Annotated in this window: 52 protein-coding genes and 1 tRNA gene (2 of these 53 only partly in view); 24 read left to right on the top strand and 29 right to left on the bottom strand. The window is 67.0% G+C overall.

Annotated features, from left to right (window positions below; all coding sequences use genetic code 11):
* The 3 genes in view from ABE438_RS04845 to ABE438_RS04855 are tightly spaced (at most 10 nt apart) and all read right to left on the bottom strand, a layout consistent with a single transcriptional unit that may run on beyond the window.
* Positions 1-1,019 carry the 5' portion of an acetoin dehydrogenase dihydrolipoyllysine-residue acetyltransferase subunit gene (locus tag ABE438_RS04845; RefSeq protein WP_346501398.1) on the bottom strand. 244 nt of this gene lie to the left of the window's left edge, so 1,019 of the gene's 1,263 nt are visible here — the first part of the coding sequence; it begins with the start codon at positions 1,017-1,019; its stop codon lies beyond the left edge, outside the window.
* A gap of 10 nt (positions 1,020-1,029) precedes the next feature.
* The gene (locus ABE438_RS04850; RefSeq protein WP_346501399.1) at positions 1,030-2,004 is read right to left on the bottom strand and encodes an alpha-ketoacid dehydrogenase subunit beta; all 975 of its coding nucleotides are present in this window, start codon (positions 2,002-2,004) and stop codon (positions 1,030-1,032) included.
* Positions 2,005-2,006: 2 nt separating this feature from the next.
* Complete coding sequence (locus tag ABE438_RS04855) at positions 2,007-2,993, bottom strand: thiamine pyrophosphate-dependent dehydrogenase E1 component subunit alpha (protein WP_346501400.1); 987 nt, start codon at positions 2,991-2,993, stop codon at positions 2,007-2,009.
* A gap of 255 nt (positions 2,994-3,248) precedes the next feature.
* Between ABE438_RS04855 and ABE438_RS04860 the strand changes: the two genes are divergently transcribed.
* From ABE438_RS04860 to ABE438_RS04880, 5 genes are read left to right on the top strand one after another with little or no spacing between them, the layout of a single operon-like run.
* A complete protein-coding gene (locus ABE438_RS04860; RefSeq protein WP_346501401.1) occupies positions 3,249-3,572 on the top strand; it encodes an NIPSNAP family protein in 324 nt (107 codons plus the stop codon).
* Between the two features lie 21 nt (positions 3,573-3,593).
* The gene (locus ABE438_RS04865) at positions 3,594-4,469 is read left to right on the top strand and encodes a hypothetical protein (RefSeq protein ID WP_346501402.1); all 876 of its coding nucleotides are present in this window, start codon (positions 3,594-3,596) and stop codon (positions 4,467-4,469) included.
* Positions 4,466-5,293, top strand: a complete 828-nt coding sequence (locus ABE438_RS04870; RefSeq protein ID WP_346501403.1) for an alpha/beta fold hydrolase — start codon at positions 4,466-4,468, stop codon at positions 5,291-5,293. Before ABE438_RS04865 ends, ABE438_RS04870 begins: the two co-directional genes overlap by 4 nt.
* Positions 5,294-5,295: 2 nt before the next feature.
* Positions 5,296-6,231, top strand: coding sequence for a 3-hydroxyacyl-CoA dehydrogenase NAD-binding domain-containing protein (locus ABE438_RS04875; protein WP_346501404.1), 936 nt, complete (start codon positions 5,296-5,298; stop codon positions 6,229-6,231).
* 14 nt (positions 6,232-6,245) lie between these two features.
* Positions 6,246-6,998 carry an SDR family oxidoreductase gene (locus ABE438_RS04880; RefSeq protein WP_346501405.1) on the top strand — a complete coding sequence of 251 codons (753 nt, stop codon included), beginning with the start codon at positions 6,246-6,248 and terminating at the stop codon, positions 6,996-6,998.
* A gap of 9 nt (positions 6,999-7,007) precedes the next feature.
* On the opposite strand, the gene ABE438_RS04885 is transcribed toward ABE438_RS04880, so the two are convergent.
* Positions 7,008-7,784, bottom strand: coding sequence for a pyrroline-5-carboxylate reductase family protein (locus ABE438_RS04885; RefSeq protein ID WP_346501406.1), 777 nt, complete (start codon positions 7,782-7,784; stop codon positions 7,008-7,010).
* A gap of 131 nt (positions 7,785-7,915) precedes the next feature.
* On the opposite strand from ABE438_RS04885, the gene ABE438_RS04890 reads away from it, so the two are divergent.
* From ABE438_RS04890 to ABE438_RS04930, 9 genes are all read left to right on the top strand, one after another.
* Positions 7,916-8,686 (top strand): GntR family transcriptional regulator, encoded by a 771-nt coding sequence (locus ABE438_RS04890; protein WP_346501407.1) that lies wholly within the window; start codon positions 7,916-7,918, stop codon positions 8,684-8,686.
* A 299-nt stretch (positions 8,687-8,985) separates the two neighbouring features.
* Complete coding sequence (locus ABE438_RS04895) at positions 8,986-9,816, top strand: VOC family protein (RefSeq protein WP_346501408.1); 831 nt, start codon at positions 8,986-8,988, stop codon at positions 9,814-9,816.
* Positions 9,817-9,865: 49 nt separating this feature from the next.
* A complete protein-coding gene (locus ABE438_RS04900) occupies positions 9,866-11,473 on the top strand; it encodes an ABC transporter substrate-binding protein (protein ID WP_346501409.1) in 1,608 nt (535 codons plus the stop codon).
* Between the two features lie 123 nt (positions 11,474-11,596).
* Entirely contained in the window at positions 11,597-12,577 is a 981-nt protein-coding gene (locus tag ABE438_RS04905) for an ABC transporter permease (RefSeq protein ID WP_346501410.1), read from the top strand.
* A gap of 2 nt (positions 12,578-12,579) precedes the next feature.
* A complete protein-coding gene (locus tag ABE438_RS04910; protein WP_346501411.1) occupies positions 12,580-13,410 on the top strand; it encodes an ABC transporter permease in 831 nt (276 codons plus the stop codon).
* The gene (locus tag ABE438_RS04915; RefSeq protein WP_346501412.1) at positions 13,407-15,020 is read left to right on the top strand and encodes an ABC transporter ATP-binding protein; all 1,614 of its coding nucleotides are present in this window, start codon (positions 13,407-13,409) and stop codon (positions 15,018-15,020) included. The genes ABE438_RS04910 and ABE438_RS04915 overlap by 4 nt, the downstream gene beginning before the upstream one ends.
* A gap of 14 nt (positions 15,021-15,034) precedes the next feature.
* Positions 15,035-15,577 (top strand): cupin domain-containing protein, encoded by a 543-nt coding sequence (locus tag ABE438_RS04920; RefSeq protein ID WP_346501413.1) that lies wholly within the window; start codon positions 15,035-15,037, stop codon positions 15,575-15,577.
* Positions 15,578-15,588: 11 nt separating this feature from the next.
* Positions 15,589-16,383 (top strand): aspartate dehydrogenase, encoded by a 795-nt coding sequence (locus tag ABE438_RS04925; protein ID WP_346501414.1) that lies wholly within the window; start codon positions 15,589-15,591, stop codon positions 16,381-16,383.
* A 3-nt stretch (positions 16,384-16,386) separates the two neighbouring features.
* Positions 16,387-18,168 (top strand): hypothetical protein, encoded by a 1,782-nt coding sequence (locus ABE438_RS04930; RefSeq protein ID WP_346501415.1) that lies wholly within the window; start codon positions 16,387-16,389, stop codon positions 18,166-18,168.
* A 19-nt stretch (positions 18,169-18,187) separates the two neighbouring features.
* Here ABE438_RS04930 and ABE438_RS04935 read toward each other — a convergent pair whose 3' ends face one another.
* The gene (locus ABE438_RS04935; protein WP_346501416.1) at positions 18,188-19,414 is read right to left on the bottom strand and encodes a benzoate/H(+) symporter BenE family transporter; all 1,227 of its coding nucleotides are present in this window, start codon (positions 19,412-19,414) and stop codon (positions 18,188-18,190) included.
* Positions 19,415-19,522: 108 nt separating this feature from the next.
* Between ABE438_RS04935 and pdxR the strand changes: the two genes are divergently transcribed.
* Positions 19,523-21,016, top strand: a complete 1,494-nt coding sequence (gene pdxR, locus ABE438_RS04940; protein WP_346501417.1) for a MocR-like pyridoxine biosynthesis transcription factor PdxR — start codon at positions 19,523-19,525, stop codon at positions 21,014-21,016.
* Positions 21,017-21,070: 54 nt separating this feature from the next.
* On the opposite strand, the gene ABE438_RS04945 is transcribed toward pdxR, so the two are convergent.
* A complete protein-coding gene (locus tag ABE438_RS04945) occupies positions 21,071-22,057 on the bottom strand; it encodes an OmpA family protein (protein WP_346501418.1) in 987 nt (328 codons plus the stop codon).
* 448 nt (positions 22,058-22,505) lie between these two features.
* Between ABE438_RS04945 and ABE438_RS04950 the strand changes: the two genes are divergently transcribed.
* On the top strand, positions 22,506-23,405 hold the full coding sequence (locus ABE438_RS04950) for a serine protease (RefSeq protein WP_346501419.1): 900 nt from the start codon (positions 22,506-22,508) through the stop codon (positions 23,403-23,405).
* 129 nt (positions 23,406-23,534) lie between these two features.
* Here the strand turns inward: ABE438_RS04950 and ABE438_RS04955 are convergent, their stop codons facing one another.
* From ABE438_RS04955 to ABE438_RS04995, 9 genes are all read right to left on the bottom strand, one after another.
* Positions 23,535-27,722, bottom strand: a complete 4,188-nt coding sequence (locus ABE438_RS04955; RefSeq protein ID WP_346501420.1) for a phage tail tip lysozyme — start codon at positions 27,720-27,722, stop codon at positions 23,535-23,537.
* Positions 27,719-27,979 (bottom strand): hypothetical protein, encoded by a 261-nt coding sequence (locus ABE438_RS04960; RefSeq protein ID WP_346501421.1) that lies wholly within the window; start codon positions 27,977-27,979, stop codon positions 27,719-27,721. The genes ABE438_RS04955 and ABE438_RS04960 overlap by 4 nt, the downstream gene beginning before the upstream one ends.
* Before the next feature lie 90 nt (positions 27,980-28,069).
* Complete coding sequence (locus ABE438_RS04965; RefSeq protein ID WP_346501422.1) at positions 28,070-28,276, bottom strand: hypothetical protein; 207 nt, start codon at positions 28,274-28,276, stop codon at positions 28,070-28,072.
* A gap of 194 nt (positions 28,277-28,470) precedes the next feature.
* On the bottom strand, positions 28,471-28,962 hold the full coding sequence (locus ABE438_RS04970) for a hypothetical protein (RefSeq protein ID WP_346501423.1): 492 nt from the start codon (positions 28,960-28,962) through the stop codon (positions 28,471-28,473).
* 79 nt (positions 28,963-29,041) lie between these two features.
* A complete protein-coding gene (locus tag ABE438_RS04975) occupies positions 29,042-30,370 on the bottom strand; it encodes a hypothetical protein (protein ID WP_346501424.1) in 1,329 nt (442 codons plus the stop codon).
* 27 nt (positions 30,371-30,397) lie between these two features.
* Complete coding sequence (locus tag ABE438_RS04980) at positions 30,398-30,796, bottom strand: hypothetical protein (protein ID WP_346501425.1); 399 nt, start codon at positions 30,794-30,796, stop codon at positions 30,398-30,400.
* A 212-nt stretch (positions 30,797-31,008) separates the two neighbouring features.
* Positions 31,009-31,320, bottom strand: a complete 312-nt coding sequence (locus ABE438_RS04985; protein WP_346501426.1) for a MarR family transcriptional regulator — start codon at positions 31,318-31,320, stop codon at positions 31,009-31,011.
* 124 nt (positions 31,321-31,444) lie between these two features.
* Complete coding sequence (locus ABE438_RS04990) at positions 31,445-31,723, bottom strand: hypothetical protein (RefSeq protein WP_346501427.1); 279 nt, start codon at positions 31,721-31,723, stop codon at positions 31,445-31,447.
* A 149-nt stretch (positions 31,724-31,872) separates the two neighbouring features.
* Positions 31,873-32,442 (bottom strand): recombinase family protein, encoded by a 570-nt coding sequence (locus ABE438_RS04995; protein ID WP_346501428.1) that lies wholly within the window; start codon positions 32,440-32,442, stop codon positions 31,873-31,875.
* Positions 32,443-32,645: 203 nt separating this feature from the next.
* Between ABE438_RS04995 and ABE438_RS05000 the strand changes: the two genes are divergently transcribed.
* A complete protein-coding gene (locus tag ABE438_RS05000; protein ID WP_346501429.1) occupies positions 32,646-33,104 on the top strand; it encodes a hypothetical protein in 459 nt (152 codons plus the stop codon).
* 183 nt (positions 33,105-33,287) lie between these two features.
* On the opposite strand, the gene ABE438_RS05005 is transcribed toward ABE438_RS05000, so the two are convergent.
* The 5 genes from ABE438_RS05005 to ABE438_RS05020 all read right to left on the bottom strand — a co-directional run bounded on the left by ABE438_RS05005 (position 33,288) and on the right by ABE438_RS05020 (position 37,994).
* A complete protein-coding gene (locus tag ABE438_RS05005) occupies positions 33,288-34,763 on the bottom strand; it encodes a HEPN domain-containing protein (RefSeq protein ID WP_346501430.1) in 1,476 nt (491 codons plus the stop codon).
* A 92-nt stretch (positions 34,764-34,855) separates the two neighbouring features.
* Entirely contained in the window at positions 34,856-35,128 is a 273-nt protein-coding gene (locus ABE438_RS05010; protein ID WP_346501431.1) for a hypothetical protein, read from the bottom strand.
* Positions 35,129-35,416: 288 nt separating this feature from the next.
* Positions 35,417-36,904: an AlbA family DNA-binding domain-containing protein gene (locus ABE438_RS05015; RefSeq protein WP_346501432.1), complete on the bottom strand. Its 1,488-nt coding sequence runs from the start codon at positions 36,902-36,904 to the stop codon at positions 35,417-35,419.
* 83 nt (positions 36,905-36,987) lie between these two features.
* Complete coding sequence (locus ABE438_RS20355; RefSeq protein ID WP_465248552.1) at positions 36,988-37,326, bottom strand: DUF6804 family protein; 339 nt, start codon at positions 37,324-37,326, stop codon at positions 36,988-36,990.
* Between the two features lie 62 nt (positions 37,327-37,388).
* Positions 37,389-37,994 carry a hypothetical protein gene (locus ABE438_RS05020; RefSeq protein WP_346501433.1) on the bottom strand — a complete coding sequence of 202 codons (606 nt, stop codon included), beginning with the start codon at positions 37,992-37,994 and terminating at the stop codon, positions 37,389-37,391.
* Between the two features lie 300 nt (positions 37,995-38,294).
* Here ABE438_RS05020 and ABE438_RS05025 point away from each other — a divergent pair, with 300 nt between their 5' ends.
* On the top strand, positions 38,295-38,873 hold the full coding sequence (locus tag ABE438_RS05025; RefSeq protein ID WP_346501434.1) for a helix-turn-helix domain-containing protein: 579 nt from the start codon (positions 38,295-38,297) through the stop codon (positions 38,871-38,873).
* Between the two features lie 55 nt (positions 38,874-38,928).
* Here the strand turns inward: ABE438_RS05025 and ABE438_RS05030 are convergent, their stop codons facing one another.
* The 4 genes from ABE438_RS05030 to ABE438_RS05045 all read right to left on the bottom strand — a co-directional run bounded on the left by ABE438_RS05030 (position 38,929) and on the right by ABE438_RS05045 (position 44,294).
* On the bottom strand, positions 38,929-40,581 hold the full coding sequence (locus ABE438_RS05030; RefSeq protein WP_346501435.1) for a site-specific integrase: 1,653 nt from the start codon (positions 40,579-40,581) through the stop codon (positions 38,929-38,931).
* Positions 40,582-40,666: 85 nt separating this feature from the next.
* Positions 40,667-40,741 (bottom strand) — tRNA-Glu (locus ABE438_RS05035).
* Positions 40,742-40,990: 249 nt separating this feature from the next.
* Positions 40,991-42,808, bottom strand: a complete 1,818-nt coding sequence (recJ, locus tag ABE438_RS05040; protein ID WP_346501472.1) for a single-stranded-DNA-specific exonuclease RecJ — start codon at positions 42,806-42,808, stop codon at positions 40,991-40,993.
* 46 nt (positions 42,809-42,854) lie between these two features.
* Positions 42,855-44,294 carry an MFS transporter gene (locus ABE438_RS05045; protein ID WP_346501436.1) on the bottom strand — a complete coding sequence of 480 codons (1,440 nt, stop codon included), beginning with the start codon at positions 44,292-44,294 and terminating at the stop codon, positions 42,855-42,857.
* A gap of 259 nt (positions 44,295-44,553) precedes the next feature.
* Between ABE438_RS05045 and ABE438_RS05050 the strand changes: the two genes are divergently transcribed.
* The 6 genes from ABE438_RS05050 to hspQ all read left to right on the top strand — a co-directional run bounded on the left by ABE438_RS05050 (position 44,554) and on the right by hspQ (position 50,059).
* The gene (locus ABE438_RS05050) at positions 44,554-44,883 is read left to right on the top strand and encodes a hypothetical protein (RefSeq protein WP_346501437.1); all 330 of its coding nucleotides are present in this window, start codon (positions 44,554-44,556) and stop codon (positions 44,881-44,883) included.
* A 182-nt stretch (positions 44,884-45,065) separates the two neighbouring features.
* Entirely contained in the window at positions 45,066-46,559 is a 1,494-nt protein-coding gene (gene guaB, locus ABE438_RS05055) for an IMP dehydrogenase (RefSeq protein WP_346501438.1), read from the top strand.
* A gap of 20 nt (positions 46,560-46,579) precedes the next feature.
* Complete coding sequence (locus tag ABE438_RS05060; RefSeq protein WP_346501439.1) at positions 46,580-46,993, top strand: MAPEG family protein; 414 nt, start codon at positions 46,580-46,582, stop codon at positions 46,991-46,993.
* Between the two features lie 273 nt (positions 46,994-47,266).
* A complete protein-coding gene (locus tag ABE438_RS05065) occupies positions 47,267-48,364 on the top strand; it encodes a DUF2865 domain-containing protein (RefSeq protein WP_346501440.1) in 1,098 nt (365 codons plus the stop codon).
* Positions 48,365-48,554: 190 nt separating this feature from the next.
* On the top strand, positions 48,555-49,604 hold the full coding sequence (locus ABE438_RS05070; RefSeq protein WP_346501441.1) for an HpcH/HpaI aldolase/citrate lyase family protein: 1,050 nt from the start codon (positions 48,555-48,557) through the stop codon (positions 49,602-49,604).
* A gap of 125 nt (positions 49,605-49,729) precedes the next feature.
* Positions 49,730-50,059, top strand: coding sequence for a heat shock protein HspQ (hspQ, locus tag ABE438_RS05075; RefSeq protein ID WP_346501442.1), 330 nt, complete (start codon positions 49,730-49,732; stop codon positions 50,057-50,059).
* A 462-nt stretch (positions 50,060-50,521) separates the two neighbouring features.
* Here hspQ and hflX read toward each other — a convergent pair whose 3' ends face one another.
* From hflX to ntrC, 5 genes are all read right to left on the bottom strand, one after another.
* Positions 50,522-51,916: a GTPase HflX gene (gene hflX / locus ABE438_RS05080; RefSeq protein ID WP_465248556.1), complete on the bottom strand. Its 1,395-nt coding sequence runs from the start codon at positions 51,914-51,916 to the stop codon at positions 50,522-50,524.
* 5 nt (positions 51,917-51,921) lie between these two features.
* On the bottom strand, positions 51,922-52,170 hold the full coding sequence (hfq, locus tag ABE438_RS05085) for an RNA chaperone Hfq (RefSeq protein WP_346501443.1): 249 nt from the start codon (positions 52,168-52,170) through the stop codon (positions 51,922-51,924).
* A 196-nt stretch (positions 52,171-52,366) separates the two neighbouring features.
* On the bottom strand, positions 52,367-53,734 hold the full coding sequence (gene ntrX / locus ABE438_RS05090) for a nitrogen assimilation response regulator NtrX (protein WP_346501444.1): 1,368 nt from the start codon (positions 53,732-53,734) through the stop codon (positions 52,367-52,369).
* Complete coding sequence (locus ABE438_RS05095) at positions 53,731-55,980, bottom strand: sensor histidine kinase NtrY-like (RefSeq protein WP_465248557.1); 2,250 nt, start codon at positions 55,978-55,980, stop codon at positions 53,731-53,733. Before ABE438_RS05095 ends, ntrX begins: the two co-directional genes overlap by 4 nt.
* A gap of 306 nt (positions 55,981-56,286) precedes the next feature.
* Positions 56,287-56,585, bottom strand: partial view of a nitrogen regulation protein NR(I) gene (ntrC, locus tag ABE438_RS05100; RefSeq protein WP_346501446.1) — the end only. The gene runs 1,153 nt beyond the window's last position; 299 of the gene's 1,452 nt are visible here — the last part of the coding sequence; its start codon lies beyond the right edge, outside the window — the gene reads right to left on this strand; the stop codon is at positions 56,287-56,289.

Genomic DNA, 56,585 nt, shown 5'->3' on the forward strand with positions numbered 1-56,585 from the left:
GCCGCCTGCGCCGGCTCGACCGGCTGCTGCGCGCGCTCGCGCAATACGGCCTGCGCATAGCCGCGCGGCAGGCTGGCCCGGTCGGCGACGAGGCGCTCCAGCCAGGCCGTCAGCCCGTCCGACGTGCGAGCGGCGAGGAAGCCCGAGAGGAAGTCGCCGTCGATCTCCGGGCCGAGACCGGCCGGTGCGATCAGCGTCAGCGAGCGCACCCGCACCGAGAGATTGCCCGAGACAAGCGCTGCGACCGCGCCGCCGAGCGAATGGCCGACGAGATCGCATTCGCGCGCGCCCGTCGCCTCGATCTGGGACAGGATGCTGTCGGCCAGCGCGTCAAGCGACGGCTCGGCCAGAGCGGCCGCCCGGCCATGGCCGGGCAGTTCCGGCGTCAGGATCGGCTGGGCGCCGGCGAGGCGCGGGCGCACCGCGTTCCAGGCGGCGGCATTGGCGCCGAAGCCGTGGACGAGGACCAGCGGCACCGCCTGCGAGGCGACTGGCTGCGGCGCAAGCGCCGCCGGCGCGGCCACGGCCTCTGCCGCAGCGGGGATCGCTCCAGGATGAGCCCGTAGCGCCGCCTCGACGTCGCGGCTCTTGATGCGTCCGCCCGGCCCGGTTCCGGTCAGCGAAAACGGGTCGATGCCGGCCTGCCGGGCGATGCGGCGTGCCAGCGGCGAGATGCTGACCCGCGGAGCCGCAGGCTGCGCCGCGGGCGCGGCGGCGGGTGCGGGTGCGGCCGGCACGGCTTCCGCGACCGGCTGCGGCGCCGATGCGGGCGCGGCGACGCCGTCGCCGACCCGGCCCAGCACCGCGCCGATGCCGACCTCGGAGCCGACCGGGCTCAGGATCTCGAGGAGCACGCCATCGGCGCCCGCCTCGATCTCGGTGGCGGCCTTGGCGGTCTCGACCACGACGACGATGTCGCCGGCCTTCACCGTGTCGCCGAGCTTCGCCTCCCAGGAGACGACCGTGGCGCTCTCCATGTATTCGCCGGCGCCACCGGCGAGCGTGATGTCGTGGGCCATGCTGCGATCCTCAGGCCAGGGCCCGGCGCGCCGCCGCAGCGATCTTAGCGGCATCGGGCAGCACCGTCGTTTCGAGCGGCTCGCTATAGGGGATCGGGATGTCGTGCGTGGCGACGCGCTCGACCGGTGCGTCGAGCTCGTCGAAGGCCGTCTCCATGATGGTGGCGCTGAGCTCGGCCGCATAGCCGCAGAAACGCCAGCCCTCGTTGACCACCACGGCATGGTGCGTCTTGGCGATCGAGGCGCGGATCGTGTCGCGGTCGAGCGGGCGCAGGGTGCGCAGGTCGACGACCTCGGCCGAGATGCCCTCCTTCGCCAGCTCGTCTGCCGCCTTCAGGGCGTCGACCACCATCTTGGACGAGGCGATGATCGAGACGTCGCTGCCCTTGCGCGCGATGCGTGCCTTGCCGATCTCGACGAGATGGTCGCCGTCCGGCACCTCGTCGCGGCTGTTGTAGAGCAGCTTGTGCTCGAGAAAGACCACCGGATGGTCGTCGCGGATCGCCGCCTTGAGCAGGCCCTTCGCGTCGGCGGCCGTGGCGGGCGCCACCACCTTGATGCCCGGGATATGGGCGACCAGCGCGTCGAGGCTCTTGGAGTGCTGGGCGCCCGCCCCCGCGCCGCCGCCGCCCTGGGTGCGCAGCACGAAGGGCATCGTGACCTGCCCGTTCCAGATGTAATTGTAGATCGAGGCCTGGTTCATCAGCGCATCGACGCTGAGCGGCAGGAAGTCGGCATACATGATCTCGAGCACCGGGCGGGTGCCGGCCATTGCCGCCGTCACGGCCATGGCCGTCAGGGTCTGCTCGGAGATCGGCGTGTCGCGCACGCGCTCGGGGCCGAACTCCTCCATCAGGTCCTTCGAGACCTTGAACACGCCGCCATAGACCGCGATGTCCTCGCCCATCAGCCAAACGGTCGGGTCGCGCTGCATCTCCTCGCGCAGGGCCGCCCGCAGCGCCTCGGCATAACGCATCATCGCCATGATCAGGCTCCCGCCACGGTGTAGGGCGCGCTCGGCGCATGGTCGGCGAAGGTCGGCATCGGATCGGAGAGCGCACGCGCGATCGCGGTATCGACCTCCTCGCGCGCCGCGGCCATCACCGCGTCGAGGCGGTCTGCGGCGACGCTGTCGGCCAGCATGGCGCGGGCACGCAGGATCGGGTCGCGCTCGCGCCAGGCGGCGAGGTCCTCGTCCTTCTGGTAGCCGCCGACATCGCTCGTCGAGAAGCCGACCATGCGGTAGGTTTTCGCCTCGACCAGCGAGGGGCCCTCGCCCCGGCGGGCTCGGTCGACCGCGACGCCGACGGCACGGTGCACCGCCACCACATCGTTTCCGTCGACGATCTCGCCCGGCATGCCGTAGCCCGCCGCGCGGACGGAGAGATCGGGAACCGATGACTGCGTCGAGTGATGCGCGGTCAGCCCGTACTGGTTGTGCTCCAGCACGAAGACCACCGGCAGCTTCCACAAGGCGGCGATGTTCATCGATTCGTGGCAGATGCCGGTCTGCGCCGCCCCGTCGCCGAAGATGCACATGGCGACGCGCTGGCCGCCATCGGCCCGGTTCTTCATCTGGAGCGTCATCGCGAAGCCGGTCGCGGCGGGAATGCCGCCGCCGACGATGGCGTTGCCGCCGAGCAGCCCCTTGGCGGCGTCGGCGATCAGCATGTGCCCGGCCCGGCCGCCGCAGGCGCCGGTCTCGCGCCCGAGGATCTCGGCGACGATCGGATGCAGTCCGACACCCTTGCCGACATAGTGCGCATGCCCGCGATGGGTGCTGGTCAGCAGGTCCTCGTCGTCGAGCAGCGCGGCCGCGCCGATGCCGACCGCCTCCTGCCCGTCGCAGCGATGGATCGGCCCGCGCGTCTTGCCGGCCTTGTGCAGCTCGCCGAGGCGCTCTTCGAGATGGCGCACCGCCACCATGCGCCCCAGCATGTCGAGCTGCTCCTCGACAGTCGGTGAGTTTCTCATCGTCGAAGCCTTCTCCCTCGCCGCGCATCCCGTCCGGCGCGGGCCTCGCCAGGCGCCCGCGTCTTTCGCTGCGATGGCACCTAGCGCGCCCTTCACCAACGCGCTATAAGTGTCTACACAAGATAATGCAGTCTTGCAACGAAGCCTGGGGCCGCCCGGCTCGACCCGCCGCCGCAGGCCCGTTCGACGGGCCCGAGGCTGGCGCCGGCGACGACGGACGAACGCCGGCCGGGCGCCGGAACATGGAGACGGACGATGATCTTCGACCACCGCGTCTATACGGCCCGCCCGAACCGCCTGAACGAGTTCCTGAAGCTGTACGAGGATGTCGGCCTGCCTATGCAGCGCCAGTACCTCGGCGAGCCCTTCGGCTTCTTCCAGACCCATATCGGCGAGCTGAGCCGGGTCGTGCATCTGTGGAAATACGACAGCCTGGCCGACCGCGAGGCGCGTCGCGATGCGATGGAGGCCGATCCGAACTGGCAGGACTATCGCCGGCAGGTGGTGGCGGCCGATCCGCTGCTCGACATGCGCAACCAGATCCTGAAGCCGGTCTCGTTCTTCAATCCCAAGATCTGACCAGCCGCGCCGGACAGTCCCATGAAACTCGACCTCATCGTCGGCGAGGATCGCTGGCGCATCGCCTGCGATACGGCGCGCGCCCCGCGCACCTTCAAGGCCCTCGCGGCGACGCTTCCCACGCCGCTGCAACTGCACACGCCGAAGATCGCCGGCCAGCACATCTACTGGCATGCACCCTTCGTCGAAGACGCGGAAGGCGGTGTCGACGTGATGGAGGCGCAGCCCGGCGCCTTCCTGTACTGGCCGGCGCGGCAGTTCCTCGAGCTGATCTTCGCGCCTCTCCAGGCCGAGACGGCCGAGGTGACGCTGCTCGGCCATATCGAGGGCGGGCTTCCGGCGCTCCAGGCGCTGGGCGCGCGGCTGCGCGAGCAGCATGGCCGGCGGGCCTTCGACGGCAGCCTCGTGCCCGTCGATCCCGCCGACGCCACGGAGCCACCGGAGCCGCGCGTGCCCGCGGCGCTCGTCGCGCTGCGGCAGGCGGTCTGGGCCCGGTCACCGGCGGATCTCGAGCGGCTGCTCGCCTCGCGGGCGACCATGCACCCGTCCGGCCCGCTCTTCCTGGCCGAGTCGGAAGCGCGCATCCTGCACGAACTGCTGTGGTGGGTGCGCAGCGGGCTCTGCAGCGAGGACCCGGCGATTTCGCGCCGCATCGCCGCCGTCGCCTGCAACAAGGCGGCGACGCGCCTGCGCGACTTCTGCCATCTCGGCGACAGCGCGGCGACGCTCTTCGCGCTGGAGGCCGCCTTCGGCCATGCCGACATCCCGCTCGCGGCGCTCGTCGACGAAGCGATCCTCTGCGCCGGGCGCCTCGCCGCCTGGATCGACCTGTGCATCCCGTGGTCGGCGGTCAACGACGCCGTGCGCGGTGCGCTCGACGAGGCCGACGGGCGATGACCGGCGGCCTCGCCCCGCTGCCTGATGGCGGCTCGCTCGCCTATACGGTGCGCGGCGACGGCCCGCCGCTGGTGCTGATCTCGGGGCTCGGCGGCCTCGCCTCCTTCTGGGCAGCCTTCGGCGAGGTCTGCGCCGCGCATTTCACCGTGGTGACTTACGACCATCGCGGCGTCGGCGGCTCCTCGGCGCTGGCCGGAGACACCTCGATCGCGGCGATGCGGGACGACCTGCTCGCCCTGCTCGACCATCTCGGCATCGGCGCGACCGCCATGCTCGGGCATTCGACCGGCGGGGCCATCGCCCAGTCGGTCGCCCTCGCGGCGCCCGAGCGCCTGACGCGGCTCGTGCTTTCGGCGACCTTCGCGACGCCCTGCGCCTATATGCGCCGGCTCTTCGCCGGCCGGATCGAGCTGCTCGACCGGCTGGGTGCCGACGCCTATCGCCGCCATGCGGTAACGCTGCTCAACGCCCCCTACTGGCTCAACGCCAACGACGCGCTGGTGGAGCGCGAACTGGCTGCTGCCGCCGCTCGGGGCCGCCCGGGCGACGCCGCGGTGATCCGCGCGCGCATGCTGGCCGTCCTGGCTCATGACGCGCAGGCGCGGCTCGGCGAGATCGCCTGCCCGACCCGCGTGGTCGTCGCCGCCGACGACATCGTCACGCCCGCCTATCTGTCGGAACGCCTCGCCGCCGGCATCCAAGACGCGGAGTTCCGCCTGCTGCCATGCGGCGGGCACTACGCCATGCGGGCCGAGCCCGAACGCTACCGCGACGCGGTGCTGGACTTTCTACGCGGCGCGACCGCCGCAGATACGGGAAGATGACCATGGACAGGAATGGTGTGAGCGGACCGATCGGCGTCGTCGGCCTCGGTACGATCGGCCAGCGCTGGGCGGCGACCTTCGCGCATCACGGCTATGCGGTGTCCTGCTACGATCCGGACCCGGCGCGCTGGGAGGCGTTCCAGGCGATCCTGCCCGACCTGTCGGCCGATCTCGAGAAACTGGCGCCGGCGACGGCGGCGCGCGGCGCCATCCGCTTTTCGAGCGATCTCGGCGAGGCGATGGCGGGCGTCGGATTCGTACAGGAATCAGGGCCCGAGCGGCTGGAGCTGAAGCAGGAGCTGCTGGCCGCGATCGAGCGCCATGTCGGCGAGGCGGTGGTGATCGCCTCCTCCTCCTCGGCGCTGCTGGTCTCCGAGATGCAGGCGAAATGCGCCAGGCCGGAGCGCATCGTGCTCGCCCACCCCTTCAACCCCGTGCACCTGATGCCGCTGGTCGAGATCGTCGGCGGGCGCGACACGGCACCAGAGGTGGTCGAGCGCACGCGCGCCTTCTACGAGGCGCTCGGCAAGAAGCCGGCGGTGCTGCGCAAGGAGGTCACCGGCCATCTCGCCCTGCGCCTGATGGGCGCGATGTGGCGCGAGGCGATCTTCCTGGTCGAGAGCGGAGTCGCCAGCGCCGAGGATGTCGACCGCGCGTTCTGCTACGGTCCGGGGCCGAAATGGACCCTTCAGGGCTCCTTCATCTCGAACCATCTCAACGCAGAGGGAATCGAGTCCTTCCTGACCAAATACGGCAAGACCTATCAGGACATCTGGGACGATCTCGGCGACGCGACGCTCGACGCGCCGACGATCGACCGGGTCTCCGGCGAGGTCCGCACCGCGATCGGCCCGCGCACAGACAGCGAGTTGCGCGATGCGCGCGATGCCGGCCTGGTCGAATTGCTGCGCGTGATGACGCAGCGTGCCGCCCTCTGACGGGAGCCCGATCGATGACGAACCTTCTCGCCTATCGCACCGCCCTGGTCACCGGCGCCTCTCGCGGCATCGGCGCCGCGATCTGCCGCCGGCTGACCGGGCTCGGCCTCACCGTCTACGGCGTCGCCCGCAGCCGCGAGGCTCTGGCCGAGGTGGTCGACACGCTCGGCGTCGTGCCTGTGGTCGCCGATGTCCGCGACGCCGAGGCCGTCGTCGCCGGGCTCGGTGGCGCCGAGATCGACGTGCTGGTCAACAATGCCGGCATGGTCGCGACCGTGAAGCCGCTCTACGAGCAGAGCGCCGAGGAGATCGCCGAGACGATCGCGGTCAACCTGACCGCGCCGATGCTGCTGATGCGGGCGCTGCTCGGCGGCATGGTCGCCCGCAAGCGCGGTCATGTCGTCAACATCACCACGACGGCGGCCCGCGGCGTGCTGGCGGGCACCTCGGCCTATGGCGGCGCCAAGGCCGGCCTCGCCCATGCCTGCCGCTCGCTGCGCTACGACCTCGCCGGCAGCAATGTCCGGGTCACCGACCTGGCGCCGGGCCGCGTCGAGACCGAGATCTATCTGCGCGCCTTCGGCGGCGACCGCGACCGGCTGAACCAGACCATGTACGGCTCGGTGCGCGCGCTGCAGCCGGCCGATATCGCCGAGGCGATCGCAGCCGTGCTGATGCTGCCGCAGCATGTCGACGTCACCGAGATCGAGATCTCGCCGACCGACCAGGCGGTCGGCGGCCATGTCTTCAAGGCGCCGGAGGCCTGAGTCGATGCCTCAGCCGGGAGCGCGCCCGCTCCCGGCGGTCAGCTTGGCCAGCACGGCGTCGCAGGCACGCTCCCAGCCCTGCGGCACGCCGTCCTCGGACAGCACAGAAAGGCCGCGCTCGGTGATGCCGCCGGGCGTGACCAGGCTCGCGAGCAGCTCCTCGACCGGCTCGGGCCGTTCCGCCACCATCCGCCCCGCCGCGACGAAGGTCGTCGCCGCCAGTTGCCGCGCCGCCTGCTCCGACAGCCCCTGCGCTACCGACCAGTCGCGGCCGAGGCCGATCAGCATCTGTGCCCAGCCATAAATCGCGGCGCTCACCGTCGCGACCTCGAACTGCGCCTCGCCGGCGAGCGGGATCACCGGGCCGAGCCGCACCAGCAACGGCCTGAGCGCCGGCAGGTCGGGGTAGACCGTGGTCGGGCTCGCGCCGATGGAGGCGGCCGTCAGCGGCATGATCCGCACCGGCGCGGCCGGTGCGACGGCACTCCGCAGCGCGTCGAGCGGCACGCCGGCACAGGCGGAGACGAGGAGCTGCCCCGCGCGCCAGCCCAGCCCGGCGACGGCGGCGACCGCGTCGGTCGGGCGCGTCGCCAGCACGACGATGTCGGCACCTGCGACGACTGCGTCATTGTCGGCTGCCAGCGTGATGCCGTGACGTTCGGCCAGATCGCGGCCATGGCCGCGCGGCGAGAGGATCATCCGCTCCGCCGGGACGCCGCTGCGCAGCCATCCGGCGATCAATTCCTCCGCGAGATGGCCGACGCCGATGAAGCCGATCCGTGTCATGATGCATCCGTGAGTGCGTACACTGCTCGCGACAATCGCGATCCGTGGTTGATTTTTGGCTTCAGGCCGCTTTCAAGCTTGCGGCCTCGACAGGAAACCCGCTCCGGGCGATGGTCGAGCGGAGAGAACGGATGCCGAAGACCGTGAAGGCCACGACAGCCGAGACGCCCGCCAAGGCCGGCGCAGCCCCGCGCCGCGCCGCCGACAGCGCCGAGCGCGCCTACAAGGCGATCCGCCAGCAGCTGGTCGAATTCAAGATGCGCCCCGCCGAGCGAATCAACGAGGTGCACCTGGCGCAGATGCTCGACCTGTCGCGCACGCCGGTGCGGGAGGCGCTGAACCGGCTCGCCTCGGAAGGCTTCCTCGTCTTCACCCCCAATCGCGGCTTCCGCTTCCGCGGCCTCGACATCGACGACCTGCTCGACCTGTTCGAAGTGCGCGCCATCATCGAGACCGGCGCCTTCGTGCTGGCCTGCGAGCGCGCCGACGAGACCGGCATCGCCCGCCTCCAGCGCTTTTGGGAGGACGCGCATGTCCGCTACGAGAAGCGCGACGCTGACGAGATCCTCGAGCTCGACGAAGCCTTCCACGTCAAGCTGGCCGAGCTCGCCAACAATCCCGAGATCGTCCGCCAACTGATCGGCATCAACGCCCGCATCCGCTTCGTCCGCCGCGCGCAGATCGAGAACGCGCCGCAGCACTGGAGCCTGGTCGACGACCACACCCGCATCCTGGAGGCGATCACCCGCCGCGACGTCGAGGGCGGCACCGACATCCTGCGCCGCCACATCCTTTTGACATTCGCCGAGGCGCGCACGGCGCTGAAGGAGGCGCTGCTGAAGGTGTTCCTGCCGGACACAGATGCGCCGCGCCGCCGGCGCGCGAGAGCCCAGCGCGCCTAGAAAACAGCGCTTGTTCGAGGGCTGGCGGGGGGCGAGCACGGGGCCAGGGACCGCGCGAATCATGCTCATATCGTGCATGAGTCTACCCCTGTAATGAATTGATATAGAACGCCTATGTCCACTCGGAGGCGACCGCGCCTCGCGGTGGGTCAGCGGGCATCCACGACCCTCTTCACGGCCGCAGCCAAGATTTGTGCAAGGCCCGCGCAACTCGCCTCCGAAAGTGCCTGTACAACTGCATGCACTTATGACACGGTTCCATCCGTCGGGAAATCCCGCCCCGCATGGAAGCCTGCCTGATGCGCGATCACATTCTTGGGCTCGACCACATCGTCATCGCCGTCAGCGACCTCGCTGCGTCGGCCGAACGCTGGCGGAGCCTGGGATTCACGGTGTCGCCGCGCGGCCTCCACAGCGACTATCTCGGCACGGCCAACCACACGATCATGCTCGAGGACGATTATATCGAGCTGCTCGGCGTGCTGACGCCGACGCCCTTCAACGCACCGACGCGCGCCTTCCTCGACGACGGCGCCGGGCTGGAGCGGCTGGCGATGCGGACGGACGACGCGGCCGCCGGCCTCGCAGCGCTGCTGCGCGACGGCTTCGCCGAGAGCAGCGGCCCCTTCGAGTTCCGCCGCCCGGTCGATCTCGACGACGGGCGCACCGGCGAGGCGGGCTTCCGCATCTTCCAATGGCCGCTGACGCCCGCCCCCGGCGGCGCGCGCGTCTTCGCCTGCGAGCACCTGACCCGCGACACGGTCTGGCTGCCGAGCCTCGTCAGGCATCACAACGGCGCCCGGGCGCTGAAGCGCATCGAGATCGTCACCGCCGATCCGGCGGCCGAGGCCGCGCTCTGCGGCCGGCTGCTCGCCCTGCCCGCCCAGGCCTCCGGCGGCATCCACGCCGTCGCCATGGCGCCGCGCGGGGCCGATCTGCTCTTCCTCGACGCCGAGACCTTCGGCGCTCGCTGGGGCCTGACCGCGGACGACGCCATGCCGCGCTGTGGCGTGGTGATGGCGGTGGACGACGCGACATCGGCCGAAGGCTTCGCCGAGCGGGCGGCGCCGGGCGGCCTGCGCTGGGCGCGCGTCGACGGCGCGCTGCTCGGCTGGGAGGCCGGTGGCTGACGCGACGGCCGGGGAAATTCACAAGCAAACCACGATCCTGGAGGGGACCATGACGACAACGAAGATGACGAGGCGACAGCTGCTGGCCAGCGCCGGTGCGATGGCTCTGGCGACGGCGCTGCCGGGTGCGGCCCTCGCCCAGCAGGAGCCGCGCCGCGGCGGCACGATCACCGTGCACATGCCGCAGGAGCAGCGCATCCTGAATCCCGCACTGCGGGCTTCGACCGGCGTCTACGTGATCGCGTCCAAGATCATGGAACCGCTGGTGGATCTCGACGAGAAGGGCGAGCTCGTCCCGATGCTCGCGACCTCCTGGGAAGGCTCGCCGGACGGCAAGACCATCACCATCAAGCTGCGCGAGGGCGTGAAGTGGCATGACGGCAAGCCCTTCACCTCGGCCGACGTGCAGTACACCGCGATGGAGCTGTGGAAGAAGCACCTGAACTACGGCACCGCGCTGCATTCGGCGCTGGAGGCGGTCGACACGCCGGACGCCCACACAGCGATCTTCCGCTATGGCCGCCCGATGCCGATGGACCTGTTCATGGGCGCGGCGCCGGACCTCGGCTACATCGCGCCGAAGCATGTCTACGAGGGCACCAACATCCTCGACAACCCGGCCAACGTCGCCCCGATCGGCACCGGCCCGTTCAAGTTCGCGCAATACGAGCGCGGCCAGTACGTGATCGCCGAGCGCAATCCCGACTACTGGCGCAAGGGCTTCCCCTATCTCGACAAGATCGTCTGGCGCTTCATCACCGACAAGGCCGCGGCGGCCGCCGCCATCGAGGCCGGCCAGGTCCATATGAGCAACTATTCCTCGCTGCCGCTGGCCGATATCGACCGGCTCGCCAAGGATCCGCGCTTCGAGGTCTCGTCGCGCGGCAATGAGCGCCAGCCCTTCCAGAACACGATCGAGTTCAACCTGCGCCGCAAGGAACTCTCGGACGTGCGGGTCCGCCGCGCGATCATTCACGCGGTCGACACCGACTTCTTCATCGAGAACTTCCTGTACGGAAACGGCAAGCGCGCCCACGGGCCGATCCCGTCGGTCTCGACCAATTTCTACAAGCCTGGCGCGCCGGACTATCCGTTCGACGTCAAGAAGGCCAATGCCCTGCTCGACGAGGCCGGCTTCAAGCGCGGCGCCGGCGGCATCCGCTTCTCGCTCAAGATGCTGAGCCCGCCCTTCGGCGAGGACATCCCGCTCTGGTCGACCTTCATCCAGCAGTCGCTGCAGCAGGTCGGCATCAAGGTCGAGGTGCAGCGCCCCGATGCGGCGAGCTATCTCGCGGCGGTCTATCGCGACTGGGACTACGATCTCTCGACCGGCTGGCACATCTACCGTGCCGACCCGGCGATCAGCACCATGGTCTGGTACCGCTCGGGCAGCCCGAAGGGCACCGCCTTCACCAACCAGTGGGGCTGGGTCGACCCGAAGGCCGACAAGATGATGGACGACGCGGCCTTCGAGATCGATCCCGCCAAGCGTAAGGCGGCCTATCCGGAGATCGTCAAGCTCCTCAACACCGAGGTGCCGCTGTGGATGGCGACGGAGCGCCAGTTCATCTCCGTCACCAGCAAGAAGCTGAAGAACCACCACAACAATCCGCGCTGGCCGTCGAGCCATTGGGCCGATCTCTGGATCGAGCCCTGATCGCCAGGCGGACACGGGCGGCCGGAGCAGATCGGCCGCCCACTACCGCAACGACAGGCCGCACGACACGCCCGGACGGCGCTCCGCGCCCTCCGGGTCTGCCCGACGCTGGAACGTGACCGCATGCATATTCTGAAACTCGCCGGCCGGCGGCTGATGAGCAGCATACCGACCCTGCTCATCCTGCTCGCGGGACTGTTCGTCCTGCTGCAGTTCGCGCCGGGCGACACGGTCGACGCGCTGATGGCGCAGATGGGCGGCGGCGATCCGGCCCAGGCGGCGGAGCTTCGCAAGTTCTACGGGCTCGACGGCAGCGCCGCTGTGCGCCTGCTCGACTATCTCTGGCGGCTGATCCGGCTCGATCTCGGCTTCTCGGCGATCTACAACAAGCCGGTGGCGACGGTGATCCTGGAGCGCCTGCCCGCCACGCTGATGCTGATGCTCTCCGCACTCAGCTTCGCCTTCTTCGCCGGCATGGTGCTCGGCATCGTCTCGGCTCAGCGCGTCAACGGCTGGAGCGACACGCTGATCTCGCTCCTCGGCCTGCTCTTCTACGCGACGCCCTCCTTCTGGCTCGGCCTGATGAGCATCGTAGTGTTCTCGATCTGGCTGGCCTGGCTGCCGCCGGGCGGGCTCTACGAGATAGGCTCCGACGCCAGCGGCATCTGGCTGGTGCTCGACGTGATGCGCCATCTGATCCAGCCGACCGTGACGCTCTCGCTGATCTTCCTCGCGATCTATCTGCGCATCATGCGCGCCTCGATGCTCGAGGTCTCGACGCTCGATTTCGTCCGTACCGCCCGCGCCAAGGGGCTGACCCGCGGCGAGATCGTCCGCCGCCACGTGCTGCGCAACGCACTCCTGCCGATGGTGACGCTGATCGGCCTGCAGGCCGGGACGATGCTCGGCGGCTCGGTGGTGATCGAGAGCGTCTTCTCCCTGCCGGGCATCGGCCGGCTCGCCTATGAATCCGTCGTCCAGCGCGATCTCAACACGCTGCTCGGCATCGTCTTCGTCTCCGCGCTCATGGTCATCTGCGTGAACTTCGTCGTCGATCTGATCTACGCCCGCCTCGACCCTCGCATCAGCGCGGGAGGCGCCTGACCATGAAGGCGTTCAAGCATTTCCTGCACAGCCCTGCGGCGGTGCTCGGTCTCGTCCTGCTGGTCCTGATCGTCGGCCTCGCCGTCTTCGCCGACCTGCTCTATCCCCGCGATCCGCTGGGTCTCGCCGGCCGGCCGCTGCAATGGCCGTCCTGGGGCGGGCGCTTCCTGCTCGGCACCGACGCCTCGGGGCGCGACATCGCCGCCCAGATCGCCCATGGCGCCCGCACCACCCTGCTGATGGGCATCGTCTCGACCGTGATCGCCATCGTGATCGGCATCGTCGTCGGCGCCGTCGCCGGCTTCTATGGCGGGCTCACCGACGACGTGCTGATGCGCGTCACCGAAGCCTTCCAGACCCTGCCGAACTTCATCCTGCTGCTGGTGCTGGTGATCGTCGTCGGTTCGAACATGACGGCGGTGACCATCGCGATCGGCGTGGTGTCCTGGCCGGCGGTGGCGCGGCTGACGCGGGCGGAGTTCCTGACGCTTCGCAACCGCGAATTCGTCCAGGCCTGCCGCACGCTCGGCCTGACCAATCGCTGGATCATCTTCCGCGAGGTGCTGCCCAACGCGCTGGCCCCGATCATCGTCTATGGCAGCGTCGTCATGGCGACAGCGATCCTGCTGGAAAGCGCGCTGGCCTTCCTCGACCTCTCCGACCCGAACATCGCCTCCTGGGGCAACCTGATCGGCCAGGGCCGCAAGGTGCTGCGCAGCGAATGGTACGTCTCGGCCATTCCCGGCGTCGCGATCCTGCTGACCATCCTCTCGGTCTCTCTGGTCGGCCAGGGCCTCAACGACGCCCTCAACCCGAGGCTCCGCAACCGATGAGCGCCGCCGCGATGAACCCGCTCGTCCGCATCGAGGACCTCTCGATCGCGCTGCCCCGCGGCGCCGATCGGCCCTATGCCGTCGAATCCCTGTCGCTCGAGCTGAACGCCGGCGAGATCGTCTGCGTCGTCGGCGAGAGCGGCTCGGGCAAGTCGATGACCGCCTCGGCGCTGATGGGCCTGCTGCCCGCTTCTCTGCCGGTCGCCTCCGGCCGCATCATGCTCGGCGAGCGCGACATCGTCCGGCTGTCCGAGGACGAGTTGCGCGCGATCCGCGGCCCGGAGATCGGCATGATCTTCCAGGAGCCGATGACGGCGCTGAACCCGCTGCGCACCGCCGGCGACCAGATCGCCGAGATGTTCCGCGCCCATACCGACCTGTCCAGGAAGGAGATCGAGGCCAGGGCGCTGAAGCTGCTCGACGAGGTCGGCATTCCCGAGCCGGCGCAGGCCTACCGCGCCTATCCGCATGAACTCTCGGGCGGACAGCGCCAGCGCGTGATGATCGCCATGGCGCTGGCGCTCGAGCCCAAGGTGCTGATCGCCGACGAGCCGACCACCGCGCTCGACGTGACGATCCAGGCGCAGATCCTCGCGCTGATCCGCGACATCCAGCGCCGGACCGGCATGGCGGTGCTGTTCATCACCCATGATTTCGGCGTCGTCGCGGAGATCGCCGACCGCGTCATGGTCATGCAGCACGGCAAGGTCGTCGAGACCGGCACTGCCGCCGCCGTTCTGGAGGCGCCGCAGCATCCCTACACGAAAGCACTGATCGCTGCCGTGCCGAGCCTGACGCCGCCGGTGCCGCGCGAGCTGGCGACGCGCGCGATCGCGACCGTCACCGAGCTTTCCAAGACCTATCGCACCGGCGGCGGCTGGTTCGGCCGCAAGCAGCGCGTCACCTATGCGGTGAAGTCGGCGAGCATCACGCTGCCCAAGGGCGCGACGCTCGGCATCGTCGGCGAGAGCGGCTCGGGCAAATCGACGCTGGCGCGCTGCATCGTGCGCCTGCTCGATCCCGACAGCGGCGAGATCGAGCTCGACGGCGTCGCCTATGGGCGCCTTGCCGGCGAGACGCTGCGCAATCACCGCCATCTCGTCCAGATGGTGTTCCAGGACCCTTACGCCTCGCTGAACCCGCGGCGCACCGCCGGCGATCTCGTCACCCAGGGGTTGATCGCCCGCGGCGTCGACCGCTCCAAGGCGATGGCCCGCGCCAAGGAGCTGTTCGCGCTGGTCGGGCTCGACCCGGCGGCGACCGACCGGCTGCCGCACGAGTTCTCCGGCGGGCAGCGCCAGCGCATCGGCCTGGCCCGCGCGCTCGCGCTGGAGCCGAAGGTGCTGGTCGCCGACGAAGCGGTCTCGGCGCTCGACGTCTCGGTGCAGGCGCAGGTGCTGAAGCTGCTGGTCGAACTGCGCGACAAGCTCTCGCTGTCGATGATCTTCATCACCCACGACCTGCGCGTCGCCGCCCAGATCTGCGACCGGATCGCGATCATGCAGCGCGGCGAGATCGTCGAGCAGGGCGTCACGGCGGACATCTTCGCCGCCCCGCAACACCCCTATACCCAGAAGCTGCTTTCCGCCGTGCCGGGAAGGGCGAACTGACGGAGCCTGCGAGCATGAGCGAGACCCACGAACCCGGCGAAACCTTCGTCGTGAAGCCCGGCAATGCGACCAGCTACTGGCAGCCCGTGCCGGCCAACGGCCATATCGAGGTCGCGCTCGACCCGTCCAAGGTCAAGATGGACAATCCCCTCGCCTTCGGCACGCAGACCGTGCCGCCGGGCGGCTATGTCCGCGAGCACAGCCATGACCGCCATGAGGAGGTGATCTATTTCCTCAGCGGCAAGGGGCGCGCCGTACTCGACGGCGAGGAGATCCCGGCCGTTCCCGGCACCGCCATCTTCATCGGCAAGAGCCGCCGCCACATGTTCATCAACGACGGCACCGAGGATCTGCACTGGTGCTGGCTGATCGTGCCGAACGGGCTGGAGGACTTCTTCCGGCTGATCGGGCGGCCGCGCCAGGCCGGCGATCCGGCGCCCGCCAATTTCCCGCGCCCGGAGAACGTGCTCGAAATCGAGCGACAGACCGTGTTCGCCGCCCAGCCGAAGGACCAGCGCAAGCCGGACTTCGACAAGGCGAAGCCGGCGAAGGACTGAAGGAGGACGCCATGGCGGGAGCGCGCCGGATCGGGCTCGTCGGCTTCGGCACGATCGCAAGCGAGATCGAGGCGCGCCTGCGCGGCCCGGGCTTCGCCTTCGCCTGCCTGCTGCGGCCGCATGCGCCGAGCCGCGCCCGCGTGCCGGACGGCGTGCCCGTTCTGGACACGCCGGAGGCTCTCCTCGCCTGGCGGCCGGAGCTGGTGGTCGAGGCCGCCGGCCACGCTGCCGTCGCCTCCGTCCTGCCCGGCATCCTCGCCGCCGGCATTCCCGCCTTACCCGCCTCGACCGGCGCGCTGGCCGACAACGCGCTGCTGGCCCGTCTGGCGGAGGCGGCGCGCAGCGGCGGCAGCCGCCTGATCGTGCCCTCGGGCGCGGTCGGCGGCCTCGACTATCTCGCCGCGCTGCGCGAAACCGACCAGGCGAGCGTGCGCTACACCTCGCGCAAGCCGCCGGCCGCCTGGGCCCCGGAACTCGAAGCCGCCGGCTTGAGCGAGCGGGCCGCGCGCGAGGAGATCGTGCTCTACGAGGGCACCGCTAGCGAGGCTGCGCGCCTTTATCCGAAGAACCTCAATGTCGGCCTGACCATCGCGCTCGCCGCCGGCCAGGAGCGCGTGCGGGTGCGGATCGTCTCGGACCCGCAGGCCGCCGGCAATACTCACGAGATCGAGACCGAGAGCGCGCTGGGCTCCGCCCGCCTCGCCTTCGTCAACGCGCCCTCGCCGACCAATCCCAAGACATCGGCGCTGACCGCGGCCAGCCTGATCGCCGCGATCCGCCGGCATTTCGAGCCGGTGGCGGTCTAGGCCGTGTCGATCGCCCCGCCAGCCATACCGACGCTTGCCGAGCTGGTTCCGCCCGCCTTGCGCCCCAGCGTCGACCTGCTGGCGGAGGGCGCCGCGATGGCGCGAGACTGGCAGGTCGGTCGCAACCTCTTCCTCGACAGCGCCGACGTGGCCAGCGAAGCGCAGTACAAGCGGCAGATGGCGGCGCAGGGCCGCATCATGCAGCACGCCCATATCGGCTTCCGCAGCGTCGAGCGCACGCTGGACGCGATCCGCACGGTGCACGGCACATGCGCCGGGCGCGGCGTCACGGTGGACCGCTTCGGCATCACGCTCGACTGGTCGATGGGCTATCCGCTGGCCGAGCGCGACCGGCGGCCGCGCGGCACCGGCATCGTGCTCGCCGGCCCCGAGGACTTCGCCCGGATCACCGGGGTGGTGCCGGCTGCGGCGCATTTCGGCGACTTCATGCTCGGCCTGCCCGGCGCGGTCGAGAACACCCGCGCGGCACTGGCCGCCGGCGTCACCACGGTCGGCAATCTCGGCCAGTACTTCACCTTCCGCCTGCCGGACTGGGACGACGACGTCGCCACCACGGAAGCGACCGTCACCGCGCTCGGGCTGATCGCGGCCCAGCCTGTCGAGGTGCTGGTCCACTCAAATCTCGACGACGGCTTCGCCGGCCTGTTCTCCGACATGAGCTCGGCGCTCGGCATGGTGCTGATCGAGAAGTACATCGTCGAGGAGCTGATCGGCGCACGCGCCTCGCATTGCTACGGCCACCACTTCACTGCGCCTGCGATGCGCCTCGCCTTCCATCACGCGCTGATGCAGGTCTCCGACACGCCCGGCAGCATGATCTTCGGCAACACGGTCAGCTACCGCTCGACGCCGGCCGGCAATTTCGCCAGCCTCGCCAGCTATCTCCAGGCCGATATCTGGTCGCTGACACGGCGCCATAGCGGGCATGCGATCAACCCCGTGCCGGTGACCGAGAACGAGCGCATCCCCGATACGGACGAGATCATCGACGCGCAGATCTTCGCCGGGCGGCTCGTCGAGCACGCCTCCGCCAGCCTCGGCCTGATCGATCTCGGCCCGGTCGACGCCATGGCGGGGCGCCTCGTCACCGGCGCGCGCCTTTTCCGCGACCGCGTGCTGGTCGGGCTCGCCGAGATCGGCGTCGATACCGCCGACGCAGCTGCGACCATGCTGGCGCTGCGCCGGATCGGCCCGCGGCGGCTGGAAGCGCTCTATGGCGCGGGCGCGCGCGACCGCCAGGCCTGGGGCGGGCGGCGGGCGCTGGTCGAGGCCGAATGGGTCGAGGAATTGCGGCACGCGACCGAGGGCTGGCTCGACAGGGTGCCGGTGCCGGTGCGCGCGCGCATCGGCCGTGCGGGGCTTAAGGTCTGCATCGCCAGCAGCGACGTACACGAGCACGGCAAGAGCCTGATCGAGCATCTGCTGACCAGGCTCGACGCCGTCCCGGTCGACGGCGGAACCTCGGCCGACCCGGACGACCTCGTCGCGATCGCGCTGGAGCAGGGCTGCGACCTGATCGCGATCAGCACCTATAACGGCATCGCGCTGCGCTTCGCCTCCGAGGTGCAGGCCGCCCTCGCCCGCGCCGGCGCCAGCCTGCCGGTCTGCATCGGCGGACGGCTCAACCAGATCCCGGACGACTCCAATTCCGGGCTGCCGGTCGACGTCACCGCCGAACTTTCGGCCCTCGGCGTCGTCACCTGCGCGACGCCGGAAGGGCTGGTGGCGGAGCTAGACCGGCTGATGCAGGCCCGCGCAGGCTGAGCGGCCCGCTGCGCACAGTTTACGGCTTCACTGCCGCGACCGATGCAGCGGCCCGCTTGGGCAGGCTGCCGTTCAGCACCGCATAGGCCACCAGCCCGATCACCAGCCCCCAGAACGCGCCGCCGATGCCGAGCAGCTTGATGTTGGCGGCAGCGGCCAGGAAGGTGATCAGCGCCGCCTCGCGCGAGGACGGGTCCGCCATCGCGCCCGCGAGACTGCCGCCGATGGTGCCGAGCAGGGCGAGCCCGGCCAGCGTGGTGATGAAGCTGGCGGGGAAGGCCATGAACACCGCCGCCAGCGTGACCCCGAACACGCCGACCAGCACATAGAACACGCCCGCCGCGATACCGGCGATCCAGCGCTTGGACGGGTCCTCATGCGCTTCGCGGCCCGTGGCGATCGCCGCCGTGATCGCCGCGACGTTGAAGGCGTGCGAGCCGAACGGCGCCATCAGCAGCGAGCCGAGCCCGGTCACGGTGACGATCGGGTTCGCGCTGGTCTTGAAGCCGTCATTGCGCAGCACCAGCATGCCCGGCATGTACTGCCCCGTCAGCGTGATCAGGAAGAGCGGCAGCGCCACGCTGAGCAGCGCGTTCAGCGAGAAGGCCGGCATGGTGAAGACCGGCGCCGCCAGTTGCAGGCTGAGGCCCGACAGGTCGACGCGCGACTGCGTCACCAGGAAGACCAGCCCGAGCACCAGGATGCCGACCACCGCATAGCGCGGGCAGAGGCGCTTGAGCACGAGATAGGCGACGATCAGCAGGCCGACCAGCAGCGGATCGACGCTCGCCCCGCCGAAGGCCCCGATGCCGAACTGCAGCAGGATGCCGGCCAGAAGCCCCGCGGCGATGCCGGGCGGGATCAGCCGGATGACGCGCTCGAAGCAGCCGGACAGGCCGAGCAGCACGAAAGCCGCGGCCGAGATCATGTAGGCGCCGATCGCCTCGGCATAGGGCGTAGTGGCCAGCGCGGTGACGAGGAAGGCGGCCGCCGGCGTCGACCAGGCGGTGATGATCGGCTCGCGGTAATGCCAGCTCAGCATCAGGCCGGTGAGCCCGACGCCGATCGACACCGACCAGACCCAGGAGGCGGTGAGCTCGGGGCTCAGCCCGGCGACGCGGGCGGCCTGGAACACCAGTATGAAGGTGCCGCCATAGTTGACGATGACCGAGATCAGGCCTGCGACGATCGGATGGGCGAGATCGCCGGCGCGGATGGCGGAGGACGGGGGCTGGCTGCTCGGCATGGCTCGGTCTCGGCTGCTGGCGCGGCGGAGAGTGCCGGCGCGGGCTTGACTCCTAGCGAGACAATGGCCTGACGTTCCCCGCCAATCGAGGCGTCGAGGTCAGGCCAATTGTTCAGGCGTTCGCAGCTGGAATCCGTCAAGGCGTGGCTGGCGCATCCGGCCCACGCCGCCATGCCGCTGCATGCGCGCATCCAGCGCGCGATCCGGCAGCTGATTCTCGACGGGGCGCTCGGTCCCGGCAAGCCGCTTCCGGCCTCGCGCCCGCTGGCGGCCTCGCTCGGCGTCTCGCGCGACACGGTCGAAAGTGCTTATGCGCAGCTGCATGCGGAGGGCTTCATCGAGCGGAGGGTCGGCGCCGGCAGCTTCGTCGCGCCGATGAGCGGCTTCGGTCCGGGGCGCCGTCCGAGCCCGCGCGAGGCCCTGCGCCGCAGCCAGGCGCCGGCGCTGAGCCGGCGCGGCGCCGCGATGGTCCGGGACGGCGGCGTGCGCGAGGTGCTGTCGCCGCGGCCCTTCGCCCATGGCGTTCCCGAAACGCGCGGCTTCCCGCTGCAGCTCTGGGAGCGGCTCGAACGCCAGGTGCTGAAGGAGACCGGCACGCAGGCCCTGCTCCATGGCGACCCGCAGGGCGCAGAGCCGCTGCGCCGCGCCATCGCCGACCATGTCAACCTCGAGCGCGGCGCGCGCGCCAGCGCCGACCGGGTGCTCGTCCTGACCAGCTCGCAGCAGGCGGTGACGCTGTGCGCCACCATGCTGCTCGACCCCGGGGACCGCATCTTCATCGAGGATCCCGCCTATTACGGTGCCCGCAAGGCCTTCGAGGCCGCCGGGCTCGACTGCGTGCCGGTGCCGGTCGATCGCAACGGCATCCTGGTCGAGCGCATCCTCGCCGAGCCGCGCAAGGCCAAGGTGCTGTTCGTCACGCCGTCGCACCAGTTCCCCTCCGGCGCGACGCTGGCGCTGGAGCGCCGCCTCGCCCTGATCGACTGGGCGGCCCGCAACCAGGCCTGGATCGTCGAGGACGATTACGACAGCGAGTTCCACTATGCCGGCAAGCCGATGGCCTGCGTGCAGGGGCTCGATCCGCATGACCGCACGATCTATGTCGGCACCTTCACCAAGGCGCTCTTCCCGGGCCTGCGGATCGGCTACCTCGTGCTGCCGCCGCAGCTGGTCGAGCCGATGGTCGCGGCGCGGACCCTGCAGGACGGGCACACCGCCTCGATCGCGCAGCTGACGCTGGCCCGCTTCATGGAAGGCGGGCATTTCGGCGCGCATGTCCGCGCCATGCGCACGACCTATGCCGAGCGTCTGGCGCTGCTGACGCGGCTGTTGCGGCAGCATCTCGGCGACCTCGTCGTGCCGCAGGTGCCGACCGGTGGCCTGCAGATGCCCTGCCTGCTCACCGGCCGCCTCACGGAACGTGCGGCGCTGGCTGCGGCGCGCGGCGCCGGCATCGAACTGCTCGGCCTCTCGACGCTGCACCATGCGGAGCCCGGCCCGCCGGGCTTCCTGATGGGCTTCGCCGCCTACACGCCGGAGGAGATAGAGGCGGCCGTCCTCAGGCTGGCGAAGGCGCTGAACGGCGCGGCGGCGACGGGCTGACGGGCGTCGCGGCGGTCGAGGACGGGACCGCCACCCGGCCTCGCCGCACGGGCGTCATTGCCGAACAAGCTCGACGCGCCGGTTCCTGGCCTGCCCCTCAGCGGTCGCATTGTCGGCGACCGGCTCCATGAAGCCCTTGCCGACGGGGGAAAGCCGTTCCGCCTTGATGCCGAACTCGCTCACCAGCGCGGCGACGACAGCCCGGGCCCGGCGCGCGGACAATTCGGCGTTATAGCTCTCGCTGCCTTGATTGTCGGTGTGGCCGACGACGGCGAGGCGCAGTTCCGGGCTGCCCGACAGCAGCTTCGCGATCTCTTGCAGTTGCGGACGGGATTCCGGCTTGATGTCCGCTTTGTCGAAGTCGAAGGTGATCCCGTAGATATCGACCTTTCCGTCGGCGGAGAGCCTGCTCTGCATGTCCGTCGCAGCAGACACAGTAAAGCCGGTGTGCTGCAGTTCCTTCGTCTCGACGACCTTGGTCAGCACGAAGCGCCCGGGGCTCTCCATATCGGAGAAGGCTGCGCTGACGTATATCTTGCATTCCGGGCGATCCATCGTCGCGAGAAGGTAGCGGCCGTTACCGCTGTAGAACAAATTGCGGATCAGGTCGGGCGTGTCGAGGCGGAGCATTTCGCCCGGTCCGTCCAGCGCGAGGCCGAGAGACAGCCCCTGCTTCGCCGCGCCGTCGCTGAAGCAGGTTCCCGCCTCCGTGCTGCAGGTGAAGCCGACGGTGAAGCCGCTGCTCTGGAGGCGCTTCTCGTAGCTGCGCAGCGCGGCTAGGCTGGAGAGGCCTTTCGGAAGGCGGTGATAGACGTGGTAGATTTTCCCCTCGACCGTCTTCCAGCCCGTCCCCCGCTGTGTGTTGGCTGTCGCCGGGTCCATGGGCGCGACGATGATGTTGGTCTCGTCGAAATCGGCGACGGCGTAGCCGGCGGGCGTCGATCCCTCCAGATGACCGATCAGCGGATGGTCCTTAGCCAGCGCCGGAACAGTGGCGAGCAGAGGCGCCAGAACCGCCATGATGCGAAAACGAGTGGTCATAGGATTCCTCCGATATCGCAGCAACGACGATATAGAGGCAAGGGAACCGCAACAACCTCTCATCGACCGATGCGACGGCGGACGCAGTCCGGCTCGGGCGGCCTTCACAGATCGCGATAGTCTGGCCCCTCCGCCGCGCGAGCGACAACGTACCCGCTCTTCGCCGGAGGACGGCACGGCGCATTGGCGCCAGCGCCGAGCAGAGGCTCCGGGGAATGGATGATTGCGTTGAGAAGAAAAGTGGCGCGGTCTACGGGAAACCGGAGAGGCGCTCTCTAGGCATTGAAATCGCTTGTCTTTTTCACTCGCCAGACCGCTCCTTTGTAGATGTGTTTGTAGCGGTAAGCAAGTCTGGCCGCCGCGGCATCATCGCAACACTTGCACGCACCATTGAGCCTTCGTTCAAGCCCGAATACGATTTTCATACTAATGCGAGTCGGGCGCCTGCATGTCGTGGAACCGCAAGCCCTCATTTGTCGCACAGCCAGCCGACACCCCGGCTTCCCAAATCGTAATGCGCTTACTTGTTGAAGGCGAAGGACTTGCCCCAACGCCGATTGGGACAGCCTTTTGGATCACGGGTCACCTCGCGGCGACAGCCAAGCACAACATCGAGTATATCATACACAAATTCGGTCAGCCGCGCGGGCGCTCGCTAATCGATGGCTCCCCAGCGATAATCGACTACAGTATGCGCCTCTACCAAATACTTCCCGGCCCCGAATACGCAATCTGGGATGTAGACAATTTAACTACTTCAACAGAGAGCGACATCGCGCTGATGCACCTGAAGTTGAACGGCTATTCCGGCCCAACACAGCCCCGAGGCGGCTTCGGCTTGAACGTATGTTTGCTACCCCCTCGGCACGGATCAAAAATCGCCGCACTCGGATATCATTCGTCTCGCGCTGCGACCAAGCCCAACCCTGATGGAGGACACGACATCAACCTCGATGATGTCACTCAAGCTACTGCGGGGATTGTGACAAAGATCTTTCCTAATGGAAGAGATAGAGGAATGTATCCTTTTCCATGCTTTCAAATGAACGCGCGCTTCGACTCGGGCATGAGCGGTGGCCCGATATTTGATGAACGCGGTAGAGTTGTAGGAATTATATCAGGAAGCATGCCAGAAGATGGAGAATTACCTGCGGTGAGCTACGGCGCTACACTGGGGCCCATAATGAACATTCCACTGTCCGGCAAGGCTTCTGGCTACCCTTGGGCGCGCACCGCGTTCCCCGCTTCCGATCGGGTAGAGCGCGGGATTATTAAGGTAGCAGACCTGCAAGCGTACCGGGAAAAACAATCAAGATCGGCTCGGCGCGCCGAGTCTCTTCAAGGCTAGCGCCCGCCCGCACGCCGTACCGATAGCCTAGTGAATCACGAAACGGACGAGCCGGCAGGTTCTTGCGGGCCTCCTGCTCGAAAAAACAGGGGGAGGCCCCGGTTGCCCGAAGTCTCCCCCTGAGGGTCTCTAGAACGCCCGCTCTGACACTGCCCTCCTCTGCCTCTTGTCAAACTCTGGAAGGTCCGAGATGCCGAGGTTCATGAGGTGGATGAAGGGCACCCAGTTACCCCACGGGAAGGCCTTAGCGAGCCCCCGGACGTCCTGCTGCGAGAGCTGGTTGTCGCGCTGCAGGACGTTCCCTGCCATGGCCCCCACGCCCTTCTGGACGTCGTCGAACAACGTGGTCGTTGGGTTGCTGAGCAGGCTGGAAGGCTGCCCGCTCATGCGATAGCCGAACACGGGCTCGACGCCCGCCGCGCCCAGCGCCGTGTCGACCATCGAAGGCATGAACGAGGACCAGCTCGCCCGCTGGAAGCCGCCCGCGAGGAGCCCTTCCCACGACAGGGCCTTGTCCAACTTCTTCTCCCGCTGGGGGTCCGTCGCGAAGCGGTAGTGGCTGTACGCGATGTGCGAAAGCACGCCTCCGAGTCCGGTCAGCAGGAAGCTGGTGGCCGTCTCCCAGTCCCTCATGTGGATGTTGTGCATGAGGTGCCGAGCCCAGGCCCCCATGACGAACGACCGAAACTGAAGGATGGTCTTGCCCAGCGTATCGCCCACCATCCGATGCATCGCGCCGGGGTCGTTCTTCAGGACGGCGTATTCCGCCCATCGGGTGGCACCCATCTCGAACGCCGACGCGGCCTCTCTATCGGGCCACTTCTCGATGTTCATCCGGGGGAGTTGCCGGCCCTCGACGTCGCCGTCGATGAAGGTCCGGTTCTCGCGGATCATCTTGAAGATCCGATTGCCCATGTCCCGGTCGATGCCCATGCCGGCCAGCCGGTCCCAGTTCACAGCGTCACCGTCCGCCATGTGGGCGAACTTGGCGTAGACGCCGCGCGCCGCGAAGCGCTGGAGGCCGGTGTTGATCGGCGCCATCAGCGACATCGCCGTGGTGGCCCGCTTCAGCTTGGACATGGTGGCATCATAGCGGTCGCCGAGGGTGTCCCCGAACTTGCCGTCGATGTGCCCCCCGCCGGCCTCGATCTTCGAGTGCAGGCTGCCGCGCACCCAGTCGGTGCCGTAGTTGGTCAGGTACTCGATGTCCCGCGCAATCTCGTCTGAGAGCTGCCCAGTGCGGGCGTCACGGATCATGTGCCGGAAGGCCGGCATGGCGGACAGCGAGGCCTTGAGCCCCACCGACGACGCGACGTGGAAGAACTCGTTGACCTGGGCGAAACCGACGTTGCCCATCACGCGGACGAAGTTGTAGTCGCGCAGCCGGCGCAGGGCCTGTCCCCACTGCGTCTGGTCGGCTTCGGTGCTGAGACCGAGGACCGAACGGCGCAGGTAGTCGAGGTTCTGGCGGTCGAGTTCGAGCCCAGCCTTCCGGCCCTTCTCGTCGACCTTGCCGGACTGGAAGGCATCGTCCCACGTCTGAGCGAGGCGCTGCATCATCTTCTCCCAGTCCGCCGACTTCGACAGACCGGAGACCAGCAACTCGGGCTCGTTGGTCGGGGGCTTCCATTCACCCGAGACCTCGAAGACGGGCGAGCCGTCCTTCGTCTCGTTGATCTTCTGCCCCTTCACGGTCTTCTTCCGGTTGGCCGGAGAGTTGACCCGCCAGTCGCCCTTGAGCGAGTTGAACGCCGCCGCGAGGGTGTCGTCGACCTTGCCGCCCGAGACGAGCTTGTGGCCGGCAGCGGAGGCGTAATCGACCGCTGTCTCCAGCAGGTCCCGCATGTGCTCCGGGTCGGCCGACTTCATGGCCAGCTTGTCGAGGACCATGTTGCCGTTCTGCAGGCGCAGCTCGGCGGTCCCGTTCTGGTTCCTGATGATGGGCGTCGAGGGGCTGTCGATCAGCTCGACGTTGGCGCGCTTGATCGGCCGGACGTGCATGTCGGTGAAGAGCGGGTTCTTGACGCGGACCTGATGCAGGCCGAGGAGGCCCGACATCTGGCGAGAGTACCCCTCGAAGACCGAGATGGCGTCGTTCTCGAACAGGTCCATCAGCCGGAACTCCAGCGTCTGGCCGTACCGAGGGTCGGTCTTATCGGTGACCGTGAGGTGGTCCGTGAAGGTCTCGTCGTAGAGGGCGCGAGCCTTACCGCGCGGCGAGGCGCCGGCCTTGGGGTCTTCCTTGCCCTTGATGAACCCGAGAACGTTCTCGATCTCGTCGGGCTTCATGGTCCCGAACTCTTCCATCATCTCGCGCAGGGCGTCGACATCGCGTCCGCCGACAGCCCGGTCACCCTTCAGGTCGACGTCCGCTGCCAGCTCACGGAGGCGCTTGACGTACCCCTCGGCCCACTTACGGGCGACCGCGGAGTCTATGCCGGAGTGCATCGCTTGGAAGCCCTTGGCATAGGCGCTGGTGATGGCTGGGTCGCCGAACAGCTTCGTCTTCTCGGCGATGCGCTGGTTGGAGCGCTGGCGCATGAGGTAGTTCGTGCTGTCCATCGGACGCTCGAAACCGGGCAGCGGGTCCAGCTTCTGGCCCGAGAGCTTGCCGGGGTCCTGCGCCAGATCAGCGAACTGCTGGTGCAGCTTGCGGATCGTCGCTGCCATCTTCTTGGCCTGCGGCGAGAACTCGGCATCGCGGGACGGGTCGGTGTTGCGGATGGCTGCCGCAATCTCCTCGCGGAAGTTGCGCTCGGCCGAGGCCTTGTCCGCCCAGCCCACGTCCTTGTCCTTGAGGTAGGACTTGAACGCCGGGTGCCAGTCCCGTGCCAGCTCGTTCATCGCACCGTCGTGGACGCGCCGCTGGTACTCTGTGGCGGCGAACTCGGTGGCGATGGACTTGTCCTTGTTACCGACCGCGTCGAGCCCGAGCTTGCCGCCCACGGCCCGCGCTACGGGGCTCTCGGAGGACTTGAGCTGGCCCACGCTATCGAAGCGCATGGGGCCGCTGATGCCCGTCTCCGGGGCGTCTGCATGCCGCCACGCCTCGACCTCCCCGTGGAGCACGTCAGGCCGGGAGAAGCGGGCCGCACCGACCGAGCCGGAGCCCAGCGCCGTGCCGGCGTTCAGGTGCTCGCCCTCCTCCTGAAGGCTGCGGCCGATGCGCCGGAGCGCGTCTGCCTCGGCTGCCGTGGCTGGGTTCCTGCGGAGGGCACCGAAGGCGCCGCCGAGGACCATGCCGGTGCCGGCTGCCCACAGGAGGTCGCTCTTCTCGGCCGTCTCCTTGGACACGAACCGGGGCAGCTCAAGGGCCACGTTACTAGCCGCTGCGGTGGCGCCTGAGGCGGCAATGCGTGCCATCCGGCCGAGCTTCGCAACGCCGGCAGCCTCAGGGACGAGGATCGACGAGGCGAGCCCGACAGGCTCCAGTAGCTCGCCGAGCAGTGCCCCTGCGAAGCCCTTCCAGCCCGACGCGCCGATGCGCTGCTGCATCTCGATCTGGCTGTCGATGCGGCTCCTGATGGTGCGCGCATGGCCCTCTGAGGTGGCATCCTCGAACGCGTCCCAATACTGCTGGGGCACGCCCTTGGTCACCTCGTTCAGGAGGTCTTGGCGCTTGGACCATTTGAAGTCGGGGTCCGGCTTCATGTCTTCCAAGCCACGCAAGGCCCAGGTCGCCGGGCTGGCGTCCTTGGCGCTCTCGTAGGCGGAGCCCCAGAAGCCCAGAGCGTCGACCTTGCTGGCCGCGTCCCGGCGCTCCATGTCGGTCACCGGGCTGTTCGGCCTGATGTCGCCGTCGTTGATGCGCGAGCCGTTGTCGAAGGAGGCCTTCACGCTCGGGAGGCTGGCAGCCTTGGAGCCGGAGAACTTGTTGAAGACGTCGACTGCCGTGCGCCTCCGGCCCTCCCAGTTGTGGCCACCTGCGGGGTTCGCAGCGGTCCAGCCTTGGGGGCGCTCGAAGCTGATGAAGGCGAGCGCCGCCTCGTCGGGCGTGCTGGAATTCATCAGGCGGCTGTAGACGCCGCGCTCGGTCGTTTTCAGCTCGTGGTCGAGGAAGTCGAGCTGGGTCTTCAGGGAGTGGACGTCCTCGCCGCGCTCGCGGGCGAAGTTCATCAGGTTCGTCTTCCGACCCTTACCGGGTGACGGGTCGCGCCAGCCGGCGATGCCCAGGCCGGTGCCGTTGTCGTGGATCGCGCGGGTGTTGAGGTTGTCGCCGCTCTCGTTCTGGAGATTGCCCAGAATACCGGACACGGCAGCATCGGAATAGCCGAGGCCTTTCAGGTAGCCGTAGGCGTTGAAGGAGGCGTCGCTCATCGAACGTCCCCGTAGATGAGGTCGTCGGTGGTGACGATGCCATCCCCGCCGCATTTCAGGAAGGTGCCGGTCTGAGTCTCGACGACCGCCCAGTGGTCCGCGAGATCACGCACGGCGATGAGCTTGACGTCGCCGATGTCCACCATCTCGGCCTTACCGTGAGTGGCGACGAACCGGCCAAGGAAGCGAGCGACAATGCCGGCGAAGCTATGGGGGACGGCGCGCCCCGACGTGTCGACGTGGTTCAAATGGTGCATAGAGGTTTCCATGAGAAAGCCCCGCCCGGAGCGTATCCGAACGGGGCTGTGATGGGGTTTGGAGCTGGACCCAGTCGGGATTGACGGGTGTCAGCTAGTGGTGGTGCCGCCGAGGGAAAGGCGCTTCCGGTGCCGCTCCAGCAGGATGTAAAATTGCCCTCGCGAGCCAAGCCACAGCTCGACTCGGCCGGGGCCGCGTGAGGCGTCGGTGAAGCGTCCTTTTCGGGGCCTCGTGATGCCGTTCATCTCGATGTCGACGGTGCCAAGGAAGGGGATGTCGAAGGCGAAGTAGCGCATGATATTGGTCCTTGGCGTAGCTAGGGGGACGGCAGGCGCCGCCTGCGGGGCGTTGAGTAGCTGCGGCCGGACGCCTCGCCAATGCGGCGAGATGACTCGTTCCCAAAGCAAGAGAATTCGACTAACATTCTGAAATTGCTACCCATTATTGGGACTTTCCCACTGGTGGATAGGTGCCGCGAGCAGCACGGCTCTCAGCGCCTCCGCTTCCTCCGGCTGCGACCACGGCCTAGCAAGGCAAAGGCACCGGAACGGGCTTCCTGCTCCTCCGCAACGATGGCCGCGAGGCGGCTCTCTTGCCTCTCCTGTACCGCCCCCAGCTCGGCCGACGCTGCTTTGTCCACCGGAGCAAGGCGACCATCGGCCGCCATGGCGAAGACCTCAGCGATGGAGACGGCGAGGCTGTCCGCCCGCTTCGTGCCGGCCTTCGCGATAATGAACGCCGCCTGCGGTCTCGTGAGGCGGTATTCGGTCACAGCCCGGCGGGCGCCTTTGCCCGCAACGATCACCGCATCAATCTGATGCAATGATCCCATGGCCTCCAGCATCGGGAGGCTTCGCTTGATCAGCACGCGAATGCTGGTTGGCCGCTCGAAGCCGAGCGCTTTGGCCAGTTCGAGGTCTCGGACAGTAGGCTCGCTCAAGACGAGCGCAGGCGGCGCAGAAATGGCGGGTAAGGTGGACATGGTGGTTTCCTGATGAGGCTGATGCGGCGCTACCGCTGGGCGTGATGACGGTCACCGAAGCGCTGAACGCTTAAGTGCCTTATGGGTGGAAGGAAGGGGTGCTTGAGGGTGACGCTGGGCTGACCGAGGCTGCCCCGGAGCTGTGCTTGATCACGACTGGGAGATGCGCGCCCGTGCGTTGTTGACCTATCTCCAACATCATTGTCTGAGCTGCCATGGCGTCCCCCGCAGCCACGATCAGTCCATCGTGAAGATTGAGAGCGACAACGCCCTTCTCACGCAGCTGGTCGAGGACGGCGAGCATGATGTCGCTCTCCAGCCTCATCAGCTCGTGGCCAAGCCCACGTCCGAAAGAGGAGCGGAGGACAGGATGGCGGCAGAAGATGGCAGCCCGCGCTTTCGGCAGCGGCCAACCGGATGGCACGACCAGACCCTCGTCTTTCGGCCATGAGCTGCGTTGCCGCTGATCGAAGAACAAGGTGCTGGTCAACACCTTCACCGCCTCCCTGTTCTTCTCCAAACCCGGCACGACGTATAGGTCTCCAGCGGGCGGGGTGACGCCGAGGCGGGCGTAAGCGAGGCGAACGAACATCGACGAGTAATCTGCGACGACGGTCTCCTCCCCGTTGATCCGTAGACCGCGCCGACGCTCCCGCTTGAGGTTCTGCCAGAAGCCCCCGTAGAGGCGCCCGTTGCCTTGGAGTGGATCGTCGGGAGGGCCGTTGAAGAGCCTCCGCTGATGCCGCTCATGGGCGTTGACCGGCCCAAGGTGGTCCCCAAGGAAAGCGATGTCAGCCTGCGCGATATGGGCGTTCAGCGCGACCACGACCGCCCGCATCCCCTCCGTCTCTCCCGTCTCGGGGTAGTCGAGGAGCGCGGGCGGCGAGCCGGCGTTAGTATCTCTGCGGGGCCGCGCGACGATGGTTTCCTCCCGACACACTCGGCCGAAATCAGCGAGGGTGATACGGTGGCCCCGGCAAAGCGCGGCGAAAGAGGCAGTCGGGGCGATGCTGGAGGCCTCACCTCGGCGCTTTGACCGTGCGATGTGGACGAGTTCGAGATGTTCGAGCTGGTCTAGCAGCGCCGTCCGCAGGCGCCCCGAAGCGGGGCTCCGGTAGCGTTTCGCCATGAGCCGGGTCTTGCCCAGGACAACGGCCAACCGCGCGGTCTCTCCGGGGTCGAGAACAAGCCGGGAGAGATTGGCGACGACGATGCAGATGGACACCTCGCGCTCATGCTCGACATGGTTTCGACGACGACGCGCGCGGGTGCCTCGGGCCTCCTCATCCCGATCTAGGCGAGCCGCGATCTCAGCAGCCAGATCATGAAGAGCGCAGCCCTTCGGATACGCCCATGCATCGAACCAAGGGTGGCGCTGCAAGGGCAGACGCCGGGTGGCTGCGGCCATAGCTGTTTCCTTGAGTCTGGAGGCGGCCTAGAGGCCAGCTGCGACGGAGTTCGTAGGAGACATGCCGCTAGTGCTTGGCGGCGACTGGCGGGTCTCTATGGCGCTCTTGGGGGCTCTGCGCAGAGGGCGGGTTAGGTTCTCTCGACACAGGTTCAGGCTGTCGCCGTCTTTATGGCGGACGGCCCCCTGCTCGGAGCCGAGGACGAGGCGGGAAATCATCACGTTACGGCGGAGCGTCGGATGCCATGCACGAACGTAGGTTTTGCCCTGGCCGTTCGAGTCGAGGAACCATGACGCCGTGCCGATGGTGGTCAGCACGCGAGCGTAGTCGGTGAGATAAAGGACAGCGGAGTCCCCCGTCTTGGCGAGCTGAACGCGCACCAAGGGGTTCTCGCAGGTGTCCCCTGCGAGTTCGATATGGTTCATGTCTGGGATCAATCGTAGGGTCGGACGAGCCGGATGGTTGCAGGGAGGCACAACTCCATGTGCGCCAGAACAAAAGATACCCGCTCGCTGCCGAGCGCTTTCTCTTCCTGAGAGTGGGTGGTAATCGGCGGCCTATAGGTGGGTGGTAATCGACCGCGTGGCTCCTAGCCGGAGCGCCTTTTACCTAGGGTGGGCCGCAATCGGCGGAGGCCTCATAAACGCGCGAGCAGCGCCTTCACGGCCTCTTGCCCGCGACGCGTAAGCGTCAGGATATTGGTCCGCCGATCTTCGAAGTCTTCCCGAGAGTTGATAAGCCCCAGCCCGCCCCGGTCGGACAGCCGGTCGACTATCCGCGCGGTCGTCGATTGCGTGAGCGGGATAATCTTGGGCAGCTCGCGCTGGTAGATGCTAGGCTTGCTGGCGACCCGCAGGAGCACCAGGGCGACGTTGATGCGCATCTCCTCATCGATGTCGTTCAGCGCCTCAAGAAACTGGATAGCGCGGTAAACGGCAGGGGTCGGCAAGGCGTCTTCCTATGGCAGCGGTGTTCCACCCATTTGTGGGAAAGACGCACCGCTGCTGTCCAATGATGATTATGAATCGATCAAGCGCTAACGATTCAAGGAAATGATAGGTGCAGAGGCGCCGTTACGCCGCGCATCCACATGCGTCCGCAGACGCAGCAGTCCGCGAACATTCTTCGGCGTGATGTGCTGGATGCGCGCACATGTCCGAAAAATCTTCATCGGCGTTCAACGCGACTTGAAGAAGTTCATAGGCCTCGGCGAGTACTTCCGGCAGCTGGGGAGTGGCGCAAGTCCGAAATAGGTACATGGCGAAGGATCGCCAGCTGTCGCGTGTTTCAATTGCAGCTCCGGCAAGATCTTCGACATAAGCCAGATTCGCGGTGGTGGTCGGTTTGGTCATTGTGAGGGCTTTCAATAACGCGGCAAGCGAAAGTGCCTGCCTTTGCTAGTGTGGGGGGATATTAGCGCCGCTCGATTGCAAGCCATTGAATTTAAATAGAAAAAAGCCCTCCCGTGCGGCGAGCTTTGTGAAGTCTGAATTTCGGGTGATTAAAGTGCCGTCGAAGCACTCTCCGTCGACTTTAGGATGCGGTGAACGCTGCCCTTGCCGATGCCGAGCCGCTTGGCGATGTCGCCCATGCTGGCACCCGTAGCGGCCAGTTCACGGACCTCGTCGGCTTTCGCCCTGGCTGTGGGCGCCCTACCCTTGTAGCGGCCCTCTGCCTTAGCCTTCGCGATGCCCTCTCGCTGACGCTCTAGCATCATGTCTCGCTCAAACTCCGCTACACCTCCCAGAACGGTCAGCATGAGACGCCCTGTCGGCGTCGTGGTATCAATGCCCATGGCGACGATACGGAGAGCTACGCCCTTGCTTTCCAGCTTCCCAACGATCTCCCAGAGATGAGAAACGGAACGCGCCAGCCGGTCGAGCTTGGTCACGATGAGGACGTCGCCCTTGCGCGCAAATGTAATCAGGTCCTCCAGCTTCGGCCTTGCCCCCACCGCGCTGGTCTGCTCGGCCATCACCATCTCGCAGCCGAGAGCTTCAAGGTCGCGGACCTGAGCAGCCAAGCCAGCTTCCTGTTCAAGGGTAGAGGTGCGGGCGTATCCGATGAGCATGTCCAAGACCTCCGTTCCAAAAGGTCTTAAATGAATGAGTCCTATCGTTCCAAATGTCAACGCCCCACTTCTATGGGACGACACCAGAACGAAATGGAACGGTCAGCTAGGGCTTGCCCTGTGGAACTGTTTGCACCCGAAGAGGGAAAACGCCAGCTCTCGGCCGCACGCTCTGCAAAGGGGCTTGCCAACAGGCAAACGGCATGAGAGCCGACATCCGCCACGATGGCGGCAAGATGCAATCTACTCGGAGACGGCAGCTTATGAACCTGACGACAGCGGGCCTGCTAGTCTTGCTGGCCCCATTCTCAGCGAGCGCCGCCGAATACACGGCGAACTCGGTCGAGGCGGCCGATGGTGTGATTAGGTGCATCACCGCGAGCAACGGCTGGATCACCTCCTCAACTGGCCCTTGCGTGGGCTTCATTCCACCGGCACGGATCGCTATTGGCGAAGCCTTCGAAATCGGTGGGAAGAAGCTGAAGATCGGATTCGTAGGGGTCACCGTCATCGAGAAAGACATGCACTACCCGCCCGTGCGCGCCTTCAAGGCTGGGGACATCACCTGCACGGCGGCAGCGTCACGGTCTCAAGTCCCGTCAGGTAGGGACGGGCACACTGGGTCGTGGCTTTACATCGACAGATGTAGGCCGCTTGACTGAAGGTCGTCTCGCAGAACGGGTGCAGATCGATCTGGGTCAGCAGCGTAAGGCAGGGGCCGGTTCGGGGCTAGGCGATGGGTGCCCCCCCCAACGGTTCACGGAAGGGCCGCACGGGGGGAAGTCGCGCCGGCCTATTTATCGATGGGCTCTCAGATTTTCCCAGCAAAACCGAACGCTGTTTGATCAATTCCTTTCAAGCACCTCGTTTGGAAGGCCGTGGCGAGCATTGCGGTTATTGAACAGGAAGGTCCGGATATCCGGAATAATAAGCTGCATTTGATCTGCCTGGAGCACGGCATACCAAAAGCATAGGCGAAGACTCAATTTGTTTACGCGAGCAAACGCGGCATCCAACTTCCCTTTGTCGTTATCCGTCATATGAATGACAGCGTTGCGGGTATCAGAGACAAGCTTGCTGAACCCCTTAATATCGTCATCTGAGCCAAGGTGAAGCCTTTCCACCACTCCCCCCAACATGTGATGAAGCACATCGCGATAAGATGCTTTATTGCTCGACTGAATGAGGCCGACGACCCGATTTACAAACCCATCCTCAAATGGTCCGGTCAATGCCTGTTGAATGAGGGCAATGGCTTGCTTTAACCGGCTCTTTGGCATTGCGTCACGCGGTCCAAGCTCGCGGCCAAGGACCTCGAACGCCTGGGCAACAGCTACAAAGCGCGCCAATCCGTCGTCTGTCTCCCGAAGAGCTCGAACAAACAGCCAGCGGGATAGAACCACGGTTGGCGATGCCAAGAACCACTGCTTGCAAACAGCTTCCAATGTTTCCGGATCGCTCAAGTCAATCAGTATCTGGTGCCTCATGGGGGACCGGAAGAGTGATCGTCTCTCCCCTAATCGCCAGACCAAGGCGATGCTCTCGAAGCCCTCAGTATGGTAGCATTCGAACTGGAAGGTGAAAGCCTCAATAGAGAAAGTCGAAAGGATATCCTCAAAGCGATCAAGATGGCGTGACGCTTCAGAGACACTGACAGGCTCTGGAGATTTAAACGTGATATCGACGGTGGAATTTAAGCTGTATCCGGCAGTCGCAGACGAACCTTCAACAGAATTGGTAAATACATTAAGCAGCCATCCGGTTGCGCCGAGTTGAATTTTAATTTGTTCAGGACCGTATACAGCCCAAATAGTGTCTGGATTACCCAGCTCTTTGAAGGCATTTTCTGCTTTTGAGCCAAATGATCGAAAAGTTTTAAGGCCGGGAGAGCCGAAAAAGCCGGCTAGTCGCGTATCACTCGCAACAACGCTAACGACGCGTCCATCGACTCGATCTTTGGGAGCCCCCATCCAAATGGTGGTCGGCACAAAATCCAATTCATATATAGCGCGACCAGAAGAGTAATTATGGCTTAGACGAACATTGTACCTGGCACATCCATCTAGAGTAATATTGCCAAACTTAGGAGAAATTCCTGATATTGTTGTTTGTTTTGGTGGACGAGTTGCTCGCAATAGCGGCAGATCTGCATTTTCGAATTCGCGAGTATCTTGCTCAGAGACTTCCATAACGAGTGTTAGAATTGGTTTTTCGTCTGACCAAATCAAACTACCGTAGGCTTGAATGCCGTCGACCGACCACAGCGTCATCAACGGTCGCTTCAGTGTTCTGAAGGCGATTGCATCTTCCATTTTGCTCATGGCGGCACGATCATGGGCTTATAGGGGACGAAGTACCGTCGAAGGCAGCAAGAGCCCTCGGCAGGGGCAAGTATGTGATCCTCGCTCCTTCTCTATCCGAACGTGAAGATAAAGCGCTTGCCTCCGAAGTCCCCTGTTCCCGTACCGCGCGTGCCCGTCGATACGAACTCGAAGGGGCCGGAGCGCCCGTCCTGACAGGTGAAGGTGCCCTTGCCCTCGCGCCGGGTGATGTAGACGAATTGCCCGGCGCAAGACGTCTTTGGCGAACTGATGCGCAGCGTACCACCCCCATCGGAATATCCCGTGGCATCACCCGTGAACGTCTCGCCTGTCCCTTCAACGTGGCCCGTAACGGGCAGCGTCATCGAGCACCCCGCAACCAAGACACCAAGCGCGCAGACCGCACCTACCCCCCGACGCATTCCCATCTCCCTCTTTGGTGGCGGCGCGATGCCGCTACGCTCTTGGGTAGCAGGGAGCAAAGACAGGTCAAGCCGGACAGCTCAAAGGAGCACTTGGTCTTTCGCTGGCCCCAACGTTTCATCGATGGGCCGGCACGGGGGGGGGGGGAAATCGCACCGGCCTATCTACCGATAGGCGCTCAGATTTTTCTGCCGAAACCAAGCCGCTTCCTCGAACGCCTCTGTAGGGCCTCACCCATGCAGAAGCTCATCTAGGCGACAAGCGGCCCGGTAAACAGCGCTACGTCGGTTGCCACTGGAGGCATCCTGTCCCTGCGCTCGATCAAGGCAAGCTAGCAACAGAGGCTTAAATTGGGAGATGCCCTGTTGCGTAGGCAGCAGCCCCATCACCGCATAGGCAAACCTAAGATCATCAGTAACGTTGGTTGGGGCAACCACCTCACCGCGTGCGAAGGCGTCGCGCAGTTGGGCGGGCCTGCCTGGGTGGACCTTCAGAGCAGAGTCTGCCTGTTGAAGCCTCCGCACTACTGCATCTCTGCTGGAGGGATGCGTGGCGACCCGCCCCTGTAGCTCAGCGACCATCAACTGAGGCGCCATGTTGGCTTGACGAAGGTAATACCAGATGGGCAGCCATTTGTTGGAGCCATGGGCCTGCGCATGAAGGTACTGATCCGGGTGAGCTACGACCTCGCCCCGCAGGAAGTTCCGCACCACGGCGTCAGGGGTCACCGCATCACGAATGATTCGAATGCGGTCTCGCTCCTGCTGGTCCACCGCCTCAACGTCACCGACTAACCGGAGCGCGGGGGCGCCCTTCACTTCCGAGAAGTCGCCCTGCCGGATGAATTGAAGGGCGGGCAGAAGGTCACGGTCGATAACGAAGGCGCCGGCTTTGCCTGTCACCGCGCCCGTATCGAGATTGAGGGTCGCTTCGGTGCCCCCGGCCACGCGCATCATGCGCTGCGAAAACTCAGCAACGGCGCGTTGCTCCCTGCTGGCGATTATTTGCCGTAGCTCTCCGGGCTTAATCAGCCGAGTTTCACCGACGTAACGGTAGTAAATCGCACCTTCCTTCACGCAATCTGAGATGTTTCTCAACGCCACCACTGGCGCATGGTCGTGCGGCTCGACATATAGGACCCCGACTTGAGCACCACCTAAAACAAGCGTTGTCTTAGTTACATGAGGAACCGGGTCAAGCGACGCAATCAAGGCCCTGTTAATCGCCGCAGGGTCTGCGTCTATAAAAGCATTACCTTGAAGACCTTCAGCGATGCGGGTTCCGTCCCGCACGCCGAACAACACGTAGCCCCCCTTGTTATTTGCAAAACCAGCAATCGTTCTGATAACGTCGGCGAACCGATCAAGAGGATCTAAGCGAAAGCCGAGCTTGCACTCTGCCTTGTCGGTTTCCCCAAGACGGAGCGCCCAAGAGCCTTCGATCAGCTCAAACAAAGCCGTGACTGTTGCGGCGTCGGTTGGATGGGCTGCCTGTGGGATAGCGCCTGCCAATTGCCGACATTTCCAATCCGCTATGAAGGCGGCAGTCTCGGCCCGAGAAGCTGCCGGCACCGCAGCGCCATATTTCCCCTGCTTGATCTGCGTGATGCGGCCGGAGCTTAGGAGCCGGTCAGCTCGATTGAAGTAGAAGTGGACCGCGTCGTTCTTGATGCCCTCAGCTAGCATTGCCTTGATCAGTCCGATTTCCTCGTCGGTCACATTTCGTTGTTTGCCCCCAACCACGCCCTTCCGCCCCCTATCGTCTAGCCAACTGCCCCGCCGAAGCTCGCCCAAGCCGCGACTCAGGAGGAAGGCCCGCGTCCCTTTCGGCTGGCCCGGAAATGAAGCAGCAGCACCGCTGCCGCGCCCAAGTCCACCACAGCCCAAACCGAGCGCGCCAAATGGACCGGCACAATCGGATTGAAGGTTAGGGCTAGAAGGCTAAGCCCCAGCGCCCAGGGTCCAACCCCGGCCCGCGTGAACTCCCGATAGGTCAGGAAGGCGCACGCGCCGAAGACGACAAACCGGAGGAGTTGGAAATAGCCGTAAGGCCAAGGCGCGAGGGCGAGCACCAACATCGTGATGGGGCCGAGCCAAAGGGCCGGGTGTGCTTCCGGCTCCGTTCCTTGCTGCTGCGCCATGTCAGCTAAACACGCACCGCTGGAACCAATCCGTGAGGGCCGAGACGCCGCGCTTGGACATCTCAAGATAGCCTCAGGTCAGCCTTGAACGCGCTAGGGACAAACTCGGCCCCTATCAGCCAGTCTCCCAGAGGCACGGCATCGAACATCATGCTGGTGTCCTCACCCGTCAATTCCTGCGTCGCTACCTCAATGCTTTTAAGCCGAAGTATGGCATCACGGATGCGCTCGTGCGAGCTGCCCAGATGCTGCCAAATCTTCCTGACGTCGTCGCGGACATCCGGCGCAATCCCGCATCCAACGGTGCACATCCAAATCTCGATGCCACGGTTGGTGTCTTTGACGTGTTGGATAGCGAAGTCCGGCATCTTGATGCCAAGCGTGGGCATCGTCTTCTGCAGGTGCTCGTTCTGGCGGACGGCGTTGTTCCGTATCGTCTCAAGCATGCCGTAGAACTGAATGAGGTCAGCGCGCGTATAATCCAAAGGACGGTCGAGCAAGTTGTTAGGCAGCCCTCCGTCCTCCGTCATTGTCAAACGGAACCATTGGGCGAGCATCAAGAGGGTGGCCCGACGAAGACCGTCAGCCCTCTCCAAATCCCACAGCACCTCCTTGACACACATATAGACGCGCGCGTTCTCGCCCTTCTTCGCTAACCAGCCCAGCATCAGCGCCTCCCCTAAGGCTAACTCGACCCTGTGCTCGTGCTTTAGTCAATGCCACCTTCAGGTAGCTTTTCTCGCAGCTTCACGGCAGCCCCACAGGCCCGCCCCCAGACATCGCCCGCTGACCGGCTCATGGTCAATTCGAGCGACAACTCGATGCTCTCCAAGCGGGCGCTCTTAACCGAGCGTCCAACCTCCTCGGTATTGTCCGCTGTAACCCCTCACCCGCTTGTCCTGCTCATCCGCGACGTTCGCGCGTAGATCTGATTGACATTGTTCCATTTACGATAGAACATATTGTTCATGAGAAATGATGACCTCAAGCGCACACTGAATGACCTAGGCATTTCGCAGGCGACTCTCGCACGCCTGCTTGATGTGACCGCCCGAGGGGTGAACCTTTGGGCAATGGGCGAACGTTCGGTGCCCGGACCAGTCGCGGCTTATCTGCGGCTGCTTAGCTCCCTCCCCATAAACCTGCGTCAGGTAGAACTTGCTCGCGCAAACGAAGGAATGATCACTATGCGTAATGGAATGTACGGCATCGAATTTGCGGTTGGCGTCCGCCCTGAAGAGGGAGGCTTTGGTCTCCTCACTTTCGAAGACGGCATGATTTACGGCGTGGACGTTGCCGGCGTCCGCTACGACGGCAGCTACTCTATTAACGCCGCCGGTCAGGCCGAGGTCGCGCTGAAGATCACCTATCCTCCGAATGTGAGGGCGGTGTTCGGTGTGTCCAACCCTTACGAGTGGTCGATTGACGCCACGGCCATCCTCGACCCTAAGGCTGAAGGAGGCAGCGTCACGGTCAAGACTTCTCTGGGGAAGACCATCCCGGCCAAGTACCAGTTCATGCGCCCGCTCCCGCAGGTTGCTGCTTAGGCCGTTATAAGGCTGACAACCATGGCTTAGAGGGGATGAATGTCCACCTCTAAGCTCACGACTGCGTAATATCTGGGGTCTGGGTCGCTTCGTTCGCCTTCTGCTTCAGCTCGTAGCGGGGAAAGCGTCGCATCTCTGTGGCCAAGTCCTCAACCGTGGGCGTCTCGTAATCGTCACCAACATCGCTCGACGAGTGCCCGCACATTCCAAAGCGTATGCGCCGCTCTATCTTCGCGCGCGCGGCCTGTCGCTTGAACGTGTGCCGCCATGCATGGTTCGGGGAAATCGCCGGGTCGTTGACGCCAAGGTCGCGCACCCAATCCGCCAGCTTCTCTCGCGACTTCACCCAAGGGGCCTTTTTGGGGTCCGTCACGTCGATTGTCTTCGCCCGTTGAGCGGCCGGGTCATAGAACAAAGGTCCGCTTCCGGTCTTCTTCGCGAACTCAACGAAGCCCTGCTCTATCAGGTGCTCATGCAGTGGGACGGTGCGGGCCTTGCCGCCCTTCACGGTGCCCGCTTCAGGTGTGATCTTGAGGACCCAGAAGCCGTCTTTGTGCTGCTTCACGTCGGAACCTCGAAGCTGCGTCATCTCGCCGGGACGCCCCCCGGTGTATGCACAGAGCCACGGCACCCACCGCCTAGCGGCAGCGTTGTAGTGCGCCATCTGAGCGGGAGGCTCGACGAGTGTTGCCCGAAGAACGGTCTTCCACTCAGCCTCCGAGAACTCCTTATCCCGGACTTTCGGGGCAGCCTTCGGGACAGCGATACGGACGCCGTCAAAGGGGTTCGCGGCGATCTTCTTATTATCCAAAGCCCAGCCGAACACGACACGCGCCGACCGTAGCCAGATGCCGTTCACGACCACGGCCGACCTCTCGGGGGTCACAAGCGTGGCCTTCCAGTCCAACACCTCCTCAGCGCTGACCTCCGCGATGTCGCGCCCAGTGAAGCGGGCGTCGAGCGCCTTGAAGACCGACCTCCAGCGATTGACTGTCGACGCGGCCGGGTTCCGCTCCTTCACCCACGCCTCGAAGACGGTCCAGCATGTCAGACCGGCCGAAGAGCGAGGCTTGAAATCGGGGAACTTCGCCTCCCGTGCATCGGGCGAATAGTCGCCCCCGCTGCGGCGACGTAGTGCGGCGAGGGCAGCGCTGTACTCGGGTTCCAGCGTGTCAAGGAAGCGCTCTAGGCCCTCTGGGTTAAGCACAAGGTTATTGGCCGCGAGGAAGGACTGGACAGTCGCCAGCTCCATCAAGGCAGCACGCACATGCCGCCGATGGTTGGGATGATCCCGCCACGAGTCGTCACCGTCGCGCTCGTCGACAGGCGCATAGCGCATGAGAGCGTCTTCCCAGCGACCATGCTCAATATCCCAGTCGCTAGCCTTCCCTGGCTCCTCTTCGTGCTGAGCAATGAACCAGCCGTACCATTGGCCCGCCAACCCACGGGCCTCGCGGAAGCTTAGCGAGATACCGCCACCTGTCCGCTGCGCCCTTAACCGCTCGATGCGCGACGTGATTTCGGCATCCCAATCCCTCAGCTCCAGCTTCGCTTGCCCCACCGAGAGCGACGACGGGCGCCTAAAGCGCTCCTCTTGGGAGACGCCGAACGCCGCCTTGTAGGCCGCTCGTACCGACTCAGGGATACCATTGCGGGCGAACCAATCGCCATTTTTGGCGCGGGTTAGGGAAGTCATCGCAACAGCCATTTGTAGCGCCCTTTGTAGCGGAAGGGCGAGCGGAAGCCATTGGAAACCAATAACTTATTTCAGATCAAGCGCTTAAATGCTGTGGTGGCGCGGTCTACGGGAATCGAACCCGTCTTCCCAGCGTGAAAGGCTGGTGTCCTAACCGATAGACGAAGACCGCGTGGCGCACCTGAGGTGCGAAGCGGGGCGAGCTATAGTGGTCCCTTGCGGCCGGGGCAAGCCCATCCGGCGAAGTTTTGCAGAGGCTTTGCCGGCGCCGGCGGTCCGTGCTTTCCAGGGCGCCCCCTGCCCGATCGGCGCCGGGATTCAGCGGCGGGTCTGGGCGAGGCCGGCGAAGGAAAACCGATCGGACAGAACAGGCCGGAACACCGGTCGCACCTGCGACCGGTGCCATGCACCCGTTCCGCCGTCAGCGCGGGCGCGCCGGGTCGAGGCGGGCGAGGTCGAGCACGCGCAGCTCCGCCTTCTCGGAGCCGCCCCAGCGGTTCAGGGTCAGCGTTCCCGCCAGATGGACGAGTTCGCCGCGGGCCTGGCGCAGCGCTTCGCCCAGCGGTTCCTGCGCCGCGCGGAAGGCGATGCCGCCGATGGTCGCGCCGTCGCCGGCGCGCAGCCTGACGCGCATGTGCCCGCCCGCACCGACCTCGACCACATCGACCAGCCGATGGGCCGGCAGCACGAAGACAGGCTCCGGGCAGCCCGAGCCGAACGGCCCTGCCCGGTCGATCTCGGCCAGCAGGCGCGGATTGGCGCCGGCGGCGCTCACCGCCGCGTCGATCAGCAGCGCCTCCGATTCGCGCGAGGAGGCCACCGCCCGCGCCAGTCGCTCGCCGACGAAGGAGGCGAAGGCCTCTTCCTGCCCCGGCGCTAAAGTGATGCCGGCCGCCATGGCGTGGCCGCCGCCCTTGACCGCGAGCCCGGCCTCGACGGCCTGGCGCACCGCCGCGCCGAGATCGACGCCTGGCACGGAACGCCCCGAGCCGGTGGCGCCGCCGGCGGGATTGCGCGCCAGCGCAAACGCCGGGCGGCGGAAGCGCTCCTTCAGCCGCGCCGCGACGAGGCCGACGATGCCGGGATGCCAGTCGGCCGAGCCGACGACAAGCACGGGATGGGCCGCCGCATCCTCCTGGCCGTACTCGACCGCGGCCACCGCCTCCTCCACCGCGGCGCGCTCGATCTCCTGTCGCTCCTGATTGAGCCGGTTGAGTTCGGCGGCGATGGCGCGCGCCTCGATCTCGTCCTGCGTCATCAGCAGGCGGGCGCCGAGCGCCGCATCGCCGATGCGGCCGCCGGCATTGATGCGCGGACCGAGCAGGAAGCCGAGATGCCAGGGCTGGACCGGACCGTCGAGGCCGGCGACGTCGAGCAGCGCGGCGAGGCCGGGCCGGCTGCGCACCCGCATCATCGCGATGCCCTGCCGCACGAAGGCGCGATTGAGCCCGTGCAGCGGCACCACGTCGGCCACCGTCGCCAGCCCGACGAGGTCGAGCATCGCGAGCAGGTCGGGCTCGCCGCCCCGGATTGCCCAGTGGCCGTTCCGGCGCAGCTCGCGCGCGGTCGCGACGATCGTGAGGAAGACGACGCCGGCGGCGCAGAGATGGCCGAGGCCGGCGAGATCGTCCTGCCGGTTCGGATTGACCAGCGCCGCGACCTCCGGCAGCCGCTCGGGCGCCTGATGGTGGTCGAGCACCACGACGTCGAGACCGCGGCGCACGGCCTCCGCCAGCGGCTCGTGGCTGGTGGTGCCGCAATCGACCGTGACCAGCAGCGTCGCGCCCTCATCCGCCAGCATGGCTATGGCCTCGGCATTGGGGCCGTAGCCCTCGATCAGCCGGTCGGGAATGTGGATGCGCGGGCGGGCGCCGGCCTGCGCCAGGAAGCTCGCCAACAGGGCCGAGGAGCAGGCGCCGTCGACGTCGTAATCGCCGAAGATCGCGACCTGCTCGCCGCTGGCGGCGGCCCGGGCGAGCCGCGCGGCGGCCTTGTCCATGTCCCGCAGCACGCCCGGATCGGGCAGCAGGTCGCGCAGCTTCGGCTCGAGATAGCGCTCGACCTCGGCGGCGGCGACGCCGCGCCCGGCGAGGATGCGGGCCACGGCGTCCGGCACGCCCTCGACCTGCGCCAGCGCTTCGGCGCGGGCCAAGCCGGCGGCGTCGAGCCGGTCGCGCCAGGGGCGGCCCAGAGCCGAGCGTTCGACGCCGAGGAAGGCGCGGGGCGAGTCGGAGGTCATCCCCAAGCGGTTGCGCGCTGGGGCGAAGAAGGTCAACCGTCGCGGCTCATTCCAGCGGCCTGTGATCGGCGATCGCGCTGGCGGTCACCTTGCGGGCGCTGACCGGCGCGTGGCCCGAGACCTCGGCGCCGGCATCGGGCGCCAGCCGCGCCATCCACAGCGCCGACGAGGCCGAGATCAGCCCGACCAGCACGAAGGCCGGCCAGAAATCACCGGCACCGAGCTCGCGCCCGCCATTGTAGAGGTTGGCCGCCTCCAGCGCGAAGGCTCCGACCGTGACGCCGAGGCTGAGCGAGAGCTGCTGCGCCACGCTGGACAGGCTCGTGGCGCTCGACATGGCGCGGTTGGAGACGTCGGCATAGCTCAGCGCGTTGATGCCGGTGAACTGCAGCGAGCGGAAGCAGCCGCCGATCAGCAGGACGCTCAGCATCAGCCAGTGCGGCGTCAGCGGGGTGAACAGGCCCGACGCCGCCAGGAAGATCGAGCCGACCACGGCGTTGACCGTGAGCACGCGCCGGAAGCCGAAGCGCGCCAGGATGCGCTTGGCGAGCGTCTTCATCAGCAGAGCGCCCGCGGCCGAGGCGAAGGTGATCAGGCCCGATTGCAGGGCGTTCAGCCCGAAGCCGAGCTGCAGCATCAGCGGCAGAAGGAAGGGAATCGCGCCGATGCCGATGCGGAACAGCGAGCCGCCGATCACGCCGACATTGTAGGTCGGGATGCGCAGCAGCGAGAGATCGAGCACCGGATGGGCCGTGCGGCGCGCATGCCGCCAGTAGCCGTAGAGCGCCAGCACGCCGAAGGCGACGCAGCCATAGGACACCCATTCCGGCACGAGATGGCGCCCGCCCGAGGCGAGGCCGAGCATCAGCGTCGCCAGCCCGGACGAGGAGAGCAGGAAGCCGCGGATATCGAGCGGCGGCACGTCCTCCTCGCGGATGTCCTCGAAGAACTTCGTCGCCAGCACGATGCCGAGCAGGCCGATCGGCAGGTTGATGAAGAAGATCCAGCGCCAGTCGAAATAGGTGGTGATGAACCCGCCGATCACCGGCCCGACCACCGGCCCGACCAGCGCCGGCACGGTCAGATAGGCGAGCGCGCCGACGATCTGCGATTTCTCGACGCTGCGCAGGATGACGAGGCGGCCGACCGGTACCATCATCGCCCCACCCATGCCCTGCAGGAAGCGCGCGCCGACGAAGGCGCCGAGCGAATTCGCCATGGCGCACATCACCGAGCCCAGCATGAAGACGACAAGCGCGGCCCTGAAGATGGTGCGGGCGCCGAAGCGGTCCGCCATCCAGCCGGAGATCGGGATGAAGACGGCGAGGCTGACGAGATAGGAGGTGAGCGCCAGCTTGAGCGCTATCGGGTCTTCGCCCAGCGCGGTGGCGATCACCGGCAGCGAGGTCGCGATCACCGTGGAGTCGGTGTTCTCCATGAACAGCGCGCACGCGACGATGAGAGGCAAAAGTTTCGCGCGCTGCACGAGATCCAACCTTGTTTGCAGGCCCGGTCTAGCGGGACGGGGCGCGGCTGACGAGAGGCGAGTGCCGCCATGGCGTCACGAGGGCGCGAGGACCGGGCCCGCCGCGTCAACGCCTTCGGGCGCCGCCGGTTTCACGGCGTGCGCCGGGAGGAGAGCAGACCATCGCTGCCGGCATGGCGCGCAGGGAAACCAGTCCCCATCTCAAAGGTTGCAGAGGGGCGGAATTCTAGCGTGGCGGAGCATCCGCCGGAGGTGTCCCATGAGCAGCATGTTGTCCCGTTTCGCGCCGATGTCCCCACGTCCTGTCCTGGCCGCAGGGCTGCTCGCGGCAGCCTTCATGGCCGGCACCGGCGCGACGCCGGCGGCGGCCCAGCAGAAGAGCTGGGAAATCGGCTGCTCGCAGCCGGTCCAGGCGCCCGGCTCGGGCGATTTGCTGCGCGTGATGAACTGCGCGCGCCAGAAGGACTGCCAGGAGCTGGCCAATGCCCGCGGCACGACGATCATGGAAAGCGGCTGCTTCATGGTCGCTCCCAGCGCCGCGCCGGTGCTGCCGCAGGCCGGCAAGAGACAGGCCACGCATCAGCAATAGGCCGCCAACCGATTTTGCACTGCAGCAGACGCGGAGCATCTGCGTGCCTGCTGCAGTGGTTTTTTGCTGCGCTGCCCTAGCCGGGGTCGCGCACGCGTGATAACGGACCTCGTCAACTCGGCATCGGGCTTCCAGCGCCCGGCCCCCTTCAACGCCGGTCCGGCCGGCCTTCGGAGTTGACAATGGCAGCGATCATCGACGGTCTCATTCGCGACGGGCTCACCTTCGACGACGTGCTGCTGGAGCCCGGCCCGTCCGAGGTCATGCCGGCCGATGTCGATGTCTCGACCAGGCTGACCAAGACCATTTCGCTCAACCTGCCGATCATCGCCTCGGCGATGGACACGGTCACAGAGGCGCGCATGGCGATCGCCATGGCGCAGGCCGGCGGGCTCGGCGTGGTGCACCGCAATCTCGATCCCGACCAGCAGGCCGAGCAGGTCCGGCTGGTCAAGAAGTTCGAGTCGGGCATGATCGCCAATCCGATCACCATCTTCCCCGACGAGACGCTGGGCGATGCGCTGGCGATCATGAAGCACAACGGCATCTCGGGCATCCCGGTGGTCGAGCGCGGGCCGCAGGGGCATAAGGGCCGCCTCGTCGGCATCCTGACCAATCGCGACGTGCGCTTCGCCGCCAACACCGAGCAGCGCGTCTCCGAGCTGATGACCAAGGACCGGCTGATCACGGTGCGCGAGGGCGTCGGCCAGGACGAGGCCCGCCGCCTGCTGCACCAGTTCCGCATCGAGAAGCTGCTCGTCGTCGACGATCACTATCGCTGCATCGGCCTGATCACCGTCAAGGATATGGAGAAGCAGGTCGCCTATCCGAATGCCGCGAAGGATTCGCAGGGCCGCCTGCTGGTCGCCGCCGCGACCACCACGGGCGAACAGGGCTTCGAGCGCTCCGAGATGCTGATCGACGCCGGCGTCGACCTCATCGTCGTCGACACCGCCCACGGCCATTCGGCCAAGGTGCTCGAGGCGGTGACGCGGGTGAAAAAGCTCTCCAACACCGTGCAGGTCATCGCCGGCAACGTCGCCACCGCCGGCGGCGCCCAGGCGCTGATCGATGCGGGCGCGGACGCGGTCAAGGTCGGCATCGGCCCGGGCTCGATCTGCACAACCCGCATCGTCGCGGGCGTCGGCGTGCCGCAGCTCACCGCCATCATGGACGCGGCCTCGGCCGCCGATAAGGCCGGCATCCCGGTGATCGCCGATGGCGGCATCAAGTATTCCGGCGACCTCGCCAAGGCGCTGGCGGCCGGCGCGTCCTGCGCCATGGTCGGCTCGCTGCTGGCAGGTACGGACGAGACCCCCGGCGAGACGTTCCTCTACCAGGGCCGCTCGTACAAGGCGTATCGCGGCATGGGCTCGGTCGGCGCGATGGCGCGCGGCTCGGCCGACCGCTACTTCCAGCAGGACATCAAGGACACGCTCAAGCTCGTGCCCGAAGGCATCGAGGGCCAGGTCGCCTATAAGGGCCCGGTTACCAACGTCCTGCACCAGCTCGCCGGCGGCCTGCGCGCCGCCATGGGCTATGTTGGCGGTCGCGACCTCGCCGATTACCGCAGCAAGGCCCGCTTCATCCGCATCACCAGCGCCGGCCTGCGTGAGAGCCATGTCCACGACGTGACGATCGTGCGCGAGAGCCCGAACTACCCGACCCGCTCCTGACCGCAGAGACAGAGGCCAGCATGACGACGCTCAAGCTCATCTACCCGGCGCTGGCCCAGATCTTCTGGAGCTTCGTCGTGCTGACCATCATGTTCCTGCGCCGCAAGGACGCCTTCGTGAACCGCGAGGTCCGCTACAAGGACGTCGCGGTCTCGACCGAGGCCTACCCGGTCGCGGCCAGGCAGGCCGCGGCCAACTTCACCAATCAGTTCGAGACGCCGGTCCTGTTCTTCGTGCTGGTGCTGATCGCGACGCATGTCGGCGCCACGGGCTATGTGATGACAGCGCTCGCCTGGGCCTATGTCGCCAGCCGCGTCGTGCATACGCTGATCCATATCGGCCCCAACCGCCTGCCCTATCGCGGCTCCGCCTTTGGCATCGGCGTCCTCTGCCTGCTGCTGATGTGGCTCGGCGTGGTGCTGACCCTCGTCTGACCCGGCCGCCGCGGTGTCATCCCGTTAAGCACGCCGGCCGGCTCGCCCCGGATCGCTAAAATGCCGCCTATCCGTTCAGCCCCGTCGCAACCCGGCGGGGCTGATTGTCGTCCGGTCAGACGACCTCGTGGCGAAGCGGCTTCGCAGGGTGGGCGCCGCGTCCGTTAAGGATCGCAGGCGATTGCCGTTGCCCGCCCTCACGCAGGAAGACTAATAAAATCTTAACGGTCGATCCGTCGGTGCGACAGGCGCCGTGCGGCATGGAGTCCTCGCGTGTTTCGAGTTCGTTGCGTCGCTTCCCCGGTTACGGCCTTCACCGCCCCCGATGCGGAGGGGTACGCCAGCGGTGCGCGCCGGAGCGGGCTGCGCCTGGCGGCGTTGACGGGGCTCGGCCTGGCGCTCGGTGCCGGCGGCGCCACGCTGACGATCTCTCTGGTCCAGGCCGGCGACGATGCCGGCATCCGCGCCTTCCATCTCGAGGAAGCCGCCAATCGCCGCGCGCTGCGCGAGGCCGCCCAGCCGATCTATGCCTATGCCCCGGCGCCGCGCGCGCAGCGCTCCTGGGCGATGCCGCTCTATCGCTCGCGCGCCGACGGCACCCTGCCCCAGCCGCGCATCGAGCTGAATCCCTTCCGCCGGACGCGCCAGCCGGCCCGATCGATCGAGACGACCGAGGCCCGGCCGCGCCGCGTGGCGATGCGCTACGACACGGTCTCGGGCGCGGCGAGCTCGGCGCGGACGATCTGCGTGCGGATGTGCGACGGCTATCATTCGCCGCTCGGGCACCTGCGCAGCATGGCCGACCTCTCGGCACATGAGGCGCTGTGCCAGGCCGCCAATCCCGGCGTGCCGGTCAAGGTGTTCCGCGTGCCGGCCGGCGCCGCGACCATCGATGGCGCGGTCTCGCGCGAGGGCAAGACCTATGGCTCTCTGCCGATGGCCTATGCCTACCAGAGCAGCGCCGACCCGGCCTGCCGGCCGGCCATGGCGACGGCGAGCGGCTATCGCAGCCTGCTCCTGCGCGACGTCACCCTGCGCGCCGGCGACAGCATCGTGCTCGACGGGCGGGTGCGCACCTATCACGGCGCCGCCGGGCGACCGCGCGACATGGCCGATTTCGGCGACTTCCGCGCCTCGCGCCAGCTCACCGCCGCACAGCGCACCGCGATCGACAGCAAGGTCGGTGTCTCGCAGCGCGAGGCGGAGCTGCGCAGCTTCAAGCGCGGCATGCGCGTCCGGGAGGCGGCCCTGGCCGATGCTCCCCTCGTCGTCGCCAGCGACGCGATCGTCCTGCGCGGCGGCATCGATCCGCGCGGCCGCACGGGCGAGCCGCGCCGCATCGTCCTCGACAGTCCCTCAGCCATCCGCTGACGCCGGCTAAGGGCACGCTGATCACGCGACGACATCCGGCATCCGCCGAACGGAATTCATTCATAGGACAAAATACCTACGCCGCACTATAGGAATATTTCCCCTTCATCCTTTTCAGCCACGCCGAAAGCGGCATGGACGGCGGGCGCCGGCTCCGGCACATTTGTCGCGCTGCACCATGGAGACGACGATGACGACCAAGACGCCGCGCCAGTTCTTCCGGCCGCTCGCCATCGGCGCTCCCGAGCCGCTGCGCGAACTGCCCCAGCGGCTGGAGCGGATGATCCATTTCGTCCCCCCTCACCTGGAGAAGGTCCGCGCCAAGGTTCCCGAGCTCGCCGGGCAGGTCGACATCGTCCTGGGCAATCTGGAGGACGCGATCCCCGCCGACGCCAAGGAGGCGGCGCGCGACGGCTTCGTCGCGCTCGCCAAGGCGACGGATTTTGGCACGACCGGCCTGTGGACCCGGGTGAATGCGCTGAACTCGCCCTGGTTCCTCGACGACATCGCGGCGATCATGGGCGAGGTCGGCGGCAAGCTCGACGTTATCATGGTCCCCAAGGTCGAGGGGCCGTGGGACATCCACTATGTCGACCAGCTGCTGGCGCAGTACGAAGCCCGCCATGCGCTGCGCCGCCCCGTGCTGATCCACGCCATCCTCGAGACGGCCGAGGGCGTGAAGAATGTGGACGCGATCGCCACCGCCTCGCCGCGCATGCACGGCATGAGCCTCGGTCCGGCCGATCTCGCCGCCTCGCGGGCGATGAAGACGACGCGCGTCGGCGGCGGGCACCCGGACTACAAGGTCATCGCCGACCCGACAGCGGACGGCGCCGCCCGCGCCGTCGCCCAGCAGGACCTCTGGCACTATACGCTGGCGAAGATGGTCGATGCCTGCGCCTCGGCCGGGCTCAAGGCGTTCTACGGCCCGTTCGGCGACTTCTCGGACGCGGCGGCCTGCGAGGCACAGTTCCGAAACGCATTCCTGCTCGGTTGCGCCGGTGCCTGGACGCTGCATCCGTCGCAGATCGCGATCGCCAAGCGCGTCTTCAGCCCGGACCCGGCTGAGGTGGCCTTCGCCCGCCGCATCGTCGCGGCGATGCCGGACGGCACCGGCGCGGTGATGATCGACGGCAAGATGCAGGACGACGCGACCTGGAAGCAGGCGAAGGTCATCGTCGACCTCGCCGATCAGGTCGCGGCCCGCGACCCCGATCTCGCCGCACAATATGGTGACTGAACGTGAGGTCGCGCCGCCGCCGCGCAACATTGACGCAATTGCGTCGTAAACCTAGGTAGAGCCAAGCGACGAACGTCGATAAGACCGGTCAGGGCGAGCCGGCAGCGGAAACAGAACGAAGGTCAATGGAATCAAGAACGGCGAAGTTTCGCATCGGCCAGGTGGTTCGTCATCGCATCTACCCGTTCCGGGGCGTGATTTTCGATGTCGACCCGGTCTTCGCGAACTCTGACGAATGGTGGCAGGCGATTCCCGAGGATCAGCGCCCGTCCAAGGACCAGCCCTTCTACCACCTCTTCGCCGAGAACGAGGAGACGGAGTACGTCGCCTATGTCTCGGAGCAGAACCTCGTCGACGACGAGGGCGGCCCCCCGGTCCGCCACCCGCAGGCGCGCGAATTCTTCCGCCGCGATCGCAAGGGCAAGTACCGCATGGACAAGACCGAGCTGAACTGAGGGAGCGGGGGCGTTCAGGCTGAGGGAGCGGGGGCGCTCAGCAAAGCCCTCTTCCCTCTACCAGCGCTGGTGTCGCGCCGCGGTGGTGTCACGTCACGCAAGCCGTTCCCACCGCATCATTCCGGGGCGCCGCGAAGCGGCGAGCCCGGAACCCATGACCATGACGCGCGCCGATGGGCACGACAGCGCTTACGGCGCCCTGCCCGCTTTCGCGGCGCCCCGCCCCCCCTGTGCCTCGGGCGAACCGGCCCGAAGACGCAGACCACCTCTCACGCAGACATCGCTTGAACCATGCCGTGGTCATGGGTTCCGGGCTCTTCGCTGCGCGAAGCCCCGGAATGACGGCGGTTGGCGCCGGAGAATGCGAGGCGCAGGGGCAGCTGCCGCCCCCTGAGCGCCTCGGCAGGGCGGCGGCGCGACACGATGCGTATCGCCCCATACACACGCCGCCCCCCCCCCGTGTCAGGCGCGCTCGGCGTCGGGGAAGCTTGCGGTGAAGGCGCCTTCTCGCTCCGGCGGCAGGCGCACGATCAGGCTGAGCGCGCCGTCCTCCGCATCCTCGCGCTCGAGGATCTCGCCATTGGCATGCAGCCAGGCGAGCGACTTGCCGTCGCCCGGCGGCAAAGCGAGGCGGTAGATGGGGCGCGTGCGGGCGATTCGGCTTTCGATCGCCTGCGTCAGGGCGGCCATCCCCTCCCCGGTCAGCGCTGAGACCAGCACCGGGCGCTGCGCCTCCGGCCGCAGCCCGGCCAGCGAGGCCTGGCGGTCGCGCTCGGCAGGATCGAGCAGGTCGGCCTTGTTCCAGACCTCGATGACGCGCTGTCCGTCCTCCGGGTCGACGCCGAGATCGCGCAGGATGGCGTGGACGTCCGCCGCCTGCGCCTGCGTATCCTCGTGCGACACGTCGCGCACATGCAGCAGCACGTCGGCCTCGATCGCGTCTTCCAGCGTGGCGCGGAAGGCGGCTACGAGCTGCGTCGGCAGGTCGGAGATGAAGCCGACCGTGTCTGAGAGCAGGATCTTGGCGCCGTGCGGCAGCTTCAGCGCGCGCGCGGTCGGATCGAGGGTGGCGAACAGCATGTCCTGCGCCAGCACCTCGGCCGAGGTCAGCCGGTTGAACAGGGTCGACTTGCCGGCATTGGTGTAGCCGACCAGCGCGACGATCGGATAGGGCACGCGCTTGCGGCTGGCGCGATGCAGCGAGCGCGTGCGCTTCACGCCCTCGAGCTCGCGCTCGATCTTGGTCATCCGCTCCTGGATGATGCGCCGGTCGGCCTCGATCTGGGTCTCGCCCGGGCCGCCGAGGAAGCCGAAGCCGCCGCGCTGGCGCTCGAGATGGGTCCAGGAGCGCACGAGCCGGCTCTTCTGGTAGTTCAGATGTGCGAGTTCGACCTGCAGCGTGCCCTCGCGGGTGCGGGCGCGCCGGCCGAAGATCTCGAGGATCAGGCCGGTGCGGTCGATCACCTTGCAGCCGAAGGCCTTTTCGAGGTTGCGCTGCTGGACCGGCGAGAGCGCGCAATCCATCACGACGAGGCCGATCTCCTCGTCCTCGATGCGCTTCACGAGCTCGTCGACCTTGCCCTTGCCGAGATAGGTCGAGGGGCGCAGCGCCGTCAGCGTCACCGGGACGGCCTCGACCAGTTGCAGGTCGATGGCACCCGCCAGCCCCGCCGCCTCGTCTAGACGGGCTTCGGGGCTGCGCTGGTTGTCGTCGCCGCCATCGAGCCGCCCCGCCGCGCGGCGGGTCAGATAGGGCCCGACGACGAAGGCGCGCGTCCCGGACGCGACGGCGTGTTCCGCGGCATCGATGGCGATGCCGACGGATCCGCCCCCGCCCGGTCCGGCCCGGCCGGCCACGGTGCTCAAGCCTTGTCCGTGTCCTCGGACTCGAACAACTGCACCGGGTGGCCCGGCATGATGGTCGAGATGGCGTGCTTGTAGACCAGCTGCGAATGCCCGTCGCGACGCAGCAGGACGCAGAAATTGTCGAACCAGGTGACGACGCCCTGCAGCTTGACGCCGTTCACGAGGAAGATGGTGAGGGGGATCTTCTGCTTCCGGACATGGTTGAGGAAGGTGTCCTGAAGGTTCTGTGCGCGTTCTGCGGCCATGGTTAGCCCCTGTTGTTGGGATCGCAAGTCGGCTTGCGCATGCGATCCAGAGCGTTCCGTTCGACTTCGGCGACAATCGCTCCAGTTTCGGAACTCCGACGGCCCATTAAATCGTGGGCCGATGAAAAGGCGCAAGGGCGGCGCGGCGTGAATTTGCGCCTGCCGCCCTGCGCCCAGTGCATTGCGCGCGGCCGGATCAGCCGACGCCGAGCGATTTCAGCTTCCGGTGCAGCGCCGAGCGCTCCATGCCGATGAACTCGGCGGTGCGCGAGATATTGCCCGAGAAGCGCGCGATCTGCGCGATCAGGTATTCGCGCTCGAATATCTCGCGCGCCTCGCGCAGCGGTAGGCTCATCAGCTTCTCTCCGCCGGAGCCGGACGGCGTCGTCGGCACCATGGCGCCGACCTCGGCCGGCAGCATGTCGATCGTGATCTCGGCGTTGGGATCGCCCTTGGTCAGGATCATCAGCCGCTCGACGTTGTTGCGCAGCTCGCGGACATTGCCCGGCCATTCGTGCGACTGCAGCACCGCCATCGCGTCGCCGCCGATCCGGCGTTTGGGCAGGCCGGTCGCCACCGAGATTTGCTCCATGAAGAACTCGATCAGCTCCGGCACGTCCTCACGGCGCTCCGACAGGGCCGGCACCCGCACCGGCACCACCCCGAGGCGGTGATAGAGGTCCTCGCGCAGATGTCCCTCCGCGATCAGTCGCGCGAGATCGCGGCTGCTGGAGGAGATGATGCGCACGTCGACATGCACGCGCGTCGCGCCACCGACACGCTGGAAGTTCTGGTCGACCAGCACGCGCAGGATGCGGTTCTGCGTCTCGCGCGGCATGTCGCCGATCTCGTCGATGTAGAGGGTGCCGCCATGGGCCTCCTCGAGCGCGCCGACGCGCCGGGAGCGGCCATCGCCGCCCTCGATGCCGAAGAGCTCCTCCTCCATCGTCTCGGGCGTGATCGTCGCGGCGTTGATCACCACGAACGGGCCGGACGAGCGGCTGGAGGCCTCGTGCAGGGTGCGCGCCGTCAGTTCCTTGCCGCAGCCCGGCTCGCCGGTGATCAGCACGCGGGCATTGGTCGGTGCCACCCGCTCGACCGTCTGGCGCAACTGATTCATCGGGCTGGAGCGCCCGACGATCCGGCTGGCCTGCACCGAGCGCGTCTTCAGCTCGCGGACCTCGCGGCGCAGGCGCGAGGCCTCCAGCGCGCGCTCGGCGACGAGCACCAGCCGGTCGGCCTTGAACGGCTTCTCGATGAAGTCGTAGGCGCCGTTCTTGATCGCCGAGACCGCCGTCTCGATGTTGCCGTGGCCGGAGATCATCACGACAGCGAGGTCGGGATGGCTCTCCTTGATCAGCTCCAGCACCTGCAGCCCGTCCAGCCGGCTGCCCTGCAGCCAGATGTCGAGGAAGACGAGGTTCGGCCGCCGGGCGGCGATCGCTGCCAGCGCCTCGTCGGCGGAGGCCGCCTTGCGGGTGCGATACCCCTCGTCCTCCAGCAAACCGGCAACCAGTTCGCGAATGTCGGTCTCGTCGTCGACGACGAGAATATCAGCACTCATGCCTTCGTCCCGCTCATCTGTCCCGCGACGGTCTCCGCCGTCGCCTTGCTCGAATCTGATGCGTCTTCGCCGGCTTCAGGCGGCCCGGTCTCGATGAACCATAGCCTGACCAGAGCGCCGCGCTCGCCATCGGGCCGGTCGAGCAGCTCGATGCCGCCGCCATGGTCCTCGAGGATCTTGCCGACGATAGCGAGGCCGAGCCCGGTGCCGCCCTCGCGCGTCGTCATATAGGGCTCCAGCAGCTTCTGGCGCTGGTCGGCCGGCAGGCCCTTGCCGTTGTCGAGGATGTCGATGAGGATCCGGCCATCCTCGTGCCGCGCGAAGGCGATATCGATGCGGCCCTTGCCGCGGATGTCGGCCGGCACGGCCTCGACCGCCTCCGTCGCGTTCTTGATGACGTTGGTCAGCGCCTGCGAGATCAGGCGGCGGTCGAAGCGCGCCATCACCGGCTCGCCCGGCAGATTGTCGGTGAGCGCGATCTCGGGGCTGCCGACCCGCATCAGGAAGACGATCTGGCGGACCGTCTCGACGATGTCCTCCTGCGCCGGCGAGGGCTTCGGCATGCGGGCGAAGGAGGAGAACTCGTCGACCATGCGGCGGATGTCGTCGACCTGCCGGACGATCGTCGCCGTGCACTGGTCGAAGATCTCCCTGTCGTCGACGATGACCTTGCCGAACTTGCGGCGGATGCGCTCGGCCGAGAGCTGGATCGGCGTCAGCGGGTTCTTGATCTCATGGGCGATGCGGCGGGCGACGTCGGCCCAGGCCGCGGTGCGCTGCGCCGAGACGAGATCGCTGATGTCGTCGAGGGTGACCACCAGCCCTGCGCCGGCGCCCTCGCTCTCGCGGGCGGCGCGGATGTTGACCATGCGGTCGCGCCCGCCGCGGCTGATGGCGACCTGCCCGGAAATCTGGCGCTGGCGGCTGCTCATCGCCTCGGAGACGAAAGCGGCTATCTCGGGCGCGACGCGCGCGATCGGCTCGCCCAGCAGGCGCTCGCCGGTGCCGAGCAGCGCCTCGGCCGAGCGGTTGCTGATGGTGATGTGGCCGTCCTCGTCGAGGCTGAGCACGCCGGAGGAGACGCCGGCCAGCACGGTCTCGGTGAAGCGCCGGCGCCGGTCGAGCACCTCGCTTGCGGTCACCAGCCCGTCGCGCTGGCGGCGCAGCTCCGCCGTCATCTTGTTGAAGGTCTCGCCGAGATGGGCCAGGTCGCCCTCCGATCGTCGGATCGGCACCTGGACGTAGAAATTGCCGCTGGAGACCTGGTCCGTGGCGTGGATCATCCGGCGGATCGGCGCGACGAGGCCGTTGGCGAAGTTGAGGCCGAGCCAGATCGCCGAGAGCAGCAGGATGACCGAGATCAGCCCGTACATCGCGGCGAAGGCGATCTGCACGCCCTTCCGGCGCGCATCGATGCCGAGATATTCCACTGCCGCGCCGCGGGCGAGCGCCGGGAACTCCACCGCCAGCGGATCGACCTCGCGAGCCACGTAGAGGAAGGTGTCGTCGAAGGTCTGGAGCTTGACCAGCGCCCCGAAGACGCGTCCGGTGGACGGCACCACGCAGATCGGCTCCGGCGAGGACTGCGCGTCCTCGAAAGCGGCCGCGTCCGGCTTGGGCGCGTCGCGCAGCACGTCGATATTGGCGCGCATCAGCACGGTGTCGGGCGATTTCATCAGCCAGACCACAGGCAGGCCGAGCGCGGTGGCGCGCGCGGTCAGGAAGCTCTCGAACCAGCGGCGGTCGGCGTCATAGGCCGGTTTGGCGCGGCCGAGATCGTCGGTCAGCAGGCGGATCTCGCGGCCGAGCGAGCGGCACTGGCTCGCGGCATAGGCATCGGCGACCTCTACGGACTTGAAGACCGCATCGCGCATCCGGTCGGAGAACCAGGGCTCGAGGCCGCGTTCCAGCGTCACGGTGGCCACGATCGCGACCAGCATCGCCGGCAACGCGGCGACAATGCTGAACAGGCTGACGATCCTGACATGCAGGCCGGCGCCGGCCACGCCGGCGCGCCGGGCGCGGATCAGCACCGCCGCCTCGACCGCGACGACGACGAGCAGGACGAGAATCAGCGCCGCGTTCAGGACGAACAGGCCGACGACCACTTCGTGGACCGGTGCGATCGGAGTCGCGCCCGACATCACGACGAAGGTCGCCAGCGCGGAAACCAGGGCGAAGACGACAACGAGCGCGCCGAACCAGCCGGAGGCGCGCCTCGGCGCATCCTGCTGGCGTGGCGTCATGCGCAGATCGCCGATCGAACTAGACAAGGCGGGAACGCTGCTCCGTTGCATCAGGGCGCGCGGACCGCAAAAGGCGAGCCTGCGCCGCGCCGTGATGCGCCGAAGCAACGGTGTTGTCAAAATATGACACGGGCAAGGCGGGGAGAGGAACCGCCGCCGGGACCGCCGCCCCTGCCCTGCGCGGGCGAAGCCTGAACCGGCGCAGGGGCACGCATCGCCACTGGGGCGAGCGGCATCGACGGGCGTGGCTGGCGGCGCAAGTCCCTGCCGACGCACGCCAATCCGCCGCCCGGTCAGCGCCAGCTACTAGCGCGGCGAGCGGACCACCTGCATGTCGAGCTCGCGGATCTTCTTGCGCAGCGTGTTGCGGTTGAGCCCGAGCAGCTCGGCCGCGCGGATCTGATTGCCGCGCGTCGCCGCCAGGGCGGCGGCGATCAGCGGCGGCTCCACCTCGCGCAGGATGCGATGATAGAGCCCGGGCGGCGGCACCTGGTCGCCGAAACCGCCGAAATACTGGCCGAGATGGCGCTCGACAGCGGCAGAGAGAGTCTCCGAGCGGTCGGGCGCCGCAGCCGTGCCGGGGGTCGACTGGGCGGCGGAGGCCG

The organism is Allobosea sp. TWI1241 (genome assembly GCF_039673065.1).
In the GTDB taxonomy this organism is placed as follows: Bacteria; Pseudomonadota; Alphaproteobacteria; order Rhizobiales; family Beijerinckiaceae; genus Allobosea.

Coding starts and splice junctions, on each gene's coding strand:
- ABE438_RS04925 (WP_346501414.1), top strand. CDS start 15,589: ATGGCGGGAGCGCGCCGGATCGGGCTCGTCGGCTTCGGCACGATCGCA.
- ABE438_RS04960 (WP_346501421.1), bottom strand. CDS start 27,979: ATGCACCATTTGAACCACGTCGACACGTCGGGGCGCGCCGTCCCCCAT.
- ABE438_RS04935 (WP_346501416.1), bottom strand. CDS start 19,414: ATGCCGAGCAGCCAGCCCCCGTCCTCCGCCATCCGCGCCGGCGATCTC.
- ABE438_RS05025 (WP_346501434.1), top strand. CDS start 38,295: ATGAGAAATGATGACCTCAAGCGCACACTGAATGACCTAGGCATTTCG.
- ABE438_RS05050 (WP_346501437.1), top strand. CDS start 44,554: ATGAGCAGCATGTTGTCCCGTTTCGCGCCGATGTCCCCACGTCCTGTC.
- ABE438_RS05000 (WP_346501429.1), top strand. CDS start 32,646: ATGAGAGCCGACATCCGCCACGATGGCGGCAAGATGCAATCTACTCGG.
- ABE438_RS04965 (WP_346501422.1), bottom strand. CDS start 28,276: ATGCGCTACTTCGCCTTCGACATCCCCTTCCTTGGCACCGTCGACATC.
- hfq (WP_346501443.1), bottom strand. CDS start 52,170: ATGGCCGCAGAACGCGCACAGAACCTTCAGGACACCTTCCTCAACCAT.
- ABE438_RS04860 (WP_346501401.1), top strand. CDS start 3,249: ATGATCTTCGACCACCGCGTCTATACGGCCCGCCCGAACCGCCTGAAC.
- ABE438_RS04995 (WP_346501428.1), bottom strand. CDS start 32,442: ATGCTCATCGGATACGCCCGCACCTCTACCCTTGAACAGGAAGCTGGC.
- ABE438_RS04870 (WP_346501403.1), top strand. CDS start 4,466: ATGACCGGCGGCCTCGCCCCGCTGCCTGATGGCGGCTCGCTCGCCTAT.
- ABE438_RS04950 (WP_346501419.1), top strand. CDS start 22,506: ATGTCGTGGAACCGCAAGCCCTCATTTGTCGCACAGCCAGCCGACACC.
- ABE438_RS05060 (WP_346501439.1), top strand. CDS start 46,580: ATGACGACGCTCAAGCTCATCTACCCGGCGCTGGCCCAGATCTTCTGG.
- ABE438_RS04990 (WP_346501427.1), bottom strand. CDS start 31,723: ATGACCAAACCGACCACCACCGCGAATCTGGCTTATGTCGAAGATCTT.
- ABE438_RS04895 (WP_346501408.1), top strand. CDS start 8,986: ATGCGCGATCACATTCTTGGGCTCGACCACATCGTCATCGCCGTCAGC.
- ABE438_RS05005 (WP_346501430.1), bottom strand. CDS start 34,763: ATGAGCAAAATGGAAGATGCAATCGCCTTCAGAACACTGAAGCGACCG.
- ABE438_RS05095 (WP_465248557.1), bottom strand. CDS start 55,980: ATGACGCCACGCCAGCAGGATGCGCCGAGGCGCGCCTCCGGCTGGTTC.
- ABE438_RS04865 (WP_346501402.1), top strand. CDS start 3,594: ATGAAACTCGACCTCATCGTCGGCGAGGATCGCTGGCGCATCGCCTGC.
- ABE438_RS05020 (WP_346501433.1), bottom strand. CDS start 37,994: ATGCTGGGCTGGTTAGCGAAGAAGGGCGAGAACGCGCGCGTCTATATG.
- ABE438_RS04890 (WP_346501407.1), top strand. CDS start 7,916: ATGCCGAAGACCGTGAAGGCCACGACAGCCGAGACGCCCGCCAAGGCC.
- ABE438_RS04885 (WP_346501406.1), bottom strand. CDS start 7,784: ATGACACGGATCGGCTTCATCGGCGTCGGCCATCTCGCGGAGGAATTG.
- ABE438_RS04850 (WP_346501399.1), bottom strand. CDS start 2,004: ATGGCGATGATGCGTTATGCCGAGGCGCTGCGGGCGGCCCTGCGCGAG.
- ABE438_RS20355 (WP_465248552.1), bottom strand. CDS start 37,326: ATGGCGCAGCAGCAAGGAACGGAGCCGGAAGCACACCCGGCCCTTTGG.
- ntrX (WP_346501444.1), bottom strand. CDS start 53,734: ATGAGTGCTGATATTCTCGTCGTCGACGACGAGACCGACATTCGCGAA.
- ABE438_RS04855 (WP_346501400.1), bottom strand. CDS start 2,993: ATGAGAAACTCACCGACTGTCGAGGAGCAGCTCGACATGCTGGGGCGC.
- ABE438_RS04970 (WP_346501423.1), bottom strand. CDS start 28,962: ATGTCCACCTTACCCGCCATTTCTGCGCCGCCTGCGCTCGTCTTGAGC.
- ABE438_RS04975 (WP_346501424.1), bottom strand. CDS start 30,370: ATGGCCGCAGCCACCCGGCGTCTGCCCTTGCAGCGCCACCCTTGGTTC.
- ABE438_RS04920 (WP_346501413.1), top strand. CDS start 15,035: ATGAGCGAGACCCACGAACCCGGCGAAACCTTCGTCGTGAAGCCCGGC.
- ABE438_RS04980 (WP_346501425.1), bottom strand. CDS start 30,796: ATGAACCATATCGAACTCGCAGGGGACACCTGCGAGAACCCCTTGGTG.
- hspQ (WP_346501442.1), top strand. CDS start 49,730: ATGGAATCAAGAACGGCGAAGTTTCGCATCGGCCAGGTGGTTCGTCAT.
- ABE438_RS04915 (WP_346501412.1), top strand. CDS start 13,407: ATGAGCGCCGCCGCGATGAACCCGCTCGTCCGCATCGAGGACCTCTCG.
- ABE438_RS05010 (WP_346501431.1), bottom strand. CDS start 35,128: ATGACGCTGCCCGTTACGGGCCACGTTGAAGGGACAGGCGAGACGTTC.
- ABE438_RS04905 (WP_346501410.1), top strand. CDS start 11,597: ATGCATATTCTGAAACTCGCCGGCCGGCGGCTGATGAGCAGCATACCG.
- ABE438_RS04900 (WP_346501409.1), top strand. CDS start 9,866: ATGACGACAACGAAGATGACGAGGCGACAGCTGCTGGCCAGCGCCGGT.
- ABE438_RS04910 (WP_346501411.1), top strand. CDS start 12,580: ATGAAGGCGTTCAAGCATTTCCTGCACAGCCCTGCGGCGGTGCTCGGT.
- recJ (WP_346501472.1), bottom strand. CDS start 42,808: ATGACCTCCGACTCGCCCCGCGCCTTCCTCGGCGTCGAACGCTCGGCT.
- ABE438_RS04945 (WP_346501418.1), bottom strand. CDS start 22,057: ATGACCACTCGTTTTCGCATCATGGCGGTTCTGGCGCCTCTGCTCGCC.
- ABE438_RS05070 (WP_346501441.1), top strand. CDS start 48,555: ATGACGACCAAGACGCCGCGCCAGTTCTTCCGGCCGCTCGCCATCGGC.
- ABE438_RS04875 (WP_346501404.1), top strand. CDS start 5,296: ATGGACAGGAATGGTGTGAGCGGACCGATCGGCGTCGTCGGCCTCGGT.
- ABE438_RS04880 (WP_346501405.1), top strand. CDS start 6,246: ATGACGAACCTTCTCGCCTATCGCACCGCCCTGGTCACCGGCGCCTCT.
- guaB (WP_346501438.1), top strand. CDS start 45,066: ATGGCAGCGATCATCGACGGTCTCATTCGCGACGGGCTCACCTTCGAC.
- ABE438_RS05030 (WP_346501435.1), bottom strand. CDS start 40,581: ATGGCTGTTGCGATGACTTCCCTAACCCGCGCCAAAAATGGCGATTGG.
- ABE438_RS04955 (WP_346501420.1), bottom strand. CDS start 27,722: ATGAGCGACGCCTCCTTCAACGCCTACGGCTACCTGAAAGGCCTCGGC.